The organism is Bacillus sp. A015 (assembly GCF_053851875.1).
The window spans coordinates 112,638-169,405 of sequence record NZ_JBSPZB010000007.1; the positions used below are offsets into that span (position 1 = coordinate 112,638).

Here is a 56,768-nt window from a genome sequence, read left to right on the forward strand (position 1 = left end):
GAAACGGTTTGATTTTATGTTCTTTTCCTAAAGGATGTAGTGCGAAGCGAGCAGAAAACAAAACAGCCATACATAATATAATCCATATGATAATACCCATCTTGAATTCCCCTTTCCATCCAGTGATTTGTTCAGCTCACATACATCTTAAAGTATGAAACGCTTACCATATCAAGAGAAAGTAGGAGAAAAAATGCCAAACATAAGGGAAATTGCGAAAAGAGCGGGCGTATCTGTGACAACCGTATCACGTGTGATGAATCATCACCCTTATGTGAAAGAAGAAAAACGAAAACGTGTACTGAATGCGATGAAAGAGCTCAAATATACGAGAAATATTCAGGCTGTGCATTTAGCAAAGGGCTACTCTAATATGTTCGGAATCGTTCTTCCAACGATTGATCACTCCTATTTCAGCGGACTTGTCACAGGCATTGCCGAGAAAGCACAGGCACGCGGCATGCACTTTGCTTTGTTTCAAACGGGGTATGATCCATTAAAGGAAAAAGAAGCTTTGATGAGTTTAAAGGAGCGGCGTGTGGACGGTTTAATCTTTTGCTCAAATGCGTTAAGTGATCGAGACATTTTAAAGTGGCAGGAATCCGGCCCCATTATTTTTTGTCATCCTACACCACATGATGACTGTTCAGCGGTGTCGATTGCACATGATCAAGCATTGAAAGAAGGGCTTCATCATTTAGCGGCATGCGGGCACGAGCGAATTGCGATCGTTCTTGCCAGAACAGAAGGAGCGAATAGCCAAACACGCCTTCAAGCTTATCAAGATATGATGCAATCGCTTGGGCAGGACATTGATGAGGAATGGATCATTGAAGGGAAGTTAACACTTTTTGATGGAAAGCAATTATTTACAGAATGGCAGGGGATGAAAAATCGTCCCACAGCATTACTGATCACAAATGACGACGTATCAGCAGGTTTTTTATTAGAAGCGCAGCGTCACCACATAAAAGTAGGAGAATCACCAGCCATACTCGGCTTTCAAAACGAACAATTGAGTGAGGCTTTAGGGATTTCCAGCCTTGAAATACCACTCAAACAAATGGGACAGGAAGCATTTGACTTGTTCGACCGGGCGTTAAAGGGCGAAGCACCAGAAAAAAGAGTGCTGCCATTTCGACTCATTGAGCGAACAACCACCGTTTTGAAAAACAATCGTTGACGCACGTTTCATCTGTTTTGTACGATAAGAGGGATTGAATAAGAAGGAGGTGGGGATGTTCATGGAATCCTTCACCGTTGATAAAGCGTTAAATAATAATGTCATCATCGCAAGACACCCTTCTTTGGGCGAAGTGGTTCTGATTGGAAAAGGGATCGGCTTCGGAAAAAAATCGGGTGATGTTCTCGATCAAGCGGCATTTGAAAAGATGTTTGTGTTAAAAAACACGAAAGAACAAACAGAATATAAACAGCTGCTTCATCATATTGATGAGAACATGATCGAGCTTGCCAATGACGTGATTTATCATATACGAGAAAAAATGGGACATCGCTTGAATGAGCATATTCATATTGCACTGACCGATCATATAGCCTTTAGTTTTAAGCGGGTGCAGCAAGGTTATGATATTACCAATCCTTTTATGCTTGAGACACAATCGCTGTACCCGAAAGAATACGAGGTCGCAAAGGAAGTCGTTGAACTGATTAACGAGCGGCCAGATATTGAAACAAAGCTGCCAGAAGGAGAGATTGGTTTTATTGCGCTCCACATTCATTCGGCTTTAACGAATCGGCCTTTATCTGAGGTGAACCGTCATTCGCAGCTCATCACGCAAATGGTCCAAGTCATAGAAGATTCCTTTCATATGAAAGTAGACAGAGAAAGTATTCATTATTTACGCTTATTGCGCCATATTACGTTTTCGATTGAGCGTATTAAACGGGAAGAATCATTAGAGGAACCAGAAAAGTTGCTTCATCTATTGAAAAATGAATATCCTTTATGCTACAATACTGCTTGGAAAATGATCAAAATTTTGCAACATGCATTGAAAAAGCCTGTACATGATGCAGAAGCTGTCTACCTGACACTTCACCTGTACAGATTGACTAATAAAATTTCATAGTTTCCTTGAAACGTGTAACTGATTCGATCAGGCATGAGTGACTTAAGGTAAATACAGGATAAGATCCTGTTATTTGCGCAACCTTATATCACCATGCCTTTTTTTGTGTTTGAAAGTGAAATGTAAACGGTTAATTATGAAATGTACGTCAGGGAGCGATTGAAATGTATGTTGTAAGCGAAAACAAAAGGAGGTTCAACCAGTGTTTAAATCACTTTTTGGTGTGTTGCAAAAAATTGGACGAGCACTTATGCTTCCAGTTGCGATCCTTCCTGCTGCTGGTATTTTACTAGCACTTGGAAATGCGATGCAAAATCCGCAGCTGATTGATGTAGCTCAATTTTTAAGCAATGATACAATTCAGCTTGTTGCAAGTGTCATGGAAAATGCGGGGAATATTGTCTTCTCTAATCTTCCGCTCTTATTTGCTGTAGGGGTTGCCATCGGTCTTGCCAATGGTGACGGAGTGGCAGGAATTGCCGCGATCATCGGTTATCTTGTCATGAACGTTACGATGAGTGCCGTCTTAATGGCCAACGGATCGATTCCGTCAGATTCTATCAAATTGGCCCAGTTCTTTAAGGAAAGCCATCCAGCGTATATTAATATGCTCGGCATTCCGACCTTGTCTACCGGCGTTTTTGGCGGGATCATTGTCGGGGTATTAGCAGCTTATATGTATAATAAATTTTACAAAATTGAGCTCCCGCAATATCTCGGTTTCTTTGCTGGTAAACGATTTGTTCCAATCGTCACATCCATTTCAGCACTTATTTTAGGGCTTTTGATGCTAGTCATTTGGCCGCCAATCCAAGGTGCACTGAACTCGTTTTCAACAGGACTGCTTGCAGCGAATGAGCCGCTTGCTGCCTTTGTATTCGGTGTGATTGAACGCTCACTAATTCCGTTTGGTCTGCACCACATTTTCTACTCGCCATTCTGGTATGAGTTCTTTAGCTATAAGAGCTTATCAGGAGAGCTTGTCCGTGGTGACCAGCGTATCTTCATGGCACAAATCAAAGATGGTGTTCAGCTGACAGCCGGAACATTCATGACAGGGAAATATCCGTTCATGATGTTTGGACTTCCAGCAGCAGCACTTGCGATTTACCATGAAGCAAAACCTAAGAATAAAAAGCTTGTAGCTGGAATTATGGGTTCAGCAGCACTGACTTCTTTCTTAACAGGGATTACAGAACCGCTTGAATTTTCATTCTTGTTCGTTGCACCAGTATTATTTGCAATCCACTGTGTATTTGCTGGATTATCCTTTATGATAATGGATATTCTAAACGTGAAAATCGGTATGACCTTCTCAGGAGGGTTAATCGACTTCTTCTTATTCGGTATTTTGCCAAACAGAACGGCTTGGTGGCTTGTGATTCCAGTAGGTCTCGTGCTTGCTGTCATTTATTACTTCGGATTTAGATTCGCAATTCGCAAATTTAATCTGAAAACGCCAGGCCGCGAGGATGAAGCAGCAGATGGTGCAAGCGGGGCTAAGGCTGGAAAAGCCGATGACTTGCCGTATGAAATCCTTGAAGCAATGGGTGACCAAGAAAACATTAAACACCTAGATGCTTGTATTACGCGTTTGCGTGTCACAGTAAATGATCAGAAGAAAGTGGACAAAGACCGTTTGAAAAAGCTTGGCGCATCAGGTGTCCTCGAAGTAGGGAACAACATCCAGGCAATCTTTGGACCGCGCTCTGATAATTTAAAAACACAAATGCAAGACATCATTGCAGGCCGCACGCCTCGTCCAGCTAAAAACCCTTCTGCAAAAGAAGAAGTCAGCCAGCAGGTCGAAGAAGTGATTGCAAAACCGCTTCAAAACGAGCAAGGGGAAGAAATCTTTGCTTCACCAATTACAGGGGAGCTTCATCCGATTACAGATGTACCAGATCAAGTATTCTCAGGGAAAATGATGGGTGACGGTTTCGCCATCTTGCCAAAAGATGGAACGGTGGTTTCGCCGGTGAAAGGGAGAATTCTAAATGTTTTCCCAACGAAACACGCAATCGGTCTGCAATCTGATGGTGGACTTGAAATTTTGATCCACTTCGGTATTGATACGGTCAGCCTCAAAGGAGAAGGATTTGAAGCATTTGTACAAGAGGGAGATCAAGTAGAAATCGGTCAAAAACTCTTAGAGGTTGATATTGATAAAATTAAGTCAGAAGTACCATCTTTGATGACACCAATTGTATTTACAAACCTAGGTGAAGGACAATTTATTGACCTTCAAGAATCCGGTGAAATCAAAGCTGGTCAAGAAAACATCATGAAAATTTCAAAATAATTTTCATAACTGCCGTTCTTGTTAGATGACAAGCTCGGCAGTATGATATAATATTGTGGATGTATTAATTGTATAAAAAGGAGATTGATAAAAATGGCTCAACAAACATTCAAAGTAACTGCAGATTCTGGAATTCACGCACGTCCTGCAACAGTTCTTGTACAAACTGCTAGTAAATATGATGCTGATATCAACTTAGAATATAATGGTAAAACAGTGAACCTTAAATCTATTATGGGTGTAATGTCTCTAGGAATTGCGAAAGGTGCTACAATCACAATCTCTGCTTCTGGTTCTGATGAAAATGATGCACTTGCTGCACTAAAAGACACAATGAAAAGTGAAGGCCTAGGCGAGTAATGCAACAACTGAAAGGAATCGGTGCTTCAGCAGGCGTTGCGATTGCAAAAGCATATCGTCTGGAAGAACCAGATTTAACAGTTCACCAAAAAGACATCAACGATCCAGAGACAGAAGTGAAACGTTTTGAAGAAGCAATTCATGTTTCAAAACAAGAACTTGAAGCAATTAAAGAACACGCGCTAAAAGAGCTTGGCCAAGACAAAGCAGATATCTTTTCTGCGCACCTTCTTGTGTTAAGTGATCCAGAGCTGCTAAACCCAGTGAAGGACAAAATCAAATCGGATAAAGTAAATGCTGAATTTGCTTTAAAAGAAACAGCGGCGATGTTTGTCACGATGTTCGAAGCAATGGATAATGAATACATGAAGGAACGTGCAGCGGATATTCGCGACGTAACAAAACGTGTTACAGGACATTTGCTTGGCGTTGACATTCCAAACCCAAGTATGATTTCTGAAGAAGTCATTATCATTGCAGAAGATTTAACACCTTCTGATACTGCTCAGCTAAACAGACAATTCGTCAAAGGTTTTGCGACAGATATCGGTGGTCGTACTTCTCACTCAGCCATCATGGCAAGATCAATGGAGATTCCAGCAGTTGTTGGAACAAAAGAAGCAACAAAAACGGTGAACAACGATGAGCTCATCATTGTTGATGGTATTACTGGAGACGTCATCATTCAGCCTTCTGAAGATGAAGTGAAAGCGTATCAAAAAAAGCATGAAGACTTCTTAGCTCAAAAAGCGGAATGGGCGAAACTTGTTGACCAGCCAACGGTCACAAAAGACGGCGTTCACGTAGAGTTAGCTGCAAATATCGGAACACCTGAGGATGTAAAAGGTGTACTTGAAAACGGCGGCGAAGCAGTCGGATTGTACCGGACAGAATTTTTATACATGGGCAGAGATCAGCTTCCAACAGAAGAAGAACAGTTCGATGCGTATAAAACAGTGTTAGAGAAGATGGAAGGCAAAGCAGTTGTTGTCCGCACACTTGATATTGGTGGCGATAAAGAACTCCCTTACTTGCAGCTTCCAAAAGAAATGAACCCGTTCCTTGGCTTTAGAGCGATCCGCCTTTGCCTCGAAGAACAGGAGATTTTCAGAACACAACTACGCGCCTTACTTCGTGCAAGTACATATGGAAACTTGAAAATCATGTTCCCTATGATCGCGACGTTATCAGAATTTAGAGAAGCAAAAGCCATTTTACTTGAAGAAAAAGAAGCATTGATTGCCGCTGGTACAGACGTATCCGATTCCATTGAAATCGGTATTATGGTGGAAATTCCATCAACAGCTGTCATAGCAGACCAATTTGCAAAAGAAGTGGATTTCTTTAGTATTGGAACAAATGATTTGATTCAATACACAATGGCTGCTGATCGAATGAACGAACGAGTGTCATATCTTTATCAGCCATACAATCCAGCCATTTTACGTCTTATTACGCTTGTTATTGAAGCAGCGCATAAAGAAGGTAAATGGGTTGGCATGTGCGGTGAGATGGCCGGAGATGAAATCGCAATCCCACTTCTACTTGGATTAGGATTAGATGAATTCTCAATGAGTGCAACATCCATTCTTCCAGCAAGAACGCAGCTAAGCAAGCTTTCTAAGGAAGAAGCTGCATCATTTAAAGAGCATATTTTATCACTTAGCACAACAGAAGAAGTAGTTGAATTCGTCAAGAAAACGTTTCAACATAACTAAGTGAATCAAACCAGACAGGTTCAACTGTCTGGTTTTTTTGTCGAATTTTATCATAATGGGTCATATCGAGCAGAGAGAAGGGCAACCTATAATTAAAAAATGGAGGTGACTAGATTGCCTTTTTCTGACTATAAGCCGGGTGATCAAGTATATGTGATTTATCGAAATCCACATGCACCAAACGTAGCACAAATTAAAGAAGCGGAAATCGTTTCACATCCATACAACGAAGAGGAGCTTGCGCTATTTTTACTGGAAACGTATCATCCATTAGCACCTGATGATGCCGTATTTCCAACATACGAAGAAGCAGAAGCCCTTTATCAAGATTTGTTTGAATAAGGGAGATTTTAGAAAGGATAAAAGCCATCCTGAGCGGATAAAGTAACGGTATGAAACCTTAAAGGTAAGGGTGTGCTAAATATGATCAAACCTTTCGTCCCCCAGCTTGTTTATATTGAACCTCGGGCGCTAGAGTACCCGTTAGGACAAGAGCTGAAGGAAAAGTTCGAGGGTATGGGAATTGAAATAAGAGAAACGACTTCACATAACCAGGTGAGAAATATCCCAGGGAAGAATGACTTGCAAAAGTATCGCAATGCGAAATCAACGCTTGTCATTGGTGTGCGGAAAACATTGAAGTTTGACTCGTCTAAACCATCTGCAGAGTATGCGATCCCATTTGCGACGGGATGTATGGGGCATTGTCATTATTGCTACCTGCAAACGACAATGGGAAGTAAGCCGTACATTCGCACGTACGTTAATGTAGAAGAAATATTAGATCAAGCTGAGCAGTACATGAACGAGCGTGCGCCGGATATCACAAGATTTGAAGCCTCTTGTACCTCTGACATCGTAGGGATTGACCATTTGACACATACACTGAAGCGAGCGATTGAATATTTTGGGCAAACCGATCTTGGCAAGCTTCGCTTCGTCACTAAATTTCATCATGTCGATCATCTATTAGATGCAAAGCACAACGGTCGAACAAGATTCCGCTTTAGTATCAACGCTGATTATGTCATTAAATATTTCGAACCCGGAACATCACCGCTCGATCAGCGAATTGAAGCGGCTGTCAAAGTGGCAAAAGCAGGCTATCCTCTTGGCTTTATTATTGCCCCGATTTACATTCACGAAGGCTGGCAGGAAGGGTATAAAATTCTTTTTGAAAAGCTCGATGCTGCCCTTCCTGAAGATGTGAGACACGATATCACCTTTGAAATGATTCAGCACCGCTTTACAAAACCAGCGAAGCGTGTGATCCAAAAAAACTACCCGAAATCAAAATTAGAATTAGATGAAGAAAAAAGAAGATACAAATGGGGCAGATATGGAATTGGAAAATATATCTACCGAAAAGATGAAGAACAAGAACTAAGACAGACGTTAGAATCATATATTGATCAGTACTTTCCGTCTGCAAAAATTGAATATTTTACTTAAAACAAGCCTTTATGGCTTGTTTTTTCTATTTAAATTTTCTTTCAACTATTGAATGCGGTACCAATTTTGCCGATATACAAAATAAGATGCGAAAGTAGGATGTAGGGGTGATGAGATGTTTAAGAAACTTCAAATGAGGATAGCTGTTTTTATCTCAGTTATTTTAATTTTAACCGTCGTGGCAGTTCAAGTGGGTTCCAACATAGTATTAAGACCACTCATTGAACGTAATGCAAAAACCACCACAGCAGCAACGGCAGAAAGCATGAGAGACATCATTGCATTAAGACTTAATGGTTACAGTGATACAATTAACAAACTAGCAACAAGTACACTTACTGAAGATTTTGCACAAAAACAAACAAAACAAACATTGGCATTTGAAAACGATGAACTAAAAGGCTTACAGGAGCAGGATGAACTCATCTCGCTTGCCTATATTGGAACAAATGATGGCAAAATGTTCGCTTTTCCAGAGTCCGATTTTGGCGAAGGATATGATCCTTCTAAACGAGATTGGTTTATTCAAGCGGCTGAAAAGCCTGATGAGGTCCTGTGGACAGACCCATATATTGATAAAGCAACGAATGAAATGGTCGTCTCAGCCACTAAGGCGATTGTACGAAATGGAAAAGTCGTTGGAGTCGCTGGACTTGATTTGAAGCTGTCCTCCATTCAATCCTATATAAAGGAACAAAAGATTCCTTATATGGGAACCGCTTTCTTAGTTGACGGCACAGGCACCATTTTGGCGCATCCAACAGAGCAAGGGAAAAACATATCAAAAGTCGCTTCTGTGAAAAAAGCGATCGACAATTCTGGTATTGATGATAACAAACAGCTGACTGTCATATCTAAAATTAAAGAAGCCGATTGGACGATAGGGGTCAGCTTCGAGAAAAAGAAACTGCTTTGGATCACAGAACAAATGAATCAAACAAGTATCATCATATCTGTGATTGCGATTATTCTTGCTATGATCCTAAGCTACTTATTAGCAAGAAGCATTACAACACCAATCAAGCGTCTGATAGAGCATGTTCGTAAAGTGTCTGAAGGCGATTTAACCAGCTCGCTTGAAACAAAGTCCCAGGATGAAATAGGTTTCCTCACGAAAAGCTTTAATCAAATGACAGAGGGCATTAGGGAGTTAATTGAAAAAGTGAAAGGTGCTTCAGACCAAGTTGTGAAATCAACGGATGAAGTGACGCAAATTTCAAACGAGACCTTGCTATCAAGCGAACAGATTGCAACTGCCATTCAAGAGGTGGCAACAGGGGCGACTAAGCAGGCATCAGAAGCTGAAACAATTAATGAGAAATCAGAGCATTTGTATGAAAAAGTACGTCATATGGGTGAGCTTGCCTCACAAATGCAAACCAACTCAAAATCATCTGAAGATGCAGGCTATAGAGGGCTCGATGCTCTTGGCCAGCTCGTCCAAAAATCAACACAAGCGAATGAAGAATCGAAGAAGGTAGAGCAAATGCTGCTTGATCTTGAGCATAAAACGAAAAATATTGAAAACGTCGTGACGGCGATCTCTGAAATCTCTGATCAAACGAATTTACTTGCACTGAATGCAAGCATAGAAGCAGCGAGAGCAGGAGAAAGCGGACGAGGGTTTGCAGTCGTCGCAGAAGAAGTAAGAAAGCTTGCTGAACAATCTGCGCAATCAACAAAACACATTAGTGAAACTGTGAAACTCATTCAAGATGAATCGAAGAAGGCGGCTGAAGCAATGACAGCAGCAAGTAAAATGAATGAGGAACAAGGTGATGCCATCAATGCAACAGGTGAGGCACTCAGCAGCATCACAATGGAAATGCAGGCACTTGTCGGCTCCATTGACAGCATTCATACACAGATCAATGAAATGACAGAAGAACAGCAGAAAATGAATGATTCCATTCAAAGCATTGCGGCAATTTCAGAAGAATCTGCGGCTTCAGCAGAGGAAGTGCATGCTTCTACCGATGAACAAGTACAAGCTTTAGAAAGAACGAAAACCTCGACTGAAATGTTGAACGAATCAAGCCAGGCATTACGTCAGGCGGTTGACCGGTTTAAGGTGTAATAGAATGGAAAGGAGCCTTGCGACGTGAGCAAGGTTCTTTTTGTATGATAAAATAAGAGCAGAGGGGGTGTTGACATGGATGTCAATCTATTTGGAAAAAAAGCATTGGTAGCTGCAAGCAGTCAAGGTATCGGAAAAGCAATAGCCTTTGCTCTAGCAAAAGAGGGCGCAGATGTAATGCTCTCAGGAAGACATGAGCAGACGCTGAAAGAAACGGTCAAAGAATTGTCCCCGCTTATAAAAGGGCAGCTGACTTATCAAGTATGTGATGTATCTGACGCCGAGCAAATCAAGGCGCTTGCCCAAGCAGCTGCTGGTGATGAAAAGCGTCTCGACATTCTTGTGAACAATACAGGCGGTCCTCAAACAGGGACGCTCGAAACCGGATCAAGATTGGATGGACTCATTTCAGCTTCATTTACTCAGCTATATCCGGTTATGAAAAGAGGCCTTGCCTTATTTAAAAAAACGCGGCGCACGCGTGTTAAATATTGCGTCTATGTCGGTGAAAGAACCGATTCCAGGCTTGATGCTGTCGAATACATTTAGACCGGCGATTGCTGGATGGACAAAAACAGCTGCCCAGGAGCTTGCAAAAGATGGCATTTTGATCAATACGTTAGCCCCGGGAAAAATTGAAACAGAGCGCGTCAAACAGTTGGACAAGCACCGCGCACAAACAGAGCATCAATCAGTTGAAGAGATCAAAGCACAAGCAGAACGAGCGATCCCGCTTGGCCGGTACGGACAGCCAGAGGAATTTGCGGCATATGCGGCTTTCCTTTTATCTGAAGCGAATACATATATGACAGGTCAAACACTGATCATTGATGGTGGATTGACAAAGTCTTTTTAAGGAGGAACACGTGATGGCACAAATCAAAACAGTTGGTTTCATTGGAATCGGTGTAATGGGACATAGTATGGCAGGACATTTAATGGATGCAGGATATGAGGTTCTCGTGTATACAAGAACGAAAACGAAGGCAGACGCATTGATTCAAAAAGGCGCTTCATGGAAGTCAACAGTGAAGGAAATCGCAGAAAGTGCGGATGCTGTCATCACTATGGTCGGGTATCCATCAGATGTGGAAGAGATCTATTTAGGGGAAGAAGGGCTCGTGACACATGCTGCTCCTGGTACTTATCTCATTGATATGACCACATCGAAGCCTCAGCTTGCAAAAGAAATTGAAATGAAAGCGAAGGAAAGAGGCCTTTTTGCGTTAGATGCACCGGTATCAGGTGGTGACGTAGGGGCGAAGAATGGTACGCTGGCCATTATGATTGGCGGAGAAAGGTCAGCCTATGAAGCTTGTCTGCCTCTATTTGAGCAGATGGGTGAGAACATTCAATATCAAGGGGCTGCAGGAAGCGGTCAGCATACAAAAATGTGTAACCAAATTGCCATCGCAGCAGGCATGGTAGGTGTCGCAGAGGCAATGGCCTATGCCGAAAAATCAGGTCTTGATCCAGAGCAGGTGCTCAAAAGCATCACAACAGGAGCTGCAGGAAGCTGGTCCTTGTCAAACCTTGCGCCAAGAATGCTGAAAGGTGATTTCGAGCCAGGATTTTATGTGAAGCATTTTATCAAGGATATGGGCATTGCACTTGAAGAAGCAGAGCTGATGGGAGAAGAGATGCCAGGCCTCTCACTTGCAAAGTCACTTTATGAAAAGCTCAGCGAACAGGGCGAAGAAAACAGTGGAACGCAGAGTATTTATAAATTATGGGTAAAATAAAAAGCCTGTCCCTCGGTGGGACAGGCTTTCAGCGTGTAGACAAACTTTCGCATTCGGTGTCAGTCCTGCGTGCCGGTGCTCACGAATGTCAAATTCGCTCCGCTCCGGTACTCGTTCTTCCTAGACTTCAAGGGTTTTCATATCACGCTGAAAAGAAGACAAAGGGCTAAAATAAAGTTCATTTTAGCCCTTTGTCAACAATCTAAAATCCTGTCCCTCGGTGGGACAGGATTTTTCATATTATTTTCCGATGAATTGCTGCGTCCAGTAGTTGCCATCTTTCACATAACCAACACCGATATGTGTATAGTTTTTGTTTAAAATGTTCGCTCTGTGACCTTCACTGTTCATCCAAGCTGTTACAACTTCTTGAGGTGACCTTTGACCTTGGGCAATGTTTTCACCTGCTGTTTTGTAAGTGATACCGAATTGCTTCATTTGATCAAATGGAGATCCGTAAGTTGGGCTTGTATGAGAGAAATAGTTTTTATCTTTCATATCTTGAGATTTTGCGCGCGCAGATTTGCTTAATTTTGAATCAACAGAAAGTGCCTTTAATCCTTGTTTTGCACGCTCTTTATTTGTCAGCTCAACCACTTCTTTTTCAAATGCATTTAAGCTGCTGTCTGCTTTCGCTGCAGTTGTGTCTTTTTGGTCAGCTTTTGTGCTGTTATTGTTGTTTGTGTTTTGTTTCGCTGGAGTGCTTGGTTTAGAAGCAGTTGGTTTTTTCACTGATTCTTGTTTTTGTTCATTTTTTGCTTTGTTTACTTCTTTCACCACTTTTGTACCAGTAACAGGTTGACCGCTTTTGATCAGCTTGTTTAATAGAGCTTCGATCTCTTTTTGGTTAGACTTGCTTAGCTTGTTTACATCTGAAGAGATATGTAATTTTGCAGCTAATGTATGAAGATCAATGGCTTGATGCTGTACGTGTATGACTTGTTTCAGGTTAAGCTCCTTTGCATCAGCTGAATGTCCTCCAGTGAACGTAATCAATGCAGCAGCTGTTAGCGCTGAAAAAAAGAATGATTTCTTCTTCATTTTGTAACTCCTCCTAAAATCTTTGTTTTGTTTTCTCACAGAAAATCATAACATAGACTTTTTGTTATAAACGTACCAGCATCCTCCATTGACAAAGCGTGTTTGTCATTTTTGTTAAAGTCATAGAAAGAGCCTCTTCATATCAAAGGATAGGGAATTCTTCCACTTAATGAAAACGACATAAACATACCAATATTTTAAAGTGTTAGTATATTTTTTTGCAGAATAGGGATTGACAGCTTTTTTTCACTTGTTTCGCTGTAACAACTATTACAAAAGTGTTACAATAATGAGTGGTAATTGTAAAAGATTGAAAGGATGAGAGGAGCTACATAAGTGGGAGAGAAACAGCATCAAGGTGCTGCCGAGCAGAAAAAAATCAAGCGCCGGAACGCCTGGAGGATTAATCTCTTTTTCTTCGCTGTATTTAGTTTATTTGCTGTACTTGTGATCAAGCTCGGTGTGCTGCAGATCGTCAATGGTGAGGATTATAAAAAGCAAGCCAATCGAACAGAGGTCAAAACAGCATCATACCCGTCTCCAAGAGGAAAAATGTATGACGCGAGAGGAAGAGTCGTCGTTGATAACGAAAGTGTACCTGCGATCGTTTATACATCAGAAAGCGGTGTGAAAGCGGAGGATAAGATTAAGGTAGCAAGAAAACTTGCGACTTATATAGAAATGGATACTGATTTTTTGAGAGAGCGAGACATTCGAGATTTTTGGCTGGCCAGCCACCCGAAAGAAGCCGATAAGCTGATTTCAAAAGCAGAAAAAAAGGACATCAATGCGAAAGATGTCTATCCGCTTCAAGTGGAGCGTGTGCCAAAGAAAGAAGTAAAGGCCATTGAAAACGATACAACCGAAAAAGCAGTTGCAGCGATCTACCGAAGATTTACAGGCGGCTATGCCTTTGAGCCTCAAATTGTGAAAGCAATGGACCCAAACGAAGAGAAAAAAGGGGACGAAAAAGTTGCTTTACTCGATGAAACAAAAGAATCAAAGCAGACATCATCAGTGAGCTTGACATACGAAGAAATTTCACTTGTGTCAGAGCACCTTGATGAACTGCCTGGCGTGAATGTCATCAATGACTGGACAAGAAAATATCCGTATGAAAAGACCCTTTATAATGTACTTGGCGGTGTGACCACACCAGAGCAAGGAATCATGAAAGAGCGTGAAGATTACTATATGGCAAGAGGCTACTCGCGAAATGACCGGGTAGGGAAAAGCTATTTAGAATATCAATACGAGGATTTCTTAAATCCAGAAAAAGCAACCGTTCAATATACACAAGTTGGCGGGAAGCTGCTTGATGAAATCAAGCGGACAGAGGGACGAAGAGGACTTGACCTTGCGCTGACATTTGATATGGAGCTGCAAAAGGAAGTCGACAAGATCGTCGAATCAGAGCTTAGATCCGCTAGTGCAAGAAACTATATGATGGACCGGGCATTTGTTGTCATGATGGATCCTAACACAGGCGACATTCTCGCCATGTCAGGAAAGAAAATGGACGGCAGAGATGTCACAGATTATGCCATTGGAAACTTTACAACGCAATATGAGATGGGCTCTGTCGTGAAAGGAGCCACTGTACTATCTGGTTATCAAGACGGGATGTCACACAATCAATCCTATATGGATACACCGCTCTACTTTGCAGGGAGTGGGGGGAAACCGAAAAGGTCTTACAAAGTTCTTGGGTGGGTTAACGACCTTCAGGCGCTTCAAAAAAGCTCAAACGTCTATATGTTCCAAGTAGCGATGAGGATGGCAGGCATCACCTATCAAAAGGATGGTCCTCTGCCAGCAAGACCTGAGCATTTACAAAAAATGAGAAATTATTATGCGCAATTCGGTCTTGGCGTGAAAACAGGGATCGACCTGCCGCAGGAATCAAGCGGAATGCAGACGCATCCTAAGACGGTCGGCGGGCTCTTGCTTGATGAAGCAATTGGTCAGTATGACACGTATACGCCGCTTCAAGTCGCACAATACATGTCGACAATCGCAAATGGAGGCAACCGTGTTCAGCCAAGAGTGGTGAAAAGCGTTCACCTTCCAACGAATAAGGAAGAAGTAGGACCGGTTGTGAAAAAATATGAGCCGAAGGTGCTGAACACCATCAACAACTCAAAAGCAGATATTGACCGCGTGAAAATGGGACTGAAAATGGTCACATCAGCTGGCGGGACTGCCGCTGGCCGGTTTGGTCAGCATGATGTAGCAGGAAAAACAGGCACGGCCCAAACCTTTTACTATGGCGCCAACCGCAGCTGGTGGGGAAATGCCACGTACAATTTAACCTTTGGCGGATATTATCCTTCTTCTAATCCAAAGGTGGCTTTTAGTGTCGTGACCCCTTATGTCACAGATAAAGATCCTGTCATTAAAACGATCCCGAGTAAAATTGTTGATAAGTACGTTGAATTACAAAAGAAATACGAAAAGCAATAAACAGCAGAGAGCACAGCAAGAGAATGTGCTCTTTTTTGCTGAAAATATGGACGTTTCACTCGATTATGGAAGGAAAATATGGGTTTTCTAGCGAATCTTTTTTATACATCAATCTAAGGACAACCCTAAAAAAATAAAAGGAGGGTCGGACGACGATGGAACAAAAAATGAAAGATTCGAATCAGCTGTATTCGAATATTGATTTACATGCCGTTCTTTCTTCTAATGGCCGCTTTCTCTACATTTCTTCCAACTGTAAGCAGCTTTTGCTCTATGAACAAAAGGATGTACTAGGGTGTTTTTTGAAAGACTTTGTTCATAACGAAGATCAATTTCTCGTCGAAAGTTATTTCTACAATCAGCACATGCTAGAGATTTGCCACTTTAGACTGCTAAGAAGTGATCTTACAGCTGTTTGGATTGAAGCAAGCATTGATTTTGTTGCTTGTGATGGTTTAGACAACGAATTAGGTAGAGAAATGATCCTGAAAATGAGGGTGCTGGACTCTGAGCCTCAAAAAGCAGCATTTCAAACAACATCAGAAGTGTCAGAACAGTCGTTAGGCAGTCTACCGGCTTTCCAAAATGTCAGTGAAGCTGAAAAATTGATTGCCATGCTGCCAAATCCGTTATGTATTACGGCACTTGGGAAAATTGTTTATGCGAACGATGCGATGCTGCAATTAATGGGGGTATGCACAAGAGATGACATGATCGGCAAGTCCGCGTTTGATTTTATTGCCGAGGAATACCACGACATTGTGAGAAACCGAATTACAAGGCTGCAGCAAGGCCTTCCAGTCGGAATGATTGAGCAAGAATGGAAGAGGAAAGATGGAAGCAGCATTCACATTGAAGTAAAGTCATCGCCTACGATCTATCAAAATCAGCGGGCAGAGCTTTTGCTCTTAGTGGACATCTCATCCCGTAAAAAATTCCAAACGGTCCTTCAAAAAAGCAGAGAGCGGTATCAGCTGCTTATCCAAAATTCAATTGATACGATTGCGGTCATCCATGATCATAAATGGGTGTTTATGAATGAATCGGGCATTAAATTATTTGAAGCCGAACATTACGATAAGTTAATAGGAAAGGATATCTTTCATCAAATCCATTCTTGTGATCAGCAAAAAGTCAAAAAGAGCTTGTCGCGTATTATTGAAAGATCATCAGATTCTGAGATTGTCACGATGAGCTGCCATACGTTTAAGCACAAGCTGATTTATACAGAAATGGTTTGTATCCCAACAACATTCTTTGGAGAAACAGCCGTTCAAATTATTTTAAGAGATATATCCGAACGAAAGCAGACAGAAGAACTGATGCTGCGCTCTGAAAAATTATCGATTGCAGGCCAATTGGCGGCGGGCATTGCACATGAAATAAGGAATCCATTGACGGCCATCAAAGGCTTTTTGCAGCTCATTAAACCGAAAACAAAAGATCGTGATCAATATTTCGACATTGTTTTCTCTGAGCTGAGCCGGATTGAGGTTATATTAAGTGAGTTGTTAATGCTCGCGAAGCCGCAGCAAACTGCATTGATGCAGACGCTTGATTTGAAAAAAATCATCAGCGAAGTCACGGCTTTGTTAGAAACACAGGCCAACTTAAATGGAATTTTAATGAACACAAATGAGATTGAGGAGGATCTCCTGATGAACGGGGATCAAAATCAGCTCAAGCAGGTGTTTATCAATTTAATCAAAAATGCTGTAGAATCCATGCCGGACGGAGGAAAGGTAGACATTACGGCCAAAGCAGAAAGAGATGGGATACTCGTCACCATTAGAGACGAAGGGGTCGGCATTCCTGAATCAGTCATGAAGCGAATAGGAGAGCCCTTTTTAACCACAAAAGAAAAGGGCACCGGACTCGGCCTTATGGTGACATTTAATATTTTAGAAAATCACAACGGGACGATCCGTGTCGACAGTCAGCCTGAGAAGGGCACCGTGTTTCACATCATGTTTCCTGCAAAATAAAAACAACGGCAAGAGAGCCGTTGTTTCATCCGTCTGTTGAATGTATTGAACGTTTTTCAAGTATAAATTGTTCTAGGCGGTCAAGTCCTTCTTTCAGCGTTTCAAGTGAATATGCATAGGAAAGGCGCACATACCCCTCGCCTAATGGAGAGAAAGCAGAGCCAGGTACGACAGCAAGTCTTGTACTTTCTAACAGCTCCATGCAAAAATCAAATGAACTCATCCCAAACGATTCAATGGATGGAAAAATATAAAAAGCGCCAGAAGGTTTAATGACCGGAAGCCCCATAGAAATGAGCCGATCATATACATAATCGAGTCTCTTCTTATATTGCTCTCTCATGATGAGTGCATCATCCACACCATTTGTCACGGCTTCAAGTGCCGCCTTTTGTGAGACAGCCGAGGCACAAGACACGTTATATTGATGTACTTTTAATACATGTTTAGCAATTGGAGCTGAAGCAAATAAAAAGCCTATTCTCCATCCGGTCATGCTATGAGATTTTGACAGTCCGTTGATCACAATGGTCTGTTCCTTTAGGAAAGAGGCAATTGAATGATGCGGCCGATCAAATGTCAGCTCACTATAAATTTCGTCGGATAAAATAAAGATGTCCTTTCCTTCAAGCAGCTGGGCAATTTCTTTCAATTCTTCTTCTGAAAGTGTGACACCTGTTGGGTTTGAAGGGTAAGGAAGGACAACACACTTTGTCTTTTCCGTTAATGCATCCTCAATCAGCTTGGCATTTAATTTAAAGCCAGCATTCGTTGTGTCGATATGTACGGGCGCCGCGCCGCACATTCGAATGATCGGTTCATAGCCAGGGTAAACAGGTCCAGGTAAAATGACCTCATCACCCTCAGTCAAAATGGTTCGAAACGCAGCATCAATTGCTTGACTTGCACCTGTTGTGACAATGATTTCTGACTCTGCATCATAATCAAGATTCACTTTCTTCTTGATGTAATGTTGGATCGCTTGTCTTAGCTCTAGGAAACCAGCATTATGAGTATATGAGGTGAAATTCTCGTCAATGGCTGCTTTAGCAGCTGTTTTAACATGATGCGGCGTATAAAAATCGGGCTGACCTATAGTCAATGAAACGACATCCTCATATGACGATACGAGATTTGAAAATGTTCGAATGCCTGAAATTTCAATATCCTTTACTCTTGGATTCAGCAAATGCTCCATTTCTCATCACCTTAAAAAATTTATGTTTTTATCCTATTTTACCATTCACTGCATAAATGTCACCTGCGGAAGGGCACTGGATATCGTTATGTGTAGTCTATTCTCCTATCCATCACAGCATGAGTGATATATTGAAGAAAGAGCAACATTTATTATAGCGTAACCTGCTCGGAAAATACAGGCTGTGATGAAGATGGTTAGAAAACGGTAAAACCGCGTAAAATGAAAGAACGTGAGAATGAAGTCATGGGAATGGCTTTCACAGACATACGATCTCCTGAAGGAGGACGATAGATGGAACAATCAGCGAAGACGTCGAAAATAGCGTTTCTATCCGTGATGAGTAACACATTTGTTGTGATCCTAAAAATCATTGTGGGGCTGTTAACTGGATCTGTTGCTGTTTTATCAGAAGCCATTCATTCCTTTCTCGATTTAATGGCATCTTTTTTTGCATTTATCTCTGTTCGTATTTCAAGAAAGCCAGCAGATTCAAAACATCCTTATGGACATGGAAAAGTCGAAAATATTTCTGGAACCATTGAGACCCTGTTGATCTTTGTTGCTGGCATTTGGATCATATACGAATGTGTTCACAAATTAATGCATCCAGAGCCTGTCAAGCTGCCTGTACTTGGCATTGTGGTCATGCTGTTAGGCGCGCTCATCAATTTTGTTGTATCAAGAGTTGTGAACAAAGAGGGAGAGCGAGTACATTCTGTCGCCATGAAATCGAATGCGCTGCATCTGTTAACCGATGTTTATACGTCATTAGGGGTGGCATTCAGTTTATTGCTTGTGGCATTAACAGATTGGTATTTCCTTGATCCGATCATTGGTATGGTTCTGGCCCTCTTTATTATGCGTGAAGCGTTTAAACTCATGAAGGAAGCCTTCCCGCCGCTTGTAGACGCCCGGTTAACACCGGAGGAAGAACAATCGATAGAAGCTATCATTCAAGCATTCAGCCAAGAATTTATTGAATACCATGACTTTCGAACAAGACGGTCTGGTGCAGAAGAATATATTGATTTCCATTTGATTGTGGATGGAAAAACAACCATTGAAGATGTTCACCAATTATGTGATCGAATTGAAGAGAAGATTCAGCGTGAATTCCCGCATGCGCAAATCTTTATTCATGTGGAACCTGAAAGTGAAAGAAGTTCATAAACGTAAAAAAGGCGATCAACCTACCCTCAGGTTGTATCGCCTTTTTTTACGCTTCATCTATGAAATGAAATCAATATCCATAAGCAGTATCGTAATCTTCATACCAAGAGATATAAGCTGCGTCTTCATTTGACAAACCATGCTTCATGTCTAAAAAATCAGCTTCGCAAATATCTTCAATCACAGTCATTTCATTGTTCTTTAATAGTACGACAGTTCCCATCATGAACACCTTTCTTTAAAAAATCCTTGACTATTTTACCATGTGAAGCGCGATTGTCAACAGAAGAATCGAAACAAGACGAAAATATCACAAAATGTTAAAAAATCAGGAGGTAAAAGAACTAGAAGTGCCATGATTTTCACAAATTTTCAGTATTTATTCACATAAATCATTCATGACACACTGATCTAAAATAAATGTAAAAGTGTAAAGCTCCATTGATCTTGCTATATTCATAAGATATAATAACGAATGATTATAAGAAATTTATAGAAAACATACATAATAAAGGAGAAATAGGATGGAAACAAACATCACAGAACCACACATTCAAGAAAAGGAGCATCCTGAGCTAGCAGGCGTGGGCTATCGTTTTCTTGCTCACCTTTTGGACGGTGTCATTATCAGTGTTCCGTATGCCTTCATCATGTTTATTTTGGCGACACTCTTTTTTGTCTCAAGCCCAGAGGCAGCATTGATGCTAGGGGATGACAGCTATTACTACTCTACAACTGTCATGACGGATGAAGAATGGGCTGTCATTATGGGACTTATCTTTTTCTACGTAGGAGCGATCTTGATCGGTATCGTGGTGACATGGCTTTATTACACCATCATGGAATCATCAAAACTGCAAGGAACTCTTGGCAAAATGGCTCTTGGGATCAAAGTGACAAAAGTAACGGGCGAAAAAGTAACATTCGGACGAGCGACAGGCCGCTTTTTTGCAAAAGGCTTTTTGTCTCCAATCTTATGTATTGGCTACATCATTGCTTTTTTCACAGAGAAAAAACAAGCACTTCACGATTTGATTGCAAGTACCATTGTAGTGAAGAAATAATGAAAAAAAGCACCTCTGCTAGTATAGTAAGGGGTGCTTTTTGCATAGATCGCTTGTATGGAAGAGGGCAACGCCACATAAAGTAGAAAGATAGTGAAAATTCAGGCAGGGAAGGGAGACAATATATTGAGAACAGGAAAAAAGACCGTACAGAAAAAAGGGGCAGGCTTCGGGCTGTTTTTGACAGCACCTGTTTTGGCCTGGGCACTATATGATTTTGCAAATACGATATTTTCATCAAATATGATCACCATTTTCTTCCCGTTTTACTTGCAGGAAACGATCGGGGACAGTGCGAGAATGGATCAGATCGCCAGTACCTTTATTTCTTATGCAAACGCACTAGCCAGCTTTTTCCTCGTGATTTTTACACCTTTATACGGTGTGCTAATCGATCGTACAGGAAAGAAGAAGCACTACATCACGGTGTTTACCCTGATATGTATTGCTTGTACATTTTTGATGGGGATCTTTGCTGGAATTGATTTCTCAAGCGAATGGTTTGGGCTGCCTGTCTCCTTATTAGTGGTGGTCACCTTGTTTGTGATTGCAAAATTTTTCTATCATTCTAGTCTTGTTTTTTATGACACCATGTTGCCCGATCTTGGGACAAAGGATGAAATACCTCTTATTTCTGGATTTGGCATCGCCGTTGGCTATTTAGGAACACTTGTCGGCCTCTCTGTTTATTTACTTGTCGGCAATGACCAGTTTCATGAAGCGTTTATCCCGACAGCACTTTTATTCTTTCTCTTTTTTCTGCCCTTTCTCTTTTTTGTAAAAGATCCTCATCCGCTGCCTCAGCAAGAGAAAAAGACGTCTTTTTTCAGCGGGTATAAAGAGATTATTCGCACGTTTAAAGATATGAAGCAATACAAGCCAGCTTTTATCTTTATGATCGCTTTCTTTTTTATGAATGATGCTTTACAGACAGCGATTGCGATGATGGCCGTTTATGCCAAAATCATCATTGGCTTTACCGCAGGGCAATTTATTTTACTTTATCTTGTATCAACCATTTCAAGTATCATTGGGTCTTTTCTATTTGGATATATCACAAAAGCCATCGGGGCAAAACGCTCGATTACAGTCGTATATGTCATTTTAATCGTTGCGCTGATTCTGGCTGTGACAGCTTCAACCGAATGGGTTTTCTGGGTAGCTGGCAGTTTATTTGGGATCTCACTTGGCGCGAGCTGGGGGGCATCACGGATCTTGATTATTGAGCTGACACCGAAAGAAAAACGCGGACAGTTTTTTGGTCTCTTTGCCTTCTCAGGGAAGGTGTCTTCAATTGTCGGACCCATCATTTATGGCTCAGTCACACTGCTATTTGCAGAGCACGGAAATCTCGCAAGCCGCCTTGCACTAGGGTCTTTACTCATCCTTGCAGCGATAGGACTTGTGATTCATCAATTCGTACGAGAGAAAGCGTAAAGAAACGTCAACTTTTTACCCATGCTGCCGATATAAAAAGTACAATCTTATATAGAAGAATAGAGGGATTTCCGTGGCTTTAAACAAACAAGAAATTTTACTTGACTCTGGTACAAATGAATTGGAAATTGTGAAGTTTGAAATTGGTTCAAATCAATTCGGCATTAACGTGATGAAAGTAAGAGAAATCATTCAGCCAGTTGAGGTGACGGTTGTACCGCACTCTCACCAAGACGTAGAAGGTATGATTAGTTTACGAGGCGAGGTTTTACCAGTCATCAATCTATTTTCTTTTTTTAATGTCGAGTCAGATCAGTCCGAACAAGAGAAGTATATCGTGACTGAATTCAACCAACGGAAATTTGTGTTCCATACAGGAACGGTTTCACAAATTCACCGCGTCAGCTGGGAAGAGATTGAAAAGCCAACTGCACTCAATCAAGGCATGGACCGTCATTTAACAGGCATTATTAAGCTTGATGGGAAAATGATTTTCCTTCCAGATTACGAAAAAATCATTTATGATATTGAATCCGCTTCTGGAGTAGAAACGTATCATATGTTTGACGGTGAGAAAGACGAGAGAAGAACAGGGAAGAAGCTGTATGTTGTTGAAGATTCTCCGCTGCTCATGCGTCTATTAACGAATGAATTAACTGAAGCAGGCTATAAAAACATTGTGACCTTTGAAGATGGCAAACAAGCATATGATCATATCATGGATCTTGTCAGCAAAGGAATCAGTGTGACAGAAGAAATTGATATGATGATTACAGATATCGAAATGCCCAAAATGGATGGTCATCGATTAACAAAACTGCTAAAGGAAAACCCTTTAACGAGTTCCATTCCGATTCTGATCTTCTCTTCGTTAATCACTGAAGATTTGCGGCATAAAGGAGAAACGATCGGTGCAGATGATCAAATTAGTAAACCAGAAATTCATCAGCTCATTGAAAAGGTTGATCACTTTATTATCTAAAGAAAAAACCACTCGGCCTGAGTGGTTTTCAGCGTGTAGACAAACCCTTGCATTCTTTGTCAGGTCTGCGCGCCGGTGCTCACGAATGTCAAATTCGCTCCGCTCCGGTGCTCGTCCTTCCTAGACTTCAAAGGTTTTCAATCACGCTGAAAAGAAGACAAAGGGCTAAAATAAAGTTCATTTTAGCCCTTTGTCAACAATCTGAAAACCACTCGGCCTGAGTGGTTTTTTTCTGTTTAAAAATAACTTTCCCCGAGTCGTTTGAAGACGGGTTTCGTATAATGTGATTTTTGTTTTGTGGCGGCAGGTTTTTCTTTTAAACCAACATACGTTTGAAGGATTTGTTTTGCTCGGTTTAATGACATATTCGCCTTCGGATTGCGATATGATTGATTTAAATTTCCTAAGTGTGGCAAAAATTCGAAGTCTTCTTTAGTTGGTGGCAGATGAAAATAATAATCTCCAATTTCAATCAGCACGTCGGACTGTTGTTGACTATATTTGGGATTGTTAGAGAAATGTAGGCCCACTTTTCTTCCTTTACCTTCTTGTAATAGTTTTTGCAGCGCACGTTTTTTCAAAAGATAAAGAAACTTGGGATTTGGTGCGGTTTTAGCATGGCGGTTAACAGTATAAATGGCTTTTGCGATGTTTTCTGCTGTAGGTTCTATGTCTTTAGTATGAGCATAATCGTCCATTTTTTCTCTCCTTTGTCTTTCGTCTTCCTGTGCTTAGTATAAATTATACGTTTTTATTGGTAAATTGCAAATAGAGTTATTGTAAAAAGCGATAGGACTCCATCGCTTCTATTTACAATAGTCATTCATGATGATGTTGAAACGTGGTTGAATTAGAAGAGGGCAGAATTGCCTCCTTCTTATCAAAAACACCACCATACATCCGTCTTCATGTCTCATCTAGCCGTGCCAGCTGGAAAGAATGCGGCTCTTTTCATTTTCTATATGCTAAAGGTGTCGTATTTTTATATTCTTTTAAAATACATAAAAATAGCTTGTGCTGTTGAAGCCTACTTGGTAGGTGATTTCTTTAAAATATCTTTGAAGTATCTGCAGCATTCATAGCGGCTGAGCTTTCCTGTATGAGCGATATCTTGAAGAAGCACTTTTTCTTGATCATGCTGATGAATCCATTTGAGCATCTGTTTCATACGTTCATTTTTATTGTGTTTACTAGCATCATGTTTCATTTGAAAGCCAATTGAGTTCTGCCAGAGTTTCATCGATTCATCGTTGAATGGTTTGAACACATTGAAAGATATGTGTTGGTCACTGGTCTTTTAGGTTGAAAAGAATATACGGTGTTTGACTCACTTGCATATAAGGATGAACGAACGTGGTGAATAGTTCATTGGCTGTGATGAAGCTAGGAGAAACGTTTAAACAAACATAAGTACATGTTGTTCCATTCGCGTCTTTTGCCATGTGTAAGCAGCCACTGTTGATAAATACACCGTCTCCTTGCTTAATAGATAAAGTGTCTTCATTGATGTGAAATTCAGCCTCGCCCTCTAAAATAAAGACAAATTGGAACTCGTCATGCCAGTGGAGAGGGATAGGGACAGCTTGTAATGTATATATTCATGGCACTGTATCAGCCTAAAAAATAGAAGAAGGGTGAGGGTTCATAGTAGGAGCAAAAGAGAAACAATTGGGAGTTGTTATAAGAACTGATGGAAATGAAATATATATAAAGTGAACTATTAGATCTTGATAACTACCTATTTAAATAAATGGGTAGTTTCTCAATTTGTATTTCTTTCCTATGTGGAGTCATGATTACGTCTGAAACCTTTACCATATGCTAGACAACAAAGTCGAACATATGGCTTAAAAAATGGACTATTTTGTATGACTAGAATAAGCGCAATAAAAACAACCATTAAAATCAGTGTCATTCGTCATTTTTTTGGCTTCTTCAATGGCGCTTTCACCATTCATGTGCAGACCAATCAATGTACGGCTTGCAGCATCTCCTAGAAACGCACAATCTTCTGTATGTACAACATACTGTCCGTGATCATCTTTTGAATGAATAAAGTAATAACTTTTTAGCATACCCCTCACCTCCAACTTGACTATCCTACTATAAAACTTCCAATAATGTAAAGAATTTTTATTGGAATTGTTACATTTTTATACATATATCTGTTATTTAAAAAAACAAAAAAGAAAGGATGATCATCTAAATGAACCTTTATAATGAATATGAGATTAAGTTCAATGGGTGTATATGATAAAAGAAAGGAATGTGCATATTGAAAGACATTTTAGCTCCTTTATTCATTGCTTTGGTCGTTGGAGGGATTGTGTATGTGATAGACGATCAACCAATTCACCCTCTCCTTCTCTTCCTCATTTTGTTTATGAGTATTTATGCAGTCGACAGAATCGTTGATTTTGCTTCAAATCGGTTCAATCAACAGAAAAAATAAACGTCCTTTGACACGAAGGTCAATTAAGCCATGAAAAAAAAGACTTTCTCAAAAAGAAAGCCTTTTTAGAGGTTCATTTATTGAACTCCCTGGCCTTTTAATTCACGCTGCACGTCTAAGTCGGCAGCTTCTCTGCTGAACTTTGGCAGTGTAATGAAGTAAAAAAGGAAGACGAGTAAAATAATCATGCCCATTCCGTAATAAATATATGAAATATTCGTCACGAGCTTTGGAAATAGTACCGCAATCAAACCTAACGTCATTGATTGGGCAAACATGGTGAGCGGATCAACCCATCCTGACACACGTCCCATCAGACGAGGGTGGACGATTCTTGGCAACCAGCCGCCAATGACAATGTTGATTGGACCGATGCATGTTCCAATGACAAATGATGTGACATAAAATAACCACAATGTATGAGTAGAACCAAGTACAAAAATGAGAATGCCTGCAATAAGAATCGGAATCGACATGAGATATTGCATTTTCACCTTTTTAGCGAGAACAGAGCCAATTGCGCTTCCAACAAGAAGCCCTGCACCGATCGCGATCGTAAAGAATGATGTATGCAATTCAAAGTGATCTGGTGAAAGACCATATTTCATTGTAAACATTGGAAGGACTGCAAATGCGCCATTGACAAGACCGAAAACGAAGAAGCCAAAAATTAAGGAAGCCAGTAATTTATTTTTTAAAATATAAATAATGCCTTCTTTAAAATCCTTAAGAGATGTTTTAATGGTCATACTTCTCCAGCCTGCTTGTCCATTTGGCTGACGCGCTTCCATTGGAATGTTACAGGAACGAATCAGGATGCCGGAAATAATAAAACTGATCAAATCGATCGTAATGGCACCATGAAGCCCAATGGTTTTATACATAATAGCACCGATTCCAACACCAAACACCATAAATAAACTAAACAGCATTTGATTTAAGCCAGCGGCTTTTGCATATTGATCTTTATTTAAAATCGCCTGTACGAGAGATGCTTCAGCTGGATAGAAGAACTTCGTAATGGCACTTCGTATAAACAAGATCAAGAAAATAAGTGGAAGTGAATTAAAATAAATGACGATAAATAAAACAATCGTCAGCCCAGCTCGTATCCAATCACAATTCTCTGCAACTTTTTTACGATCAAAACGGTCTGCGACCACACCGACCATAAAAAAGACAAAGATAGTAGGGAGTGAATACATTAGCTCTGCCAAAGTGGCGTAGGCGGGCTGATGACTAAAATGGTCAAGCAAATAAAAGGCAAACGCCATATTGCCTACTGTTGTCCCCATTTGCGAGGCAAGTGCTGCAAAAAAGAGACGAACAAAATTTCTGTTTTTAAAAATATCCATAAATACGCTCCTTAACCTGAAGATCCCACTTTATATCTTATAAAATTTTAACCATTTATACAATTGATTTCTCCTACTGGCTAATGGTCACAGGTGTTCCGTTGGGAACGAGTGAAGCAAGTTCGATGACATCCCGATTATACATGCGAATGCACCCTCTAGAAACAGCTTTACCAATTGAAGACGGGTTATTCGTACCGTGAATACCGTAATGAATTTTCGAAAGGCTCAGCCAATAGGCGCCAAAGGGACCTCCTGGGTTTGGCTGTCTGTTGACAATATAATAAGAACCTGTCGGTGTCATATTTAATATCTTTCCTGTTGCAATCGGGTACGAACGAATGAGCTGTGATCCAGAAAACAAAACGAGACGTTTCGTTGAAATCGAAACAGAGATGCGGTAAGGGATCGTGGTAGGATCCGGCAACCCAGGAATGATGATGACCTCATTTTGTTCTGGCTCGCGAGACTGAAGTGACGGATTTGCAGCCTTTAAGGCATCTGTCGTTGTTCGAAAATCCAGCGCTATAGAAGCAAGTGTTTCTCCACTTTTCACCGTGTATCGCAGCATCAAAGGACACTCCTTTTACTCAAATAAAAGAAGCCATAATGTCCGTCACCAGATATACTATATGGACGGAATCAGGCCCACTAAGGTTTCTCCTAACATTTGTCATGAGAAATATCTTTAATTATACAGATGCAAGATAGGGCGGTTTGGCTTCTGTTTATACGCGAGATGTGAAAGTGAAAAAGGTTAATTCAGGTTTGGCTAAAAATCGAAGCGGCAGTCTTGTTGTCCCGAGCCCGCGGTTGACATAGATGCGGTGCTGATAGCTGCCGTATAAACCTTCTACATATGTATGGCCATAAGGTGCTGTGAGAATTGGTCCATAAAAAGGAAGCTGTATTTGACCGCCATGCGTATGCCCAGATAGCTGTAAGTTAATGGGCGCTTGTTTCAGCTCCAGTGCAGCATCAGGCTCATGTACGAGCAGTAAAGTAAATAAATCAGAGGATACTTCCCGTTTGATGAGGTCGTAATCTGGCACGCTCATCATGAGGTCATCCAGTGTAGCGATCTGAATGTGCGCCCCTTCTTTTTCTAAAAGAAACACATCATTTTTACATAATGTAAATCCACAAGCTTCCATCGTTTTCTCATAAAGCTCCACGCCAAATGGTCCGTAGTCATGGTTTCCGCATATCGCCAGCTTACCAAACGGAGCATTCAGCTTAGTCAAATAAGCTTTTGCTTTTTCATGTTCTTCAATAGATGCCTGAAAATCAACAAGGTCACCTGTGAACACAATGAGGTCTGGAGATTCAGCATTGATTTTCTGGACGACGGCTTCTAGATCCTTAGCAGGAAATGTATCACTTAAATGAACATCACTAAATTGGGCAATTTTAAACTGGTCAAATGAAGCTGGAAGCTGAGCATCTTGAATGGTCAGTGACACGGCATCGAGCATGTGCGGCTCGATGTATCTGGCATAGCCATATCCACATGTTGTAGCCAAAAAGCCGAGAATACTCGCACCAGCTGCTCCTTTTAAAAACTGTCTGCGGGTAAGTTGCTTCATATAAGACTCCTTTAAAAATAAAATTAAGTATAGCATGATATTTGTTAAATCTCCCATATGGTGCACGGAGGGGAAATCATGATATGATAGAAAAATAATGAATGAATAGTCATTCAAAGTGTACAAAGGGGGAGAACAAATGACGAAACAAACAGTGATTGTCACAGGAGGATCAAGCGGAATGGGGAAGGCGATGGCTACCCATTTGGCACTCGGAGGCTGGAATGTTGTGATTACTGGAAGAACAGAAGAAACGCTGGAAAAGACTGCAAGTGAAATCAAGCAGGAAGGCGGATCGGTTGCTTACTTCCAAATGGATGTGCGAAACCCAGAGGATGCCGATCAGATGGTGAAGTTTGCGGTGGATACATTTGGCGATGTTGATGCGCTCATAAACAACGCAGCAGGGAACTTTTTGGTCCCGGCAGAAAAACTGTCTCCTAACGGCTGGAAAGCGGTCATTGATATTGTGTTAAATGGCACATTTTTTTGCAGTCATGCAGTGGGTAATTACTGGATTCGTCAAAAGAAAAGGGGAAGTATGATCAACATGGTGGCAACATACGCATGGGGTGCTGGTGTAGGTGTGGCGCATTCAGCAGCAGCAAAGGCAGGAGTTCTGTCTCTTACTCGAACGCTTGCAGTAGAATGGGGAAAGCAATATCGAATTCGCGCCAATGCCATCGCACCAGGACCAATCGAGAGAACAGGCGGGGCTGATAAACTGTGGGAATCTGAAGAGGCAGCGCAAAAAACTTTAGATAGTGTCCCTCTTGGCAGACTGGGCACACCGGAGGAAATTGCAGAGCTTGCGGCCTTTTTACTATCTGAACATGCGTCTTATATTAATGGCGATTGTATCACGATGGATGGGGGGCAATGGCTCAACCAATCACCGTTTTGAATGACCGTGTAAGACCTGCTTTTGATGTGGTATAATCACACAAAGAGAGAAGCAGGTGATGAAAATGGTCGATCCATTAGATATTTTAACGAATATTGAAGATGTTTTCCCGCACTATCAAGCGATCTTCAGCGCGGAAGAGCAAAAAGTGATAGGCTATGAAATTCTAGGAAGAATGAAGCTTGAGTCTGAAACGGTTAGCCTAGGCTCCTTCTTTACGGATTCATCTATTCCTGACGAATATAAACTGGAAGTAGATCAAAAAGTACTTAGTCAAGCACTTGATCTCTTCACAACAGCTGATGAAGATTTGCTCATTTTTATTAATCATGATGCCAATGTTCTCATGCTTGATCATGGCGAAAGCTTTTTAGAGCTTTTAAAGGAATATGAAGCAAGAGGCATTCAGCTTCACCGGTTTGTCATTGAATTTACTGAACATACGTTTAGCGGCGACATTGAACAGCTTTACCATACGTTAACGTATTATCGTACATATGGGATCAAAATCGCCGTATCTAATATAGGAAAAGAAAGCAGTAACCTTGATCGGATTGCCCTGCTTTCACCCGATCTATTAAAAATAGATTTACAAGCATTAAGAGCATCGGCTCCTTCCCCTTCCTATGAGTATGTCTTGTACAGCATTTCATTGCTTGCGAGAAAAATAGGGGCGGCCTTAATTTATGAGGACATTGAAGCAAATTTTCAGCTGCAGTATGCATGGAGAAACGGCGGGAGATATTTTCAAGGATTCTATCTGCATGAGCCTACGGCGGAATTAATCGACCGCAACAAACGAAAAGAGCAGCTTAGAGAAGAATTTCAGCAATTTATTGCTCATGAGAAAAAGAAGCTTCAAGCTGTTTACGAACATTCTGAAATATTTTATAAGCGAATTCACCAAGCTGTCACGACCTTAAAAAAATTATGCAGCACAAATGATGAACTCATACAAAAACTGGCACTCGAACTAACAGATTGCAGCTTTCGGATTTATATGTGTAATGAGGAAGGCTTTCAAATCACTGGAAATGTGTTTAAAAAAGAAAAAGAATGGCTGTTTCAGCCGGAGTATATAGAGAAAAACTGGAGCTGGCGCCCTTATTTCCTGGCGAATATTCTCCAAATGAGAATAAGCGGGAAAGGGTTTTTCAGCGATATTTACAGTGATTTAGAAACCGGGGAGCGGATACGAACGTTTTCTTATCCGTTAGAGGAAGAGGTTTATTTGTTTATAGATCTTCCGTATGCCTATCTATATGAGCAAGATGGATTGATTTAAAAGCAGCTTGAGCGGCTGTTTTTTTTTTGATAAAAAAAGAAATAAAAAATGGTTGACAATGAAACTGATAATCATTATCATTTAGTTATAGAGAGAAGCTACTCTCTGTTCCCCAACCCCTCTATCAGATCAAGATCCAAAAAACTTGGCGCTACCCCCGCCAAGTTTTTTTTGTGCTTCAATCTTTTCCTTTATGCATAGGACATTCCAAATCCTCCATACATCTTAAATGATGATAGTTAGACGGTAGGAGGGAAAAGTCATGATCAAACGTGACAAGCGGCTGCTGATTGATTTGCCAAGACCAGATCACCCAGATGCAAATGGGGCCGCTGCTGTGCAAGAATTACTCGGCGGGAAATTTGGTGAAATGTCCACATTAAATAATTACATGTTTCAATCCTTTAACTTTAGAGGGAAACGAAAACTCAAACCGTTTTATGACCTCGTATCAAGTATTACAGCTGAAGAATTCGGTCATGTAGAGCTTGTGACAACGGCTGTGAATCTCATGATTACGGGGACCACTCATGGCGGAGATCCAAATACGACACCGATGAAAGCGGCTGTCGATAAACGAAATACACAGCATTTTATTCAAACGGCACAAACAGGCTATCCGTTTGATTCAATGGCAAAACCTTGGACAGGAGAGAATGTGTTCTCAAGTGGTAACCTGATTCTTGATCTTCTTCATAATTTCTTCCTTGAATGCGGGGCTCGTACGCATAAAATGCGTGTATATGAAATGACGGATCATCCTACGGCAAGAGAGATGATTGGATATTTACTTGTAAGAGGCGGTGTGCATGTTGTGGCATATGCAAAAGCGCTTGAGGTAGCCACAGGAGTAGATGTAGGGAAGATGCTGCCGATTCCAAACCTCGACAACAAATACTTTGACTCTGCAAGAAAATTTGAAGATCAAAACATTCATACGAAGCTGTACACATTTAGTGATACGGATTACAAGGATATCAATAAAATTTGGAAAGGCAGCCATCCGATTGATGGAAAGCCGCTGACAGTCATTGAGGGCACCCCGCAAGGTGCGCCTGTACCAGATTATAGAGAATTACCGGAAGAGTTTGCCCCGGGCATTTCAAAAGAGGTTTTTGACGAAATTGCCAAACGGCTCATGAGATCTGCCGGTTTATAAAAAACATCGTGTATGAGATGAGAGAAAAGACTCAAAATAAAAAAACAGATTCTTTTTCTTTTTTTGAATTCAAGAGGAAAAATATCATCTGAGAACACTTTATGGTATGATGCTTTGTAGGACTTGTGTATAATCAATACGGGTTCATCTGAGTTGTTTTTTTGAAAGGAGTCTTTTTTTAGAATGTCACAATTAATGGGTATCATTACAAGGCTGCAAAGTCTTCAAGAGACAGCAGAAGCTGCAAACGAGCCGGCACAGCGTTATTTCGAAGTGAACGGTGAGAAAATCTGTAGTGTTAAGTATTTCGAAAAGAATCAAACGTTTGAATTGACTGTTTTTCAACAAGGGGATAAGCCAAACACTTTCCCATTTGACAACATTGATATGATTTCGATTGAAATTTTTGAGCTTCTACAATCCTAAGCTGAATCGTATGAAATGTTTTTTCTAAGGATTCCTTCGCTTATTGCGGCAATATACACTTGTCATCATAGGTGATGTACAAATGGTAGATGATCAATCAGCGCATTTTTCGGAAAAGAGACCATTAAAAAAAGGAGTTCCTTTCTGTGAGTGATTCTTTTTTCTACAATCTTTCTGAAGATTATTTAGCATTTTCTGATGTCGTCATGAGAATGAAAGACTTTATTCGAAAAGACCCTAGATCCGTCTATGTGTTATCAATCGGTACGGATTCTCAAGTCAATCAGAATATCACAACATTTATGACTGCAATTCATCTTCACCGGATTGGCAAAGGAGCTTGGGGCTGTCTCACACAACAAGTGATCAGCAGGCCTATGCAAAGTCTTAGAGAAAAAATTTCATTAGAGACAGCGTTTACCCAAAAGGTATGTGCAGACATCCTGGAGGGTCCTTTAACAGAACTGATGGATTTGCTTCTTCCGTTTGCTGAGGAAGGGGCAGACCTCCGTTTTGAAGCCCATCTTGATATTGGCAAAAAAGGAAGTACAAAAGAGCTGATCCAGGAAATGACCGGAATGATCACAGCTATGGGAATTGAAGCAAAAATAAAACCCGACTCATATGCAGCATTTTGCTATGCCAATCGATACACAAAATAAATTCCGTCATTTTTCTCCAAACCTTGTCGAAACGTGCGGTTGACGATTCGATTCTAGTTCCTTATTCTAGCTGTATAGAGAGGAAGCAGACATTCAAAAGCCTGCTAATCAATATAAAAGCATATATGAAACAGGGGGCCTGATGTTGAATGAGCGTCATCGAAAATCGTTTTAATGAAGAAGAGAAAAAGCTATTATTAAACGTATTGCTGAATCAGGAATATGCTGTCGAATTACTAAGCAGTGAGATCAATGATATAGAATGTGGGACAAAAAATGTCGACGACAATACGTATAAGCAATTGATCACATTGTATGACAGAGTAAGGTTTGAGAATTAATATTGTTGGTTTAACATTCTATTAGATACTCGGGGGCTGAGTATCTTTTTTATGCAGAAAAAATCTTTCGACAAATTTCGTTTTAGTTTATGCTTAATATTAAAGGGGAATGTATGATTGATGATCGAGAGAAAAGGGGTCGAAGAAACATGATAGAGATAGAACCGACTCAATTGCTTGAGTCAACAGTAGCGGAGCATATGATTGATGCAGATAAAGTGGCACATGTTCAAATTGGAAATAATCTTGAGCATGCCCTATTGGTCTTGACAAAAACAGGATATACAGCCATACCAGTATTAGATGCTTCTTATCATCTACACGGGTTAATTGGAACGAATATGATCATGGATAAAATTTTTGGTTTAGAACGAATTGAATTCGAGAAACTGGACCAGCTGAAGGTAGAAGAGGTCATGTTAACAGATATTCCAAGACTCACAACAACTGATCCTGTGCTAAAAGGCGTTCACGCTGTGACGAATAATGGATTTGTTTGTGTAGAAAATGAGGAGCAAGTATTTGAAGGGATTTTTACTCGACGTGTTGTGTTAAAGCGCTTAAATGAGGTCATTCATTCCGCGAAAAAATGAGCTGCAGCCCAGCTTATTTTTTTTGCCTTCATAAGTTAAAATTTATATAATGATCATATGGAATAAGAAAAACTTATAGAGGGAGAGAGGACGCCCATGCAGCTTCAAGAGTTACATATGCTTGCTGTGCTAAGTGAAGAATTGAATATGAGAAAGGCTTCGGAGCGGCTCTTTGTCTCTCAGCCTGCATTATCTCAAAGGTTGCAAACGATCGAAAAGGAATGGGGAACTAAAATCTTTTTTCGTTCACAAAAAGGGCTGACCGTGACTTCAGCAGGTGAACAGATTATCCAGTTTGCAAAAGAGGTTACGACGGAGCAAGATCGAGTGAGAGAGAGAATTGATGAGCTTGAAGGAGAAATTCATGGCACACTCAAGCTTGCGGTTGCGTCCATTATTGGACAGCACTGGCTGCCAAAGGTGTTAAAGCGTTATGTCGAAAAATATCCAAATGCCAAAGTATCACTCGTTACCGGCTGGAGTAGTGAAATGCTCAAAAGCTTGTATGAAGACCATGTGCACATTGGCATTATTCGCGGAAACCCTGATTGGAAGGGGACAAAGGAATATTTGATGACAGATCATTTATATTTAGTTGATTCCGTGATCAAGGACGTGGATGAGTTAATTGAGACAGAACGGCCGTTTATTCAATTTAAAAGCGACAGCACCTATTATCAGGAAATCCAGCACTGGTGGCACCAAAAATTTAAAGTTTCCCCAAAGCAGACGATTCTTGTGGACCAAATTGAGACATGTAAACAAATGGCTTATCATGGCATCGGCTATGCCATTTTGCCTTCTGTCACCTTATATGACCATGAAAAAAGTGTTCATAAAACCCCGCTCGTTGATGTAAATGGAGAGCAAATTGGACGTGACACATGGCTTCTAGGCTATGAAGCATCTTTTCAGTTAAAACAGGTTCAAGCATTTGTTGGTGTAGTGAAAGAAATGCTTGAAAGTGATGCAGTGTAAGTACCTTCTGGAAGAGGAGGTGCTTTTTTAGGATAAGTGAACGTTCTTGGTTGAATTAAATTTCTGATAGATTCGCCTATTTATCATACTACGAAAAAAGCAGAAAGCTGGATCAAATGGTGAGAAATAAACAAAGAAGAAAGATTGACATACCGAAGTGGGGAAAATATTTACGAGGGAGATGGCGTGAACCATATAAAGATGGTGATATGGATTACAGCGATATGTATGTCATGGATTGGGAGGAAAATTGGACATTTGTGATGACGCACGAAACCGATTGCGGTCCATATTTTATTCAGAAACATAAAACGAGTGAATCATAAAGCTATGATATCCTGATCATTTTAGAACCGCTTTCCAATTGGAATGAGCGGTTTTTTATGTGGGTTATTTTTATCTTGAACAACGCCTTTTCATAAAAACATTTGACAATGAAAATCATTATCATTTAAAGTGTACATATAATAATTGAAAATGATTATCATTTAGATGAGGTGACCAATAGATGAAAGCACTAATTGCATTTGCGAGTATGTCTGGCAATACGGAAGATATGGCAGCGATCTTAAAGCAAACACTTGAAGGAAAAGGGATAGATACAGAGATGATGGAATTTGATGATACGAGTGCAGAGGATCTTTCTTCATACGATTATGTATTGATCGGTTCCTATACATGGGGTGATGGAGATTTACCTTATGAAGCAGAGGATTTTTATGAAGAGGTCTCTACTCTTGAACTTAGTGACATCAAAGCGGCTGTATTCGGATCTGGTGATTACAGCTATCCGAAGTTTTGCGAGGCTGTTCATACATTCCATGACATGCTGAAATCAACAGGTGCATCCGTATTTCCTGAAACATTGAAAATGGAGCTTGCGCCAGATACAGATGAGGATGTGGCGTGCTGTCAGGAATTTGCCACCAGCTTTTTAACATGGGCCTCTTTGTCTGAGAAACGAGTTGAAAATCATGTTTCATAAAGGTGCAACGGCCGTTGCTGCATCTAAAAGTGGTGGATACTTTGTCGCGGTAAAACGAGAAGGTATTTTCCACTACAGTGTTGAGAGCGGGTGGCAGCAGCTGTTTAAGCTCAAGCATAAAATTCATGCCATCAGCTATATTGGGCCTTATTTATTTGGTGTTGGTGAAAATGGAACAGTGATCAGGTCAGGAGATGAGGGCAATACGTGGGCGCTATCATCATTTCCAACAAATGCAGTTGTTTGGTCTATTACAGGGCACAAAGATGGTTTTGTGTGCGCACATGGAAAACACAGTATTTATGTGTCAACCGATTTCGGGATTTCCTGGGAAATTATGAAGCCGTTTGCTCATGTGAATCAGCCTCCAGTGATTCGTTCGTTATGTGTTGCAGGTGATCACCTTTATATTGGAACACAGATTCATGAGGTTCATGGAGGAATATGGGTGTATGACTTGCAGAGTGAACAGATTTTTCTACTAAACAGAGAAGAACACCGAATGACAGCTTCTATGCTGCTCTGTCAGGAACATCTTCTTGTCTGTGCGTTAGGCTCAAAAAAAGGCAAAAAAGGATCTGTTCAAATTTTAGACTTACATACAAATATTCTACATGATATTCAATCACAGGCCTTCGCTAGAGAAGAATCGTTTTTGGATGTGTCAGAGGATAATGGCATTGTTTATGTGACCACCTCGCAAGACGAACACGGGTTTTCTAAAGTGTATCAGCTTGATATAGAGCAAAAAGAGCTCAAATGGTTTGATACGATCAAAGGACACGGTTTTCGTGTAGCCAATCAAAACGAAAATTTTTTCTGCGCGGGTTTATATGAAAGCAAGTTTGTCAGGCCTTATGAGGAGCCTGCGCTGATTCATTGATAAGGAGGAAGAAAAAGTGACAGAAAAGGTTTTATTGGTGTATGCCACGATGTCTGGGAACACAGAAGCAATGGCAGATTTAATTGAAAAAGGATTAAAGGATGCAGGAGCTAGCGTGGACCGGCATGAAGCGATGGATATTGATGCCGAGCTTCTGAATGATTACTCGCACATTATGTTAGGTGCGTATACATGGGGAGATGGTGATCTTCCAGATGACTTTATTGATTTATATGAAGAAATGGAAGAGCTTGATTTAACCGGAAAAGCGTTTGCTGTATTCGGTTCCGGAGATACATCATATGAGCTTTTTTGCGGAGCTGTTGACTTAATCGAAGAAAAAGTGAAGGAGCTCGGCGGTGATATTGTCCTGCCATCAGTCAAAATTGAGCTGAATCCAGAAGGAGACGAAGAAGAGGAATTGATTTCTTTTGGCAAACAATTTGTTCATCTTCACCAGCAAGAAGCGGGATAATCGGGCCCGCTTGTTTTATTTGCCAATGGGAAGACAATTCTTTCACTTGTCATTAAAACTCTCCTTTGGTACAGTAATGAAGTATAAATTAAGAGGAGGACATACATACATGAAACAAATGGACGCTAATGAAATTATTTCATTTATTCAAAATAGTACAAAATCAACACCTGTTAAAGTCTATATCAAAGGTGACTTAGAAGGTATTGAATTTGGTGAACAGGCAAAAACGTTCATCACGGGCAACACAGGTGTTGTCTTCGGTGAGTGGAGTGAAATTCAAGAAGCGCTAGCATCAAACAAAGACAAAATTGAAGATGTTGTCGTGGAAAATGACCGCCGCAACTCTGCGATTCCTATGTTAGACTTGAAAAACATTAAAGCACGTATTGAACCAGGTGCAATCATTCGTGATCAAGTTGAAATCGGTGATAATGCAGTCATCATGATGGGTGCTTCTATTAATATCGGTTCTGTGATCGGTGAAGGTACGATGATTGACATGAACGTGGTGCTTGGCGGCCGTGCGACAGTAGGTAAGAACTGTCATATCGGTGCTGGATCTGTTCTTGCGGGTGTCATTGAGCCGCCATCTGCTAAACCAGTCGTCGTAGAAGATGATGTTGTCATCGGCGCGAACGCTGTTGTTTTAGAAGGCGTGACAATTGGTAAAGGAGCGGTTGTAGCAGCTGGTGCGATCGTTGTCAATGATGTTGAGCCTTACACAGTTGTAGCAGGTACACCTGCTAAGAAAATCAAAGACATTGATGAAAAAACAAAAGGTAAGACTGAAATTAAACAAGAACTGCGTCAGCTTTAATTCATACAATTCGCAGCAGAAGACATAGACGTGGATGATATATCCACGTCTTATTCGTATAGTGGAAAGGAAGCGAGTTCACTTGTTAAATCGTGAGCAATTAATATCCATTCGAAGAGATTTACACCAAATTCCCGAGCTTGGTTTCCAAGAATTTAAAACACAAGCGTATCTCATCAAGCATCTCGACACGTATTCAAAGGATCGAGTAGAGATTGAAACATGGCGGACTGGGCTTTTTGTGAAAGTGAAGGGAACAAATCCCGCGCGCGTATTTGCTTATCGTGCAGATATGGACGGTTTATCTATTCCTGAGGAAACTGGGTATCCATTTCAATCTGTGCATGAAGGGAAAATGCATGCATGTGGACATGACCTTCATATGACCATTGCCCTTGGTATCATTGATCATTTCGTTCATCAGCCAATCAAAGAAGATATCCTATTTATTTTTCAACCAGCAGAAGAAGGACCAGGCGGAGCTGAACCGATGCTTGCAAGTGATGTTTTGAAAAAGTGGACGCCAGACTTTATTACAGCGCTGCATATTGCACCTGAGTATCCAGTCGGAACGATTGCAACAAAGCCTGGGCTATTATTTGCCAACACGAGTGAACTTGTGATCGATCTTGAAGGAAAAGGCGGACATGCAGCTTACCCTCATTTAGCGAATGATATGGTTGTCGCTGCAAGTGTACTTGTAGGTCAGCTGCAATCTGTCATTTCTCGTAATGTCGATCCACTTGATAGTGCAGTGATTACAGTCGGAACGATTACGGGAGGAACTGCTCAAAATATCATTGCTCACCATGCCAAACTTGACGGAACCATTCGCACGCTCTCACCAGAGTCTATGGAAAAGGTGAGAAAGCGAATTGAAGCGCTAGCAAAAGGAATTGAAATTGGCTACGATTGCAAGGCAACAGTTCGATACCCTTCATCTTATTACGAAGTGGATAATTCAAAGGACCTGACAGAAGAATTTATGTCATATGTAGCCGAAGAAGGGCTTGCGAATGTAATTGAATGTAGAGAAGCCATGACAGGAGAAGATTTTGGCTACATGCTGAAAAAATATCCTGGCTTCATGTTTTGGTTAGGGGTAGATTCAGAATATGGTCTGCACCATGCAAAACTCATGCCTGATGAAAAGGCCATCGGAACGGCTGTAAATGTCATGACGGCTTATTTTAAAAAGCAAGCGGGTGAATGAATAATCGTGTTGCCTCCTGTACACCTTATGAACAGGAGGTGTTCTTGATTATGACAAGAATTGGTGTAGAACCATCTTTATCCGATGTAGAAGAACTTTTGAAGCAAAAAGGGTATGACGTCGTACGTATTCAAAATGAACAACAAATGGATCAGTGTGACTGCTATGTGGTGACAGGACTAGATTCAAATGTTCTTGGCATTTCAGACACAACGACAAAGGCATCCGTCATTACAGCGTCAGGTATGACGGCTGATGAAATTTGTCAAGAAGTAGAACAGCGTGTTCAATAAAACAAGCAAAAAGAACCGGTAGATTATGAACCCGGTTCTTTTTGCTTTTTCTCTATATCGAGTACTTCTTTCATTTTTTTGCGCAAGGTTCGTTCTACCCGCCACTGCTCCATTGTTTCGGTTTTCGCAATGATACGCAGCACGAGGGAAGACGAACCGAACGCCTCCACTCCGACCACTTGCGGTCCTTCAATAATCTGAGGTGTTTCTGCCCGTACCTCATCACAGGCTGCTTGTAAGGCTGTAATCATCTGATCCACATTTTCATTTGGAGATAATTCAATATCAACCAGTGCCTGCATTGTCCCTCTTGAATGGTTACTAACATTCAGTATGCTTCGATTTGGAATGAAATGAAGGGTGCCATCAAAGCTTCGAAGCTTTGTAGTTCTAAGTCCGATTTGTTCTACGATCCCATCAAAGCCTGCAACCGTGATATACTCGCCTACATCAAATTGTTTTTCTAATAGAATAAAAAATCCTGTCACAATATCACTTACTAGACCCTGTGCGCCAAAACCGATTGCAAGCCCAACAACACCTGCTCCAGCTAGCAAAGCAGTCGGATTATAATGAAATAAGTCGAGGATCATGACAACTAGAATAAAAATCAATAAGTAGGCGAAGATATTTAACGTAAGACTTTGCAGCGTCTGAGCTCTTGATAAAGAGACTTCATGCTTCTCAGAGAATGTTGAATAGGCACGCTTAATCATCTTGTTTCCTATGGCTCTGATGGTAAAATAAATCACAAAAATAGCGATTAATTTTAGCAAAATCATACTGCTATTGAGGATGATGGAAACCCAATCTACTTGTTCAAATGCTGTCATGATCTTCAAAACCTTTCTATGTATGCTCTAAAAGAGAAGCTAATCATTTGTTCCCTTATGGAAGTCATGTTAAACTTTTGTTAGTTGGAGCGAGAAATTGTGACAAATCGTTAATTAAATTTATTATTAATTAATATTGACTAAAAATCGCTTAAGTATTATAATTATAATTGTGAAGTTATTAACTAAATGAGAATTTCAACTTTTGATTCTCATTTTATATACAGCTAAGAAGTCTGTATAAAGATATTATTTTATGGAGGGATTTACATATGGCAGAGCGTTTTGTAGGAAAACAAGCTCCACGTTTTGAAATGGAAGCAGTACTTGCTAACAAGGAATTTGGTAAAGTAAGTTTAGAGGAAAACATGAAGAATGACAAATGGACAGTTCTTTTCTTCTATCCAATGGATTTCACATTTGTTTGCCCAACTGAAATTACAGCAATGAGCGATCGTTATGATGAGTTCGAAGACTTAGATGCAGAAATCATTGGTGTATCTACTGATACAATCCATACGCATCTTGCTTGGATCAACACAGATCGTAAAGACAATGGTCTAGGTGAATTAAAATACCCGCTAGCTGCTGACACAAACCACACAGTATCTAGAGAATACGGCGTTTTAATTGAAGAAGAAGGAATTGCACTTCGCGGTCTATTCATCATTAACCCAGAAGGCGAACTTCAATATCAAACAGTATTCCACAACAATATCGGTCGTGATGTAGATGAGACATTACGTGTTCTTCAAGCATTACAAACTGGTGGACTTTGCCCAGCGAACTGGAAGCCTGGTCAAAAAACACTTTAATTGATAGCTGAAGAAACAGGAGAGTCTAACTGATGTTAGACCTCAGATTGTTGACAAAGGGCTAAAATGAACTTTATTTTAGCCCTTTGTCTTCTTTTCAGCGTGATAGAAAACCTTTGAAGTCTAGAAAGGACGAGTACCGGAGCGGAGCGAATTTGACATTCGTGAGCACCGGAACGCAGGACTGACACCGAATGCGAGGGTTTGTCTACACGCTGGGGTCTAACTGATGTTAGACCTTTTTGTTTCGACACATACAATGGATGGAGGCGCTTCATAATGAAATTACGTCAACCAATGCCAGAACTAACTGGTGCAAAAGATTGGTTAAATGGAGAAGTAACAAAAGAAGATCTAATTGGTGATAAACCAACATTGATTCATTTCTGGTCAGTTAGCTGTCATCTTTGTAAAGAGGCAATGCCTCAAGTCAATCAATTCCGTGATGAATACAAGGATCAACTAAACGTTGTGGCTGTGCATATGCCGCGTTCAGAGGATGATCTCGATCTAGAAAAAATCAAAGAGGTTGCAAAAGAGCATGAAATCACTCAGCCAATCTTTGTGGACAGTGATCATCAATTAACAGAAGCCTTTGAAAACGAATATGTACCTGCGTATTATGTATTTGATAAAACAGGTGCTTTACGTCACTTCCAAGCTGGCGGAAGCGGTATGAAAATGCTTGAAAAACGTGTAAATCGAGTTCTTTCTGAGTCTGAAAAGGCTGCAGAATAGGCTTTTCCCCCATGAATGGGGGTTTTTTCATGGGCAAAAACAGGCGACAGATTGCACAGGATGGACTTTTCATGTAGGTGATATTCCTAAGAAAAGAGAAAATGAGGGAGTTTATTAAAAAATATCCCTGAAACAAAAAGGTATTACGACCTATTTACATTTTTATTTTGAAATGAAAATGTAAAGATTTTAACTTTTTACTATTCAGAACGTTTTTGCACAAAAGAAATTTCAGTTTGGTAAATAACTATATAAATCAAGTAGTATAAGCGTTTATTCAAATTTTTTACAATATTTTAAAGTTTGTCAAAAGCCTATAGTGGCAATGAAATGGGTGCCGATTTTTCCTCTTTGGCAAAATTTTAGTTGAAAATACCTACCTGATAGCAAATTGTAAAATGATAAAAAAATAGTTGATAAAATTAGTTTTCTAATCTAATATTTACTATAGAATATTTTTTATATGATGAGGGGGAAATCCATTGTTTAATGAGAGGGAAGCGTTACGTTTACGATTGGAACAACTAAATGAAGCAGAAGTGAAGGTCATTCGTGAATATCAAATTGAACGAGATGCGATTTATGCAAAATTAAGAGAATTAGACCGTCAAGGAACAGGTGGTCTAGTGGCAGATACAAAAAAAGAAGTGCGTACAGACAGAAAGACGGATTCATTGCCTGTATTAGCTGAGCTAGCTGCACAAGAAATGAGAAGCTACCAGCAGCCGGCACAATCACAATCAAACGCTACATCACCTTTAGGAACAGGTCAGCTAAACGGTGCACCTGTAGGTATTCCTGAAGGATCTACAAGACGCAGAAGAGGCACAGCTCGACCTGGTTCAAAGGCAGCTAAGCTTCGTGAAGCTGCGATCAAAACGTTAAAGCGTCATAATGCGGCAATTAAAAGCTCAGAGCTTCAAAAAGAGATTGAAAAAGAGAGCGGTCTTGAAATCCCAAATATGACCACGTTTATGCAAAGCTTAATTAAAATGTACCCTGAAGTGAAGAAGCCTTATCGCGGACAGTATATTTTAGAAGGCGATATTCAAACAGAAGACGAATAAATAAAAAAGAAACTGCTGGGCGTAAAAGCCGGCAGTTTTTTTTTTCTTACATCATGAGCTGATCACTTCTTTTGATCAACTGTATAGACAACCTTTCGTTCTTTAGGCATGTGATCACGCTGTTTCTTGAATCCGTCGATCTTCACTGTCATGACTTCTCCATTACGCTGCACCGCATCGACTTGTGCCTGGAGTGTTTGAACTTGTTCATTTAGTTTTTTCAAAATAGGTTCAATTTCTTCCGTTGTTTGCAGGATGGGGTCTCGTGAGAATGGCTGTGGATTTGTTTGAGCTGACTGGTCAATATCAGCAAAATGAGATGCGATCCATTCCTCACTTTCTGCTAACTGTTTTTGATAGCTTGTGAGCGCTTCATAAAAAATCGCTTCCTTTGTCTTTTCAATTTGCAGTAATTTTTCTTGTGTTTCATAAAAACGCTCCTGAAGATGCCTGACGCCTTCCTGTAATAAATGGAGCTCTGCGTTTTTATCATTTAGTGTTTGCTGCAGCTTTTCAATCACAGCTGATAATGTATTTCCTTTTTTCTCCTCTTTTGAAAGCAGCTTATCTTGATCCTGTAACCGTTCATTTAATTGTTGAGAGATTTCCTTATATTTTACAACTTTCAAATGCAGCCGGTGCTTTTCTTCTGTTTCTTTTCTTCTATGATAGGTTTCCTTTTGCAGCATCTCATGGAGAAGGACCATTTTATGTAATAATTCTGATTTGCTATAGGAGAGATCCTGTATTTTAGAGGCAGCATCGTCTTGATCAATGGTCATTTCATCCAATTGTTGTTTTAATTCAGTGAAATCCTTTTTCATCTCATGATATTCTTGAGTTAACTTCTTATTTTTAGAATACGTATATGTGGACTGTAAATCAGAAATCATTTGTTGATATTTGGCAGTTTCAGCTTTTAAATATAAATTCTCTTGAGACAGATCATGGAATAGGGGAGAAGCATGGTGCCGGTTCATAGGTAGACCCTCCTTATTCATGTTACCAATAAAGTATGCGAAATGAGTGTAATTAGAACAACCATATCAAAGGGGATGAGATGATGAGCGTAGTGAATGTGATATTAGCTGGAGGAGCTTCCAGACGTTTTGGAGAACCAAAGGCAAGTCATGTGTACCAAGGGAAACCACTGTATGAGCATGTTAAAAAGCAGCTATTGGATGGACAAATCATCATCATCAGTCATCCAGTGCTTTTGCCTTTTTTCAAAGCAAGAGGTGAACAAGCTGTCTGGTTAGATGATGAACAGATGCGCGGGTGCGGGCCGCTTGCCGGCATATATACCGCTATGCAAAAGCAAGATGCAGACTGGTATTTGGTGACTGCATGTGATATGCCTTTCATACGAAAAGAGACAGCCGAGGCATTATCGTCCTATTGCAACGAGCATGTAGATGTCGTTGTCCCGCTTGTGCAGGGCAGGTTACAACCTTTGTTTGCGCTTTATCACCGCCGCTGTCTTCCGTTTATTCACGCGTGTTTAAAAGAGAATCAATTAGCGATCAAAGACTTGCTTCAAAAGCTTAAGGTGCGCGTTGTTCCAGAGGACGAACTAAACGTGACATCAAACGAATTTCACAATATCAATAAAAGAAGCGATTTACCTGAAAACGGTATGATATGATACATAAAAACGGTGAGGAGAGAACAGCATTGAAGGAGCGATATTCAAGACAAATCTTGTTCCCTCCGGTAGGGGAAAAAGGCCAGCAGGCATTGGCTGAAAGTCATGTCCTGATCGTTGGAGCTGGTGCACTTGGAACTGCATCTGCTGAAGGGCTTGTCCGGTCTGGAATCGGCACTTTGACAATGATAGATCGTGATTATGTAGAGTTCTCAAATTTACAGCGTCAGCAGCTCTATACAGAACATGATGCAAAGGCACATGTGCCAAAAGCGATTGCGTCAAAAAAACGTCTCCAAGAGATCAATCATGAAGTGACCATACACGCCCTTATTGAAGATGCTGGGGCGGAGCTGTTAAGACCATTATTTCAGAGAGCGGATATCGTCATTGATGCGACAGATAATTTTGAGACAAGAATGGTGATGAATGATTTATCACTAGAAACGAAGACGCCGTGGATATATGGCGCCTGTGTGAGCAGTCAGGGGATGTATATGACCATACTGCCGGATAAAACGCCTTGTTTATCATGTGTTTTCACAGCAATGCCTGTTGGTGGTCTGACGTGTGATACAGCGGGGATTATTTCACCTGCTGTTCAAATGGTCTCTGCTTATCAGCAAACAGAAGCACTAAAATATTTAACCGGGCATGAAGATCAAATCGAGCGGAAGTTTGTCACATTTGATCTATGGCAGTCCACATCGTTTAAAATGGATGTATCTCGTACTAAGCAGCAGGACTGTCCATCTTGCGGCACGAAAAGAACCTACCCATATTTACACGATCAGCGTAAAAAAGCGACGGTCCTTTGCGGGCGGGACACAGTTCAAATCGTGTCAAAGGATTTAACGAATCTATCATTTGAGCATTTAAAAGAACGTCTGTCCTCTATTTGTGAGGTGGAAGTGAACGATTTTTTAATCCATGTACGCTATGAAACATACCGTATTGTCTGTTTCAAAGGAGGACGTGCATTAATCCATGGGACAAATGATGAAAAAGTAGCAAATTCATTACTAGCAAGACTGCTAGGCGTATAGGAGTGAGACGTGATGGAAAGACGACAGCCAATTCCAGTAGAAGAGGCCATGAAGAAAGTCAACCAATATCAAAAGCATGGAGAAGTAGAATGGGTCCCTTTAAAGAATAGCCTTGGGAGGTTCATTGCAGAGGATATTGTGGCAGACCATGATGTTCCTGCCTTTGATCGATCTCCGTATGATGGTTTTGCACTTCGGGCAGAAGATACAAAAGAAGCATCAAGCGAGCATCCGATTGAATTTGAGGTCATTGATCATATTGGGGCAGGAATGGTCTCACCAAAAACCATCGGCCCATTTCAAGCCATTCGTATCATGACAGGTGCAAAGATTCCAGATGGAGCAAATGTCGTCATCATGATCGAACTCACAAAAACCTTCGAAAAAGACAGGAAACCTTTTATGTCGTTAAAAAGGCCGCTTCAAAAGGGAAATAATATTTCTCGTCAAGGAGAAGAGACGCTCAAAGGGAAAGTGATGGTCAAAAAAGGAAAAAAAGTGACCCCAGGCGTTACTGCCATCCTGGCGACGTTCGGATATGCAGTGGTGCCAGTTGTCAAAAAGCCGGTCATTGGCATTATCTCAACAGGCACAGAGCTTCTTCAGGTAAGTGATGCAATGATGGACGGCAAAATTAGAAACAGTAATCTCAGTATGGTCTTCGCGCAGATTCTTGAAGCCGGAGGAGAGCCGCTTGATTTAGGTGGTGTATCCGATGATTTCGATCAAAGCTATCATGCAGTAAAAGCAGCCTTGAACAAGGTAGACATGCTCATCACAACAGGCGGTGTGTCAGTGGGTGATTTTGACTTTCTGCCTGCTATTTATGGAAAGCTAGGTGCGGAGGTTTTGTTTAATAAAGTGGCCATGAGACCGGGAAGTGTGACGACTGTTGCTGCGTTGCCAAATGGTCAATTGCTGTTTGGGCTGTCAGGAAATCCAGCTGCCTGTTTTGTTGGATTTGAATTATTTGTGAAACCGATCATCTATAGATGGTGCTTGAAAGAAAATCCATATCCTTCTTTTGCTTTGGCGAAGCTGACACATGATTTTCCAAAGGCCAATCCTTTTACTCGATTTGTCAGAGCAGCACTTCAATTCACTGGCAGCCAGCTGAGTGTGACGCCAACTGGTCTTGATAAATCAAGTGCGGTAACTTCTATTGCTGATGCCAACTGTTTCATCGTTTTGCCTGGGGGAACAAGAGGTTTTCAAGCAGGTGATCAGGTCAATGCTCTGCTGTTTCAGCACGAAGGTGGTGGCTCTCCATGCTGGATGCCAAATTAAGCATATTACAGGTGGTTGGCTATCAAAATAGCGGCAAGACCACACTGATCGAAAAGTTATGTCAGCTGGCTGAATATGAGGGGCTTAAGCTAGGCTGCTTTAAACATCATGGACATGGAGGGAAACCAGATCGTCTTTTTAAAGAAAAAGATACCGATCGATATGTTCAAGCGGGTGCATTTGCCGCAGGTGTCGAAGGAGAAGGTGAATGTCACTTTTCAATGCAGCACATGACGTTAGAGCAATTGCTCAATATGTGTGAACATCTCCCATTAGACGCCGTCCTGATAGAGGGATACAAACAGGCGCCTTATCGCAAAATCGTTTGCGTAAAGAATGAACAGGAGCTTATCGATCTTTCAACACTCTCCAATATACAAGCAGCCATTTATTTTTCTCAAGCGTTTCAACTAACCGAAAATTACTCGTTTCCTGTGTTTTCAGCCTTTGAAAAGCGCGGGGCGACATGTGCTTTTAACTTACTGAAGGGGGGCAGCCTTGGTTGAATGAACTTTTTAAAATAACAAAAGGGCCAATTGATGTGAATGAATTGATTCAGCATGTGACAAGACGAAAGGCAGGAGCTATTACGACATTTATCGGGACGGTCAGAGAGTGGACAAATGGCAAAAAAACATTGCGTTTAACCTATGAAGCATACATACCAATGGCCGAAAGCATGCTAAGTCAAATTGGACAAGAAATCAAGAAGCGATGGCCTGATACCGAAGTCGCCATTATACATCGTATTGGGACACTTGAGATATCTGACATTGCTGTCGCGATAGCCGTTTCGTCTCCTCATAGGAAGGCCGCATACGAAGCCAATGAATATGCCATTGAACGAATCAAGGAAATCGTTCCAATTTGGAAAAAAGAATACTGGGAAGACGGAGAGGCCTGGATAGGTGATCAGCTTGAAACGGTTTCTTATCCAGAAGGAAAACCTAGCGATCTTCAACTGAACGAAAAAGAAGGTGATCGGCATGATTAACGTATTATTGTTCGCCGGCCTTGCTGAGAAGGCCGGTAAACAACAAATTATCATTCAAAAAGATAAAACAACGGTTGATGAGATTAAAATAGAACTACAGGAGGTATATGGTGTTGATGCTGCACAAAATGTGATGGTTGCAGTCAACGAAATATATACGAGGGAAAATGCTGAAGTGCGTAGCGGGGACACTGTTGCACTCATTCCTCCTGTAAGTGGTGGATAATAGATATTAGAGGATTTGGTTATGGCCAGCGGCTGTAACCAATTTTTTTATGTGTGAAAAGCTTGTAGAGGTACTTGGGTATGATCTTCGTAAATAAAACATCCCCTTCGTGCTTTAGAAATGTGAGGGTCGAGCTGCTGGATGAGATCATACAATTCGCTGATTCGTCTCACATTGAAATCTGTTTGGGCTTGAAGCTGTTCTTTTAATTCTTTTGTGCTCACAATGCTTCCCTTTTTCTCTTTAATAATATCTACACATCTTGCAGCGTAGTATATTTTGTCATTAGAGGGTCTGCTTTCTTTCATATCAAGTAATTTGAGCTCATGATAAATCAATTCTCTTTCCTTTCGAAAGTATTGCCATGCTTCTTGTTCCTTTTCATAAAGTAAAATCAATTGCATTTTCAATTTTTCTCTTAACATTCACTTGACTCCATTTCCACTATCATTTAACCTACCTCTATTTTACATTATATGAAAAAATAACGTTTGATCAAGTAAAATCCTTTTAATTTTAATTTTTTAATATGAAAGTATTGGTACTAAAGTCTCTTTTGTTCTGTAAAAGAAACCAATCATAGTCCTATAAAGCCGGGATTTGTCGAAATTACTAGGATTATTTTAACAAAAAATTGGTGTGTCTAACTGAGACCATCTGAATTCAAAGGAAAAGGATATTTATTCCGATAGGCATGTTGTTTTTTGATAAAATGTTTTTAGGTAAGTAAAATCAGTGTTTTTTGATATGAATATCGTCTGGTCATGGTGTCATTTGGAGGATGTCGTTCGTGAAAATAGAATAATAGAAATAGTCCTTCCTCTATGAAAATAAGAAAATCAAATGTTCTATTACTTATTGGCAATCTTTTGATAAAATAGAAAGAACAAGAGCGTGAATGTGCGTTTCATACTTGCCTGACATAGAGAGGATGACATTTGTTGAAAGAAGAAATGCAAAAGCCCACGATCATAGGAGTAAGCATAAGACCAACAGAGCATCTGAAAAGAGTGTGGGAACATCCGATCGTTTGGTGGCCTTTATGCTGTGTGCTTGTTTTAACAGTCATTATCACTTATTTGTCTGAGCTGGTGAATGCAGGAATGTGGGCAGATTTAAGTTTGCCGATACCCGCTGTTTATGTGGTCACACTCATTGGTCTAATACTTGGAATTGTCATCAATGCTGCCATATATAGGTTCATCGTATTTTTAGCAAAAGGTGATGCTTCGTTTCAGCAGCTGTTTTCAGCGGTACTGTTTATTACACCCATTACGATCATTGGAACGATTATTTCTCATTTGGCGGTCATCCTTTTCTATGTTCCAAAAGATATCACTGTTACATCATTAAACGCATTGATTCAAATCTCTGGTCCATGGCATGCTGTGTTAGCCAATATCGATCTATTTGTGATCTGGAATCTTGTTTTAACAGGCTTTTTATTGATCCAAGTCGGCCGTATCTCACCGAGAATTTCTTGGATGATGATAGGAGTCTTTTATGTACTATCTTTCATTTTTCAATATGTAGGAACCACAATCAACATGTCAGTAAGCTGGGGGTAGAATGTCTTTATGAGAAAGAAAATCATCATCGGATCAATTTTTATCATTGTGATTGGTCTATTTATTGGATTTAACATTGCGAAAAATCAATCAAAGCCTGCTTCTACAGCAGCATTTAAAACACTCAAACTCACGCCAAAAGAAATAACATCTACTGTGATGACACCTGGGACACTTTCATTCTCTGAAGAGCAATTCATTTATGTAGAAGAGGAAAAGGGAAAACTAAATGAAATTGCTGTTAAAGAAGGTGAAAAGGTAAAGGCTGGAACGCCGCTCCTTACATATGAAAATAAGGAACTGGAGCTTGAAGAGCAGCAGCAAGCACTAGCGGCTGAATCAAGTACACTAAAACGCGAACAACTGCAAAATAGGCTCAGTGAATTAGATCAAAAACAAGCAGGTGAATCTGGCTCCAATTCCAAAAACGAGCGAGATCAGCTTGAATTAGAACTGAAAGCAGCTGAATTAGAGCAAAAACAAGCTGAGCTTAACCAAGAAAAAGTAAAAGCACAATTAGAAGATTTAACGATACATAGTAAAATTGAAGGAACAGTCATAACCATTGAGCAAGAGGCAGGAGCAGGGAAGCTAGAAGAGAGACAGCCGATCATCCATATTGGCAATGAGAAAAAAATGATCGTGCGAGGTTTGATCTCTGAGTATGATGCCATAAAAATCAAAAAGAAACAAAAAGTAAAGGTAACATCTGATGTCATTCGCGGAAAAAGCTGGCAAGGAGTCGTGAAAAAAGTGGGGGCTGTTCCTGCCCGGGCAGCATCCGAAACAACTGATGGCAATCAAACTGTTCAATATCCAGTTGAAATTGAAATAAAGGGAAAAAAACCTGAGGCAAAACCAGGCTTTAAAATGATCATGGAAATTGAAACAGACAAGCGCCAAGCGCAAACGATTCCTGAAACAGCAGTGAAAAAAGAGAATGATGGACAATACGTTTATGTTGTTAAGAAGAATGTACTGAAAAAAGTAAAAGTGGGCCTGGGGAAAACGTCAGGTCATGTTCTTGAAGTGACAAAAGGTTTAACAACAGACGATCAAATCATTGCAAATCCATCTGATGACATGTATGACGGAATGGAAGTGAATGCTGAATGATTCAGCTTTCAAACGTGACAAAAAGCTATGAGGTCGCACAAGAAACATTTGATGTATTAAGTGAGATTGACCTTGTCATTGAAAAGGGCGAGTATATGTCGATTATGGGGCCGTCCGGCTCTGGGAAGTCGACGTTAATGAATATCATCGGCTGTTTAGACCGCCCAACCTCAGGACAATATCATTTTCAAGGAACAGAGCTGTCAGCAGCAAAGGATCAAGAGCTCGCAGTGATTCGAAATCAATCCATTGGGTTTGTTTTTCAGCAATTTCATTTGCTGCCTAGATTAAATGCGAGGCGAAATGTTGAACTCCCGATGATTTACGCTGGTATCGGTCAAAAGGAAAGAAAAGAACGTGCGGAAATTGCACTTCAAAAGGTTGGTTTGGCGGATCGAATGAAACATATGCCAAGTGAGTTGTCAGGAGGTCAAAAGCAAAGGGTGGCGATTGCACGTGCGATTGTCAATGAGCCTCAGCTTATCTTAGCGGATGAACCGACAGGCGCTCTTGACTCAAAAACAAGCTTCTCGATTATGAAACAGTTTACACAGCTGAATGAGGAAGGGACAACGATTGTGCTTGTGACTCATGAAGAAGAAATAGCTGCATATACAAACCGGACGGTCGTTGTGAGAGATGGCCGCCTTGTTGAAGATAGTTGGAAGCAAGGGGACGCTATGAATGAAACTCTTTGAAAATATCAAAATAGCGCTGAATTCTGTTTTAGCTCATAAATTACGTTCTATTTTAACGATGCTTGGGATTATTATTGGTGTTGGGTCGGTGATTGCAGTCGTTGCCATCGGTCAAGGCGGTGAGCAAATGTTGAAAGAATCGATTTCAGGGCCAAACAATACCATTGATATGACGTATACGCCTTCTGATGAAGAGTTAAATGCGAATCCAAATGCCTTATTCGAAGCTGCATTTACTGAAGAAGACATACAAAGCATTAAGACAATCAATGGGGTGAAACAGGTCGCCTCCTCGACTGCACAAGGAATGCAATTGAGATTTCAAGATACGACAGTTGATGCTACAGTTAACGGTATGAATGAAGGTTATATGAATGTACATTCACTACAAATAGCAGAAGGACAGGATTTAAGAGATATTGACTTTAGAAGCGGCAGAAGAGCAGCTATCATCTCAGAAGGTGTAAAAAAAGAACTGTTTAATGGACAAAAGGCATTAGGTGAGATGATTTGGATGAACGGACAGCCTGTTGAAGTCATCGGTGTTTTAGCAAAACAGGAAGGAATGTTTTCATTTGATATGAATGAAATATATGTCCCATTTGCGATGCTCACCTCAACATTTGGTTTAAATGAATATGATAAGTTGTCTATTCAAGTAGCGCATGCTGACCAAATGAAGGAAGTAGGAAAAAACGCCGCTGCTTTATTAAATGAAAATCACCATACAGAAGACGCTTACGAAATGATCAATATGGAAGAAATAGCTGCAGGCATCGGTCAAATTACGTCTGTTATGACAACGATCATTGGCTCAATTGCCGGTATCTCCTTACTTGTCGGTGGCATCGGTGTCATGAATATTATGCTCGTTTCTGTGACAGAGAGGACAAGGGAAATCGGTATTCGAAAGGCGCTTGGGGCAACCAGGGCTCAAATACTCGTTCAGTTTTTAATCGAGTCTGTCGTTTTAACACTCATCGGCGGATTGATGGGGATCGCACTTGGCCTAGGCGGTGCCTCACTAGTGTCACTATTTGCCGGCTGGCCGTCTCTTGTGTCGTGGCAAGTGGTGTGTGGAGGTGTACTGTTTAGTATGCTCATTGGGATTATTTTTGGGTTAATCCCTGCGAATAAAGCAGCAAGACTTGATCCTATTGAATCGCTCAGGTATGAATAATACTGAGAAGAAAAAGAGCAGCAAAATAGTGTGACTTCACCATCTGAAGCTTTTATGCAAATCGCATAAAAGCTTTTTTTAGTTCCATTGAATGAAATGAAAAATGATAGAAATGCTAATATCATGACTTTCATCTTAATGTCACATATTTTTCAGTTTACAAATGGTACATATAAAGGTAAGATGACCATGGTGAAAGATTCTGATAGTTATTGAATGTATTTGATTGTTTTGTATTGATAATGTTGAAAAAAGCGATTACAATAAAGGTGCACGCAAAATGAATACGTTTTCAAAAGGGGGTGTTTTCATGTTGACACCAGAAAGACATCAACTCATTATCGATTACTTAGAAGAAAATGATGTCATCAAAATACAGGACTTAACGATTATGACGGATGCTTCTGAATCTACAATTAGAAGAGATTTATCAGCCCTTGAAGAAAAAGGCTTCCTCAAAAGAGTTCATGGGGGAGCAGCCAAGATATCAAGTATCCGTCTTGAACCAGATGTATATGAGAAATCTGCCAAAAACCTTCAAGAAAAGTCATTGGTTGCACAGGCAGCTGCATCTCTTTTAAAACAAGGCGATTGCATTTATTTAGATGCTGGTACGACGACACAGCAAATGATTGAATATATCGATCCAGATCAAGATATTGTTGTGGTGACAAACGGTGTCATGCACATTGAAGCACTCATGAGAAAAGGCATTTCTTTTTACCTGATAGGCGGATCGGTGAAACATCGAACAGGAGCCATGGTGGGGGCCGCAGCTTTGACAGCGATGGAAAATTACCGTTTTGACAAAAGCTTTGTTGGGACGAACGGTATTCATCTTGAGGCGGGGTTTACAACACCTGATCCAGAGGAAGCGCTCATGAAAAAAAGAGCCATGAAGCAGGCGAAAAAAACCTATATCTTATCAGATGCCTCAAAGTTTGGCGAAATATCGTTTTCAGCCTTTGCTAGTTTACAGGAAGCGACCATTATCACAAACGATGCAAAAGAGGATTCATTCGATAATTACCATGAAAAAACGGTTATAAAGGTAGTGAAAACATGATTTATACAGTTACTTTAAACCCATCAGTTGATTACATCGTACACGTGGAGGATTTTGCTGTCGGCGATTTAAATCGTTCAACCTATGACAAAAAATATCCAGGTGGTAAAGGAATCAATGTCTCAAGGCTTTTAAAACGTCACGGTGTTGAATCAAAAGCACTTGGATTCATTGGCGGATTTACAGGCACATATATTCAAAACTTTTTACAAAATGAACAATTACAAACAGGTTTTCACGAGGTGTCAGAAGATACACGAATAAATGTGAAACTAAAAACAGGTGAAGAAACAGAAATCAACGGACTCGGTCCAACTATTACGGAAGCGCAATTTGAGTCGTTTTTATCCCAATTTACTTCATTGACTGAAGGAGATGTCGTTGTATTAGCTGGCAGCACTCCTTCTTCATTGCCTCATAACACTTATGAGCGTATTTCTGAAGTTTGTGAGCAGCAAGGTGTAAGAGTGGTCCTTGATATTTCTGGGGAAGCGTTAAAAAAAGCAGCACATATGAAACCGTTCTTAATGAAACCAAACCATCATGAGTTAGGTGAAATGTTTGAGACGAGTATTTCATCAGCGGAAGAAGCCATCCCTTATGGGAAAAAGCTGTTAGACCAAGGTGCTGAACATGTCATCGTATCCATGGCAGGAGACGGAGCCCTTTTGTTCAGTAAAGAAGGGATCTATCAGTCCAATGTTCCGAAGGGCACGCTCATCAACTCAGTTGGTGCAGGAGATTCAGTCGTTGCAGGATTTTTAGCGGGCATTTCAAAAGGTCTTTCCATTGAAGAGTCATTTAAGCTTGGTGTTACATCAGGAAGCGCTACAGCGTTTTCTGAGGAACTTGGAACAAAAGAGCTTGTCGACACACTATTACCACAAGTAAAAGTCACACGCATTTAAAGGAGGAGTCATCATGAAAATTACAGAACTACTCACGAAGCATACGATTAAGCTTCAATTAGATAGCCAGCAGAAAGAAACAGTGATTGAAGAGCTGGTGACTGTATTAGATACAGCAGGCAAATTAAATGATAAAGAAGGCTACAAAGAAGCTGTCATCAATCGTGAAAAACAGAGCTCTACTGGTATTGGCGAAGGAATTGCGATCCCGCACGCTAAAACATCAAGTGTGAAAGAACCTGCCATTGCATTTGGCCGCTCGACTGCTGGTGTAGACTATGAATCACTAGACGGACAGCCAAGTCATCTAGTCTTTATGATTGCAGCAACTGAAGGCGCAAACAACACGCATTTAGAAGCACTTTCTCGTTTATCAACACTTCTCATGCGTGAAGAAATCCGAAAGCAGCTGCTTGAAGCGGCTACTGAAGATGAAATCATCGACATCATTAATACGCATGATCAAGACGATGAAGAAGAAGAGGAAGTTACAGAAGAACCGGCTGCATCAGGAAAACCTGCTAAGATATTAGCGGTAACAGCTTGCCCGACAGGTATTGCGCATACATTTATGGCGGCAGATGCTTTGAAAGAAAAAGCAAAAGAAATGGGCGTTGACATTAAAGTTGAGACAAACGGCTCTAGTGGTATTAAACATGCCCTTACAGCAAAAGAAATTGAAGAAGCACCAGCCATCATTGTGGCAGCGGACAAGCAAGTTGAAATGGAACGCTTTAAAGGCAAACATGTCATTGAAGTACCTGTGACAGCTGGAATTCGCCGCCCGCAGGAATTGATCGAAAAAGCAATCAATCAAGATGCACCGATTTATAAAGGCTCAGGCGGAGGTTCTTCAAAAGACGAAAATGAATCATCAGGCAGCGGAAGAAGTGGATTTTATAAGCACTTAATGAGCGGTGTAAGTAACATGCTTCCATTTGTTGTCGGAGGCGGTATCCTCGTTGCGATTTCATTCTTCTGGGGTATTAAGTCGGCGGATCCTAATGACCCTTCCTTCAATTCATTTGCAGCTGTATTAAAAGGAATTGGCGGAGATAATGCGCTTGCCTTAATCGTTGCTGTATTAGCTGGATTTATCGCCATGAGTATTGCAGACCGTCCTGGTTTTGCGCCAGGTATGGTCGGTGGATTTATGGCCTCAGCCGCAGGTGCAGGATTCTTAGGCGGATTAATTGCTGGTTTCCTTGCTGGTTACATCGTGGTGCTCTTGAAAAAAGTATTCACAATCGTACCGCAGTCGCTCGATGGCATTAAACCTGTTCTGCTGTATCCATTGTTCGGTATTTTCTTTACAGGCATTATCATGCATTATATTGTCAACACGCCAGTTAAAATGGTGATGGACGGATTAACACACTGGCTTGAATCACTAGGTACTGGAAACCTTGTACTAATGGGCATTATTTTAGCTGGTATGATGGCGATTGATATGGGTGGCCCAATTAACAAAGCGGCTTACACATTTGGTCTTGCTATGATTGCTGCTGGCAACTATGCACCGCATGCTGCTATTATGGCAGGCGGAATGGTTCCACCACTAGGTATTGCTCTTGCGACAACGATCTTTAGAAATAAATTCTCAAAACGTGACCGTGAAGCAGGTATTACATGCTACTTCATGGGGGCCGCTTTCATCACCGAAGGGGCGATCCCGTTTGCAGCGGCAGATCCTCTGCGCGTGATTCCTTCAGCCGTCGTTGGTGCAGCAGTTGCTGGCGGATTAACGGAATTCTTTAGAGTCACGCTTCCTGCACCGCACGGCGGACTATTCGTTTTCTGGGTAACAAATCATCCAGTTCTTTATATCATCAGCATCTTAATCGGTGCTGTTGTCACAGCGCTTTTACTTGGTATTTTGAAAAAACCAGTCAAACAAGAAGCGTAATTCAGAAGAGAAGCATCGTGAAGAGCGGTGCTTCTTTTTGTTTAATGATCAACAATTTAGGAAAAAATAGCTAAAAAGATGGTTGTCTTGTGAATTTTTAATTGACATGTGATAAAGTAAAGTTATTCAATTCACGTTTCAAGTCTTTTAGCAGAAAGCCTTAGGAGGAAGCAGTATT

At 40.7% G+C, this 56,768-nt stretch carries 61 protein-coding genes and 2 pseudogenes (1 of these 63 only partly in view); 49 read left to right on the forward strand and 14 right to left on the reverse strand.

All coding sequences use genetic code 11. The annotated features are described in order from the left end of the window. Positions 1 to 100 carry the 5' portion of a hypothetical protein gene (locus tag ACSLGF_RS08585; protein ID WP_180275569.1) on the reverse strand. It extends 44 nt beyond the left edge of the window, so only the first 100 of its 144 coding nucleotides appear in the window; it begins with the start codon at positions 98 to 100; its stop codon lies beyond the left edge, outside the window. 93 nt (positions 101 to 193) lie between these two features. Here ACSLGF_RS08585 and ACSLGF_RS08590 point away from each other — a divergent pair, with 93 nt between their 5' ends. From ACSLGF_RS08590 to ACSLGF_RS08640, 11 genes and pseudogenes are all read left to right on the forward strand, one after another. Then, positions 194 to 1,183, forward strand: a complete 990-nt coding sequence (locus ACSLGF_RS08590; RefSeq protein ID WP_456004352.1) for a LacI family DNA-binding transcriptional regulator — start codon at positions 194 to 196, stop codon at positions 1,181 to 1,183. 55 nt (positions 1,184 to 1,238) lie between these two features. After that, positions 1,239 to 2,093 carry a glucose PTS transporter transcription antiterminator GlcT gene (gene glcT, locus ACSLGF_RS08595; protein ID WP_099728682.1) on the forward strand — a complete coding sequence of 285 codons (855 nt, stop codon included), beginning with the start codon at positions 1,239 to 1,241 and terminating at the stop codon, positions 2,091 to 2,093. Between the two features lie 202 nt (positions 2,094 to 2,295). Then, positions 2,296 to 4,395, forward strand: coding sequence for a glucose-specific PTS transporter subunit IIBC (gene ptsG, locus ACSLGF_RS08600; RefSeq protein ID WP_456004355.1), 2,100 nt, complete (start codon positions 2,296 to 2,298; stop codon positions 4,393 to 4,395). A 93-nt stretch (positions 4,396 to 4,488) separates the two neighbouring features. Beyond that, positions 4,489 to 4,755 (forward strand): phosphocarrier protein HPr, encoded by a 267-nt coding sequence (locus ACSLGF_RS08605; RefSeq protein WP_003211078.1) that lies wholly within the window; start codon positions 4,489 to 4,491, stop codon positions 4,753 to 4,755. Beyond that, entirely contained in the window at positions 4,755 to 6,473 is a 1,719-nt protein-coding gene (gene ptsP / locus ACSLGF_RS08610) for a phosphoenolpyruvate--protein phosphotransferase (protein WP_456004358.1), read from the forward strand. Before ACSLGF_RS08605 ends, ptsP begins: the two co-directional genes overlap by 1 nt. 99 nt (positions 6,474 to 6,572) lie before the next feature. Next, positions 6,573 to 6,815, forward strand: coding sequence for a transcriptional regulator SplA domain-containing protein (locus ACSLGF_RS08615; RefSeq protein WP_456004361.1), 243 nt, complete (start codon positions 6,573 to 6,575; stop codon positions 6,813 to 6,815). Positions 6,816 to 6,896: 81 nt separating this feature from the next. Next, positions 6,897 to 7,925: a spore photoproduct lyase gene (gene splB / locus ACSLGF_RS08620; RefSeq protein WP_456004364.1), complete on the forward strand. Its 1,029-nt coding sequence runs from the start codon at positions 6,897 to 6,899 to the stop codon at positions 7,923 to 7,925. A gap of 133 nt (positions 7,926 to 8,058) precedes the next feature. Further along, positions 8,059 to 9,063: pseudogene (locus ACSLGF_RS08625) on the forward strand (cache domain-containing protein); the annotation flags it as partial. Further along, positions 9,055 to 10,002 carry a methyl-accepting chemotaxis protein gene (locus tag ACSLGF_RS08630; protein WP_456004479.1) on the forward strand — a complete coding sequence of 316 codons (948 nt, stop codon included), beginning with the start codon at positions 9,055 to 9,057 and terminating at the stop codon, positions 10,000 to 10,002. The pseudogene ACSLGF_RS08625 and the gene ACSLGF_RS08630, both read left to right, overlap by 9 nt. Positions 10,003 to 10,077: 75 nt before the next feature. Continuing rightward, positions 10,078 to 10,858, forward strand: a pseudogene (locus ACSLGF_RS08635) (SDR family oxidoreductase). A gap of 13 nt (positions 10,859 to 10,871) precedes the next feature. Then, the gene (locus ACSLGF_RS08640) at positions 10,872 to 11,744 is read left to right on the forward strand and encodes an NAD(P)-dependent oxidoreductase (protein ID WP_456004367.1); all 873 of its coding nucleotides are present in this window, start codon (positions 10,872 to 10,874) and stop codon (positions 11,742 to 11,744) included. Between the two features lie 240 nt (positions 11,745 to 11,984). Here the strand turns inward: ACSLGF_RS08640 and ACSLGF_RS08645 are convergent, their stop codons facing one another. Then, positions 11,985 to 12,785: a CAP domain-containing protein gene (locus ACSLGF_RS08645; RefSeq protein WP_099728673.1), complete on the reverse strand. Its 801-nt coding sequence runs from the start codon at positions 12,783 to 12,785 to the stop codon at positions 11,985 to 11,987. A 336-nt stretch (positions 12,786 to 13,121) separates the two neighbouring features. Here ACSLGF_RS08645 and ACSLGF_RS08650 point away from each other — a divergent pair, with 336 nt between their 5' ends. Together ACSLGF_RS08650 and ACSLGF_RS08655 are read left to right on the forward strand one after the other, a co-directional pair. Beyond that, entirely contained in the window at positions 13,122 to 15,248 is a 2,127-nt protein-coding gene (locus tag ACSLGF_RS08650; RefSeq protein ID WP_456004371.1) for a peptidoglycan D,D-transpeptidase FtsI family protein, read from the forward strand. A 155-nt stretch (positions 15,249 to 15,403) separates the two neighbouring features. Continuing rightward, a complete protein-coding gene (locus ACSLGF_RS08655; RefSeq protein ID WP_456004374.1) occupies positions 15,404 to 17,233 on the forward strand; it encodes a PAS domain-containing protein in 1,830 nt (609 codons plus the stop codon). A 25-nt stretch (positions 17,234 to 17,258) separates the two neighbouring features. Here the strand turns inward: ACSLGF_RS08655 and ACSLGF_RS08660 are convergent, their stop codons facing one another. Further along, the gene (locus ACSLGF_RS08660) at positions 17,259 to 18,431 is read right to left on the reverse strand and encodes an aminotransferase A (protein ID WP_456004377.1); all 1,173 of its coding nucleotides are present in this window, start codon (positions 18,429 to 18,431) and stop codon (positions 17,259 to 17,261) included. 294 nt (positions 18,432 to 18,725) lie between these two features. On the opposite strand from ACSLGF_RS08660, the gene ACSLGF_RS08665 reads away from it, so the two are divergent. After that, positions 18,726 to 19,604, forward strand: coding sequence for a cation diffusion facilitator family transporter (locus tag ACSLGF_RS08665; protein ID WP_456004380.1), 879 nt, complete (start codon positions 18,726 to 18,728; stop codon positions 19,602 to 19,604). 70 nt (positions 19,605 to 19,674) lie between these two features. On the opposite strand, the gene ACSLGF_RS08670 is transcribed toward ACSLGF_RS08665, so the two are convergent. Then, positions 19,675 to 19,827, reverse strand: coding sequence for a hypothetical protein (locus ACSLGF_RS08670; protein WP_017367142.1), 153 nt, complete (start codon positions 19,825 to 19,827; stop codon positions 19,675 to 19,677). A 301-nt stretch (positions 19,828 to 20,128) separates the two neighbouring features. Here ACSLGF_RS08670 and ACSLGF_RS08675 point away from each other — a divergent pair, with 301 nt between their 5' ends. The 3 genes from ACSLGF_RS08675 (at position 20,129) to ACSLGF_RS08685 (ending at position 23,087) form a co-directional block, all read left to right on the forward strand. Continuing rightward, positions 20,129 to 20,668 carry an RDD family protein gene (locus ACSLGF_RS08675; protein WP_456004383.1) on the forward strand — a complete coding sequence of 180 codons (540 nt, stop codon included), beginning with the start codon at positions 20,129 to 20,131 and terminating at the stop codon, positions 20,666 to 20,668. A 126-nt stretch (positions 20,669 to 20,794) separates the two neighbouring features. After that, complete coding sequence (locus ACSLGF_RS08680) at positions 20,795 to 22,105, forward strand: MFS transporter (protein ID WP_456004386.1); 1,311 nt, start codon at positions 20,795 to 20,797, stop codon at positions 22,103 to 22,105. A gap of 73 nt (positions 22,106 to 22,178) precedes the next feature. After that, positions 22,179 to 23,087 (forward strand): chemotaxis protein CheW, encoded by a 909-nt coding sequence (locus tag ACSLGF_RS08685; RefSeq protein WP_456004390.1) that lies wholly within the window; start codon positions 22,179 to 22,181, stop codon positions 23,085 to 23,087. Between the two features lie 236 nt (positions 23,088 to 23,323). Here the strand turns inward: ACSLGF_RS08685 and ACSLGF_RS08690 are convergent, their stop codons facing one another. The 4 genes from ACSLGF_RS08690 to ACSLGF_RS08705 form a co-directional block, all read right to left on the reverse strand. Next, entirely contained in the window at positions 23,324 to 23,785 is a 462-nt protein-coding gene (locus ACSLGF_RS08690) for a YkyB family protein (protein WP_008356877.1), read from the reverse strand. A 329-nt stretch (positions 23,786 to 24,114) separates the two neighbouring features. Next, positions 24,115 to 24,327, reverse strand: a complete 213-nt coding sequence (locus ACSLGF_RS08695; protein WP_456004393.1) for a hypothetical protein — start codon at positions 24,325 to 24,327, stop codon at positions 24,115 to 24,117. Positions 24,328 to 24,373: 46 nt separating this feature from the next. Further along, positions 24,374 to 24,685, reverse strand: coding sequence for a cupin domain-containing protein (locus ACSLGF_RS08700; RefSeq protein ID WP_456004482.1), 312 nt, complete (start codon positions 24,683 to 24,685; stop codon positions 24,374 to 24,376). A gap of 261 nt (positions 24,686 to 24,946) precedes the next feature. Next, positions 24,947 to 25,162 carry a hypothetical protein gene (locus ACSLGF_RS08705; protein WP_456004396.1) on the reverse strand — a complete coding sequence of 72 codons (216 nt, stop codon included), beginning with the start codon at positions 25,160 to 25,162 and terminating at the stop codon, positions 24,947 to 24,949. A gap of 191 nt (positions 25,163 to 25,353) precedes the next feature. Between ACSLGF_RS08705 and ACSLGF_RS08710 the strand changes: the two genes are divergently transcribed. After that, positions 25,354 to 25,539, forward strand: a complete 186-nt coding sequence (locus ACSLGF_RS08710) for a hypothetical protein (RefSeq protein WP_456004398.1) — start codon at positions 25,354 to 25,356, stop codon at positions 25,537 to 25,539. Between the two features lie 77 nt (positions 25,540 to 25,616). Here the strand turns inward: ACSLGF_RS08710 and ACSLGF_RS08715 are convergent, their stop codons facing one another. The 3 genes from ACSLGF_RS08715 to ACSLGF_RS08725 form a co-directional block, all read right to left on the reverse strand. Further along, a complete protein-coding gene (locus ACSLGF_RS08715; RefSeq protein ID WP_456004400.1) occupies positions 25,617 to 26,894 on the reverse strand; it encodes an MFS transporter in 1,278 nt (425 codons plus the stop codon). 73 nt (positions 26,895 to 26,967) lie between these two features. Beyond that, a complete protein-coding gene (locus ACSLGF_RS08720) occupies positions 26,968 to 27,465 on the reverse strand; it encodes a L,D-transpeptidase family protein (RefSeq protein WP_456004402.1) in 498 nt (165 codons plus the stop codon). A gap of 157 nt (positions 27,466 to 27,622) precedes the next feature. Beyond that, positions 27,623 to 28,480, reverse strand: a complete 858-nt coding sequence (locus ACSLGF_RS08725; RefSeq protein WP_230031166.1) for a metallophosphoesterase — start codon at positions 28,478 to 28,480, stop codon at positions 27,623 to 27,625. 139 nt (positions 28,481 to 28,619) lie between these two features. Between ACSLGF_RS08725 and fadH the strand changes: the two genes are divergently transcribed. The 15 genes from fadH (at position 28,620) to ACSLGF_RS08800 (ending at position 39,497) form a co-directional block, all read left to right on the forward strand. Next, entirely contained in the window at positions 28,620 to 29,384 is a 765-nt protein-coding gene (fadH, locus tag ACSLGF_RS08730; RefSeq protein WP_456004405.1) for a 2,4-dienoyl-CoA reductase, read from the forward strand. A 64-nt stretch (positions 29,385 to 29,448) separates the two neighbouring features. Then, complete coding sequence (locus tag ACSLGF_RS08735) at positions 29,449 to 30,669, forward strand: EAL domain-containing protein (RefSeq protein ID WP_456004407.1); 1,221 nt, start codon at positions 29,449 to 29,451, stop codon at positions 30,667 to 30,669. Between the two features lie 262 nt (positions 30,670 to 30,931). Continuing rightward, positions 30,932 to 31,828 carry a manganese catalase family protein gene (locus ACSLGF_RS08740; protein ID WP_456004409.1) on the forward strand — a complete coding sequence of 299 codons (897 nt, stop codon included), beginning with the start codon at positions 30,932 to 30,934 and terminating at the stop codon, positions 31,826 to 31,828. A gap of 183 nt (positions 31,829 to 32,011) precedes the next feature. Further along, positions 32,012 to 32,254: a YkuJ family protein gene (locus ACSLGF_RS08745; RefSeq protein WP_003212254.1), complete on the forward strand. Its 243-nt coding sequence runs from the start codon at positions 32,012 to 32,014 to the stop codon at positions 32,252 to 32,254. 146 nt (positions 32,255 to 32,400) lie between these two features. Further along, a complete protein-coding gene (locus tag ACSLGF_RS08750) occupies positions 32,401 to 32,916 on the forward strand; it encodes a ribonuclease H-like YkuK family protein (protein WP_456004412.1) in 516 nt (171 codons plus the stop codon). A 149-nt stretch (positions 32,917 to 33,065) separates the two neighbouring features. Further along, positions 33,066 to 33,257 (forward strand): antirepressor AbbA, encoded by a 192-nt coding sequence (abbA, locus tag ACSLGF_RS08755; protein WP_003210802.1) that lies wholly within the window; start codon positions 33,066 to 33,068, stop codon positions 33,255 to 33,257. Positions 33,258 to 33,406: 149 nt separating this feature from the next. Then, positions 33,407 to 33,850: a cyclic-di-AMP-binding protein CbpB gene (gene cbpB / locus ACSLGF_RS08760; RefSeq protein ID WP_456004414.1), complete on the forward strand. Its 444-nt coding sequence runs from the start codon at positions 33,407 to 33,409 to the stop codon at positions 33,848 to 33,850. A 96-nt stretch (positions 33,851 to 33,946) separates the two neighbouring features. Further along, the gene (locus tag ACSLGF_RS08765) at positions 33,947 to 34,828 is read left to right on the forward strand and encodes a LysR family transcriptional regulator (RefSeq protein WP_456004417.1); all 882 of its coding nucleotides are present in this window, start codon (positions 33,947 to 33,949) and stop codon (positions 34,826 to 34,828) included. 116 nt (positions 34,829 to 34,944) lie between these two features. Next, entirely contained in the window at positions 34,945 to 35,154 is a 210-nt protein-coding gene (locus tag ACSLGF_RS08770) for a DUF4275 family protein (protein ID WP_456004419.1), read from the forward strand. A 182-nt stretch (positions 35,155 to 35,336) separates the two neighbouring features. Next, positions 35,337 to 35,813 (forward strand): flavodoxin, encoded by a 477-nt coding sequence (locus ACSLGF_RS08775; RefSeq protein ID WP_456004422.1) that lies wholly within the window; start codon positions 35,337 to 35,339, stop codon positions 35,811 to 35,813. Continuing rightward, a complete protein-coding gene (locus ACSLGF_RS08780; protein WP_456004425.1) occupies positions 35,803 to 36,696 on the forward strand; it encodes a WD40/YVTN/BNR-like repeat-containing protein in 894 nt (297 codons plus the stop codon). Before ACSLGF_RS08775 ends, ACSLGF_RS08780 begins: the two co-directional genes overlap by 11 nt. 49 nt (positions 36,697 to 36,745) lie before the next feature. Continuing rightward, positions 36,746 to 37,171 carry a flavodoxin gene (locus ACSLGF_RS08785; RefSeq protein ID WP_456004485.1) on the forward strand — a complete coding sequence of 142 codons (426 nt, stop codon included), beginning with the start codon at positions 36,746 to 36,748 and terminating at the stop codon, positions 37,169 to 37,171. Between the two features lie 109 nt (positions 37,172 to 37,280). Continuing rightward, positions 37,281 to 37,991, forward strand: coding sequence for a 2,3,4,5-tetrahydropyridine-2,6-dicarboxylate N-acetyltransferase (dapD, locus tag ACSLGF_RS08790; protein WP_456004428.1), 711 nt, complete (start codon positions 37,281 to 37,283; stop codon positions 37,989 to 37,991). 34 nt (positions 37,992 to 38,025) lie between these two features. Continuing rightward, complete coding sequence (locus ACSLGF_RS08795; RefSeq protein ID WP_456004431.1) at positions 38,026 to 39,204, forward strand: N-acetyldiaminopimelate deacetylase; 1,179 nt, start codon at positions 38,026 to 38,028, stop codon at positions 39,202 to 39,204. 50 nt (positions 39,205 to 39,254) lie between these two features. Next, positions 39,255 to 39,497: a YkuS family protein gene (locus ACSLGF_RS08800; RefSeq protein ID WP_003211408.1), complete on the forward strand. Its 243-nt coding sequence runs from the start codon at positions 39,255 to 39,257 to the stop codon at positions 39,495 to 39,497. Between the two features lie 23 nt (positions 39,498 to 39,520). Here ACSLGF_RS08800 and ACSLGF_RS08805 read toward each other — a convergent pair whose 3' ends face one another. Next, positions 39,521 to 40,330 (reverse strand): mechanosensitive ion channel family protein, encoded by an 810-nt coding sequence (locus tag ACSLGF_RS08805; protein ID WP_456004433.1) that lies wholly within the window; start codon positions 40,328 to 40,330, stop codon positions 39,521 to 39,523. A 272-nt stretch (positions 40,331 to 40,602) separates the two neighbouring features. Here ACSLGF_RS08805 and ahpA point away from each other — a divergent pair, with 272 nt between their 5' ends. From ahpA to ACSLGF_RS08820, 3 genes are all read left to right on the forward strand, one after another. Further along, positions 40,603 to 41,145 (forward strand): biofilm-specific peroxidase AhpA, encoded by a 543-nt coding sequence (ahpA, locus tag ACSLGF_RS08810; RefSeq protein WP_003211758.1) that lies wholly within the window; start codon positions 40,603 to 40,605, stop codon positions 41,143 to 41,145. Positions 41,146 to 41,424: 279 nt separating this feature from the next. Then, entirely contained in the window at positions 41,425 to 41,883 is a 459-nt protein-coding gene (locus tag ACSLGF_RS08815; protein WP_456004436.1) for a TlpA family protein disulfide reductase, read from the forward strand. Between the two features lie 482 nt (positions 41,884 to 42,365). Next, positions 42,366 to 42,950, forward strand: coding sequence for a Rok-like winged helix domain-containing protein (locus ACSLGF_RS08820; RefSeq protein ID WP_456004439.1), 585 nt, complete (start codon positions 42,366 to 42,368; stop codon positions 42,948 to 42,950). 62 nt (positions 42,951 to 43,012) lie between these two features. Here the strand turns inward: ACSLGF_RS08820 and ACSLGF_RS08825 are convergent, their stop codons facing one another. Beyond that, positions 43,013 to 43,930, reverse strand: coding sequence for a sigmaE regulated sporulation protein (locus ACSLGF_RS08825; RefSeq protein ID WP_456004441.1), 918 nt, complete (start codon positions 43,928 to 43,930; stop codon positions 43,013 to 43,015). An 83-nt stretch (positions 43,931 to 44,013) separates the two neighbouring features. Here ACSLGF_RS08825 and ACSLGF_RS08830 point away from each other — a divergent pair, with 83 nt between their 5' ends. The 6 genes from ACSLGF_RS08830 to moaD are packed head-to-tail and all read left to right on the forward strand — an operon-like array spanning position 44,014 to position 48,148. Further along, positions 44,014 to 44,595, forward strand: a complete 582-nt coding sequence (locus ACSLGF_RS08830; RefSeq protein ID WP_456004444.1) for a molybdenum cofactor guanylyltransferase — start codon at positions 44,014 to 44,016, stop codon at positions 44,593 to 44,595. 29 nt (positions 44,596 to 44,624) lie between these two features. Next, positions 44,625 to 45,641, forward strand: coding sequence for a thiazole biosynthesis adenylyltransferase ThiF (locus ACSLGF_RS08835; protein WP_456004447.1), 1,017 nt, complete (start codon positions 44,625 to 44,627; stop codon positions 45,639 to 45,641). A gap of 9 nt (positions 45,642 to 45,650) precedes the next feature. Continuing rightward, on the forward strand, positions 45,651 to 46,928 hold the full coding sequence (locus ACSLGF_RS08840; RefSeq protein WP_456004450.1) for a molybdopterin molybdotransferase MoeA: 1,278 nt from the start codon (positions 45,651 to 45,653) through the stop codon (positions 46,926 to 46,928). Beyond that, a complete protein-coding gene (gene mobB, locus ACSLGF_RS08845) occupies positions 46,910 to 47,434 on the forward strand; it encodes a molybdopterin-guanine dinucleotide biosynthesis protein B (RefSeq protein WP_456004453.1) in 525 nt (174 codons plus the stop codon). Before ACSLGF_RS08840 ends, mobB begins: the two co-directional genes overlap by 19 nt. Further along, positions 47,431 to 47,922, forward strand: a complete 492-nt coding sequence (locus tag ACSLGF_RS08850) for a molybdenum cofactor biosynthesis protein MoaE (protein ID WP_456004455.1) — start codon at positions 47,431 to 47,433, stop codon at positions 47,920 to 47,922. Before mobB ends, ACSLGF_RS08850 begins: the two co-directional genes overlap by 4 nt. Then, the gene (moaD, locus tag ACSLGF_RS08855) at positions 47,915 to 48,148 is read left to right on the forward strand and encodes a molybdopterin converting factor subunit 1 (protein WP_034324389.1); all 234 of its coding nucleotides are present in this window, start codon (positions 47,915 to 47,917) and stop codon (positions 48,146 to 48,148) included. The genes ACSLGF_RS08850 and moaD overlap by 8 nt, the downstream gene beginning before the upstream one ends. A gap of 47 nt (positions 48,149 to 48,195) precedes the next feature. Here moaD and ACSLGF_RS08860 read toward each other — a convergent pair whose 3' ends face one another. After that, complete coding sequence (locus tag ACSLGF_RS08860; RefSeq protein ID WP_191096610.1) at positions 48,196 to 48,573, reverse strand: Rok-like winged helix domain-containing protein; 378 nt, start codon at positions 48,571 to 48,573, stop codon at positions 48,196 to 48,198. 516 nt (positions 48,574 to 49,089) lie between these two features. On the opposite strand from ACSLGF_RS08860, the gene ACSLGF_RS08865 reads away from it, so the two are divergent. From ACSLGF_RS08865 to ACSLGF_RS08895, 7 genes are all read left to right on the forward strand, one after another. Further along, positions 49,090 to 49,716 (forward strand): YIP1 family protein, encoded by a 627-nt coding sequence (locus tag ACSLGF_RS08865; RefSeq protein WP_456004457.1) that lies wholly within the window; start codon positions 49,090 to 49,092, stop codon positions 49,714 to 49,716. A 9-nt stretch (positions 49,717 to 49,725) separates the two neighbouring features. Beyond that, complete coding sequence (locus ACSLGF_RS08870; RefSeq protein WP_456004460.1) at positions 49,726 to 50,832, forward strand: efflux RND transporter periplasmic adaptor subunit; 1,107 nt, start codon at positions 49,726 to 49,728, stop codon at positions 50,830 to 50,832. Beyond that, complete coding sequence (locus tag ACSLGF_RS08875; RefSeq protein WP_456004463.1) at positions 50,829 to 51,530, forward strand: ABC transporter ATP-binding protein; 702 nt, start codon at positions 50,829 to 50,831, stop codon at positions 51,528 to 51,530. The genes ACSLGF_RS08870 and ACSLGF_RS08875 overlap by 4 nt, the downstream gene beginning before the upstream one ends. Continuing rightward, positions 51,517 to 52,710 (forward strand): ABC transporter permease, encoded by a 1,194-nt coding sequence (locus ACSLGF_RS08880; RefSeq protein ID WP_456004466.1) that lies wholly within the window; start codon positions 51,517 to 51,519, stop codon positions 52,708 to 52,710. Before ACSLGF_RS08875 ends, ACSLGF_RS08880 begins: the two co-directional genes overlap by 14 nt. Positions 52,711 to 53,020: 310 nt before the next feature. Continuing rightward, on the forward strand, positions 53,021 to 53,776 hold the full coding sequence (locus ACSLGF_RS08885) for a DeoR/GlpR family DNA-binding transcription regulator (protein ID WP_456004468.1): 756 nt from the start codon (positions 53,021 to 53,023) through the stop codon (positions 53,774 to 53,776). Continuing rightward, positions 53,773 to 54,684, forward strand: a complete 912-nt coding sequence (pfkB, locus tag ACSLGF_RS08890; RefSeq protein ID WP_456004471.1) for a 1-phosphofructokinase — start codon at positions 53,773 to 53,775, stop codon at positions 54,682 to 54,684. The genes ACSLGF_RS08885 and pfkB overlap by 4 nt, the downstream gene beginning before the upstream one ends. 13 nt (positions 54,685 to 54,697) lie before the next feature. Further along, positions 54,698 to 56,590, forward strand: a complete 1,893-nt coding sequence (locus tag ACSLGF_RS08895) for a PTS fructose transporter subunit IIABC (protein ID WP_456004474.1) — start codon at positions 54,698 to 54,700, stop codon at positions 56,588 to 56,590. The last annotated feature ends 178 nt before the right edge of the window (positions 56,591 to 56,768 follow it).

What these genes read in the sequence shown, in the direction of transcription:
- ACSLGF_RS08590 (WP_456004352.1), top strand. Translation starts at nt 194, where the DNA reads ATGCCAAACATAAGGGAAATTGCGAAAAGAGCGGGCGTATCTGTGACA.
- glcT (WP_099728682.1), top strand. Translation starts at nt 1,239, where the DNA reads ATGTTCATGGAATCCTTCACCGTTGATAAAGCGTTAAATAATAATGTC.
- ACSLGF_RS08605 (WP_003211078.1), top strand. Translation starts at nt 4,489, where the DNA reads ATGGCTCAACAAACATTCAAAGTAACTGCAGATTCTGGAATTCACGCA.
- ptsP (WP_456004358.1), top strand. Translation starts at nt 4,755, where the DNA reads ATGCAACAACTGAAAGGAATCGGTGCTTCAGCAGGCGTTGCGATTGCA.
- ACSLGF_RS08615 (WP_456004361.1), top strand. Translation starts at nt 6,573, where the DNA reads ATGGAGGTGACTAGATTGCCTTTTTCTGACTATAAGCCGGGTGATCAA.
- splB (WP_456004364.1), top strand. Translation starts at nt 6,897, where the DNA reads ATGATCAAACCTTTCGTCCCCCAGCTTGTTTATATTGAACCTCGGGCG.
- ACSLGF_RS08630 (WP_456004479.1), top strand. Translation starts at nt 9,055, where the DNA reads ATGACAGAGGGCATTAGGGAGTTAATTGAAAAAGTGAAAGGTGCTTCA.
- ACSLGF_RS08640 (WP_456004367.1), top strand. Translation starts at nt 10,872, where the DNA reads ATGGCACAAATCAAAACAGTTGGTTTCATTGGAATCGGTGTAATGGGA.
- ACSLGF_RS08645 (WP_099728673.1), bottom strand. Translation starts at nt 12,785, where the DNA reads ATGAAGAAGAAATCATTCTTTTTTTCAGCGCTAACAGCTGCTGCATTG.
- ACSLGF_RS08655 (WP_456004374.1), top strand. Translation starts at nt 15,404, where the DNA reads ATGGAACAAAAAATGAAAGATTCGAATCAGCTGTATTCGAATATTGAT.
- ACSLGF_RS08660 (WP_456004377.1), bottom strand. Translation starts at nt 18,431, where the DNA reads ATGGAGCATTTGCTGAATCCAAGAGTAAAGGATATTGAAATTTCAGGC.
- ACSLGF_RS08665 (WP_456004380.1), top strand. Translation starts at nt 18,726, where the DNA reads ATGGAACAATCAGCGAAGACGTCGAAAATAGCGTTTCTATCCGTGATG.
- ACSLGF_RS08670 (WP_017367142.1), bottom strand. Translation starts at nt 19,827, where the DNA reads ATGGGAACTGTCGTACTATTAAAGAACAATGAAATGACTGTGATTGAA.
- ACSLGF_RS08675 (WP_456004383.1), top strand. Translation starts at nt 20,129, where the DNA reads ATGGAAACAAACATCACAGAACCACACATTCAAGAAAAGGAGCATCCT.
- ACSLGF_RS08690 (WP_008356877.1), bottom strand. Translation starts at nt 23,785, where the DNA reads ATGGACGATTATGCTCATACTAAAGACATAGAACCTACAGCAGAAAAC.
- ACSLGF_RS08695 (WP_456004393.1), bottom strand. Translation starts at nt 24,327, where the DNA reads ATGAAACTCTGGCAGAACTCAATTGGCTTTCAAATGAAACATGATGCT.
- ACSLGF_RS08705 (WP_456004396.1), bottom strand. Translation starts at nt 25,162, where the DNA reads ATGCTAAAAAGTTATTACTTTATTCATTCAAAAGATGATCACGGACAG.
- ACSLGF_RS08710 (WP_456004398.1), top strand. Translation starts at nt 25,354, where the DNA reads ATGTGCATATTGAAAGACATTTTAGCTCCTTTATTCATTGCTTTGGTC.
- ACSLGF_RS08715 (WP_456004400.1), bottom strand. Translation starts at nt 26,894, where the DNA reads ATGGATATTTTTAAAAACAGAAATTTTGTTCGTCTCTTTTTTGCAGCA.
- ACSLGF_RS08720 (WP_456004402.1), bottom strand. Translation starts at nt 27,465, where the DNA reads ATGCTGCGATACACGGTGAAAAGTGGAGAAACACTTGCTTCTATAGCG.
- ACSLGF_RS08725 (WP_230031166.1), bottom strand. Translation starts at nt 28,480, where the DNA reads ATGAAGCAACTTACCCGCAGACAGTTTTTAAAAGGAGCAGCTGGTGCG.
- fadH (WP_456004405.1), top strand. Translation starts at nt 28,620, where the DNA reads ATGACGAAACAAACAGTGATTGTCACAGGAGGATCAAGCGGAATGGGG.
- ACSLGF_RS08735 (WP_456004407.1), top strand. Translation starts at nt 29,449, where the DNA reads ATGGTCGATCCATTAGATATTTTAACGAATATTGAAGATGTTTTCCCG.
- ACSLGF_RS08740 (WP_456004409.1), top strand. Translation starts at nt 30,932, where the DNA reads ATGATCAAACGTGACAAGCGGCTGCTGATTGATTTGCCAAGACCAGAT.
- ACSLGF_RS08745 (WP_003212254.1), top strand. Translation starts at nt 32,012, where the DNA reads ATGTCACAATTAATGGGTATCATTACAAGGCTGCAAAGTCTTCAAGAG.
- abbA (WP_003210802.1), top strand. Translation starts at nt 33,066, where the DNA reads ATGAGCGTCATCGAAAATCGTTTTAATGAAGAAGAGAAAAAGCTATTA.
- cbpB (WP_456004414.1), top strand. Translation starts at nt 33,407, where the DNA reads ATGATAGAGATAGAACCGACTCAATTGCTTGAGTCAACAGTAGCGGAG.
- ACSLGF_RS08765 (WP_456004417.1), top strand. Translation starts at nt 33,947, where the DNA reads ATGCAGCTTCAAGAGTTACATATGCTTGCTGTGCTAAGTGAAGAATTG.
- ACSLGF_RS08770 (WP_456004419.1), top strand. Translation starts at nt 34,945, where the DNA reads ATGGTGAGAAATAAACAAAGAAGAAAGATTGACATACCGAAGTGGGGA.
- ACSLGF_RS08775 (WP_456004422.1), top strand. Translation starts at nt 35,337, where the DNA reads ATGAAAGCACTAATTGCATTTGCGAGTATGTCTGGCAATACGGAAGAT.
- ACSLGF_RS08780 (WP_456004425.1), top strand. Translation starts at nt 35,803, where the DNA reads ATGTTTCATAAAGGTGCAACGGCCGTTGCTGCATCTAAAAGTGGTGGA.
- ACSLGF_RS08785 (WP_456004485.1), top strand. Translation starts at nt 36,746, where the DNA reads ATGTCTGGGAACACAGAAGCAATGGCAGATTTAATTGAAAAAGGATTA.
- dapD (WP_456004428.1), top strand. Translation starts at nt 37,281, where the DNA reads ATGAAACAAATGGACGCTAATGAAATTATTTCATTTATTCAAAATAGT.
- ACSLGF_RS08795 (WP_456004431.1), top strand. Translation starts at nt 38,026, where the DNA reads ATGATATATCCACGTCTTATTCGTATAGTGGAAAGGAAGCGAGTTCAC.
- ACSLGF_RS08800 (WP_003211408.1), top strand. Translation starts at nt 39,255, where the DNA reads ATGACAAGAATTGGTGTAGAACCATCTTTATCCGATGTAGAAGAACTT.
- ACSLGF_RS08805 (WP_456004433.1), bottom strand. Translation starts at nt 40,330, where the DNA reads ATGACAGCATTTGAACAAGTAGATTGGGTTTCCATCATCCTCAATAGC.
- ahpA (WP_003211758.1), top strand. Translation starts at nt 40,603, where the DNA reads ATGGCAGAGCGTTTTGTAGGAAAACAAGCTCCACGTTTTGAAATGGAA.
- ACSLGF_RS08815 (WP_456004436.1), top strand. Translation starts at nt 41,425, where the DNA reads ATGAAATTACGTCAACCAATGCCAGAACTAACTGGTGCAAAAGATTGG.
- ACSLGF_RS08825 (WP_456004441.1), bottom strand. Translation starts at nt 43,930, where the DNA reads ATGAACCGGCACCATGCTTCTCCCCTATTCCATGATCTGTCTCAAGAG.
- ACSLGF_RS08830 (WP_456004444.1), top strand. Translation starts at nt 44,014, where the DNA reads ATGAGCGTAGTGAATGTGATATTAGCTGGAGGAGCTTCCAGACGTTTT.
- mobB (WP_456004453.1), top strand. Translation starts at nt 46,910, where the DNA reads ATGCTGGATGCCAAATTAAGCATATTACAGGTGGTTGGCTATCAAAAT.
- moaD (WP_034324389.1), top strand. Translation starts at nt 47,915, where the DNA reads ATGATTAACGTATTATTGTTCGCCGGCCTTGCTGAGAAGGCCGGTAAA.
- ACSLGF_RS08860 (WP_191096610.1), bottom strand. Translation starts at nt 48,573, where the DNA reads ATGTTAAGAGAAAAATTGAAAATGCAATTGATTTTACTTTATGAAAAG.
- ACSLGF_RS08870 (WP_456004460.1), top strand. Translation starts at nt 49,726, where the DNA reads ATGAGAAAGAAAATCATCATCGGATCAATTTTTATCATTGTGATTGGT.
- ACSLGF_RS08875 (WP_456004463.1), top strand. Translation starts at nt 50,829, where the DNA reads ATGATTCAGCTTTCAAACGTGACAAAAAGCTATGAGGTCGCACAAGAA.
- ACSLGF_RS08880 (WP_456004466.1), top strand. Translation starts at nt 51,517, where the DNA reads ATGAAACTCTTTGAAAATATCAAAATAGCGCTGAATTCTGTTTTAGCT.
- ACSLGF_RS08885 (WP_456004468.1), top strand. Translation starts at nt 53,021, where the DNA reads ATGTTGACACCAGAAAGACATCAACTCATTATCGATTACTTAGAAGAA.
- pfkB (WP_456004471.1), top strand. Translation starts at nt 53,773, where the DNA reads ATGATTTATACAGTTACTTTAAACCCATCAGTTGATTACATCGTACAC.
- ACSLGF_RS08895 (WP_456004474.1), top strand. Translation starts at nt 54,698, where the DNA reads ATGAAAATTACAGAACTACTCACGAAGCATACGATTAAGCTTCAATTA.